Below are 57,671 nucleotides of genomic sequence, written 5' to 3' on the forward strand. Positions count from 1 at the left end.
TCCTTAAGGTTCAAAACGGGCCGCAACAGGATATCTTGGCGCCCGGATTGTCAACTATTTCAAGGCCGGGGGGTGCTGGGCCTTGAGGGGGCCGGACAAGCGGTGTAACAGAAACAATGACGTTGATCACCGAGTCTGCTGCTCTCGCGGCGTTTTGCGCCAAAGTCTCCTCGTCGAGCTATGTGACGGTCGACACGGAGTTCATGCGCGACCGGACCTACTACCCCCAGCTCTGCCTCGTCCAGGTGGCCGGACCCGACGATGCGGCCGCCATCGACGCACTCGCCCCGGGCATCGATCTGTCGCCGCTCCTGGCGCTTATGGACAATCCGGCGATCCTGAAGGTCTTCCACGCCGCCCGCCAAGATCTCGAGATTTTCTACAATCTGACCGGCCGCGTGCCTACGCCGCTGTTCGATACCCAAGTTGCCGCCATGGTGTGCGGTTTCGGCGACCAGGTCAGCTACGAAACTCTCGCCGCCCAATTGTCGCGCGCGCGCATCGACAAATCCGTCCGTTTTACGGACTGGGCGCAGCGTCCGCTCTCCGAGCGCCAGGTCACCTACGCGCTGTCGGACGTCACGCATCTGCGCCCCGCCTACGAGGCTTTGGCGCGCAAGCTGGCCGCCAATGGTCGGGCGGGCTGGCTGCAGGAGGAAATGGCCACCCTGCTCGATCCGGCCACCTACCGGCTCGATCCAGAGGAGGTCTGGCGGCGCATGCGGCCGCGCGGCGCCAAGCCCAAATTCCTCGCGATAATGAAAGAGGTGACGGCATGGCGGGAGCGCGAGGCCCAGCGCCGCGACACGCCGCGCAACCGCGTCGTGCGCGACGAGACCATCCTGGACCTCTGCGCCCATGCGCCGACCACGCTCGACGAGCTCGCCCGCATGCGCGGCCTGTCGAAGAACTTTGCCGACGGCCGCCTTGGCCAAGAACTGCTCGATGCCGTTAAGCGGGGTTTGGCCATGCCGCAAGCCGAAATCCCGACCTTGCCGGAGGGACCAGACTTGCCTTCGGGCCTCGGGCCGATTGTCGAGCTGCTAAAAGTTTTGTTGAAGATGAAGTGCGAAGAGCATGGTGTTGCTCAGAAACTTGTCGCGACAACGGCTGAGCTTGAGCGTATTGCCGCCAGCGACGACGATACCGATATCCCGGCGCTGCAAGGCTGGCGACGTGAGGTCTTTGGCGGGGCAGCCCTCGATCTCAAGGCCAGCAAGCTCGCCTTTACGCTAAAAGGAAAGAAGATAATTCTTCTAAAGATTTAGTTCTTTCAAGTCCTTAAATCAAATACCTGGCTAGTTAGATTAACTTTGTATCGACCGACGCCGCGTAACCTCACGAGAAAGGGTCACGAACCTTTTTCGAGGGTAGGCCGCAATCCTGTCATGATCGCAGCCGATAGTGCGGTCCCGTGGGGATTTTGGGGGCAGTATGGAAGGCAGTTTTGAGGCGGGCAGCCGCAGCGCCATGGCGCAGCGCTTTGCCGATATCCGCCGGCACACGCTGGCGCTGACCGCACTGCTGTCGGCAGAGGATGCCTGTGTCCAATCGATGCCGGACGCAAGCCCGGCCAAATGGCATCTGGCCCATACGACGTGGTTCTTCGAGACCTTTGTGCTCGGTGAAGCCACAGCACCCTTCGACCCGGAGTTCGGCTATCTGTTCAATTCCTATTACGAGGCACTGGGCCCGCGCCAGCCGCGCCCGCAGCGCGGGCTGCTGACGCGCCCTTCGCTGGCGCGCGTGCAAGCGTATCGCGCCGCAATCGATGCCCAGATCGCCGATCTGCTGCGGACAGCCTCGCCGGTGAGATTGGCGAATTTGGCGCCGCTGCTGGAACTAGGGCTGCAGCATGAGCAGCAGCATCAGGAACTGATTTTGACCGATCTCCTGCATCTGTTTGCGCAAAACCCGACGGCGCCCGCCTATGCGCCGCTTGCGCCGTCTGCACCATGCGCTGCCAAGCCCCTGACATGGGTCGATTTCCCGGCTGCGATCGCCGAAATTGGCATTGCCGACACGGTCGGATTTTTCTTCGACAATGAAGGCCCGCGCCATCGCGTGGCGCTCGAGCCGTTCAAGCTTGCCTCGCGCCTCGTCACGAACGGCGAATATCGCGCCTTCATCGAGGCCGGCGGCTACGCGCGCGCCGAATTCTGGCTGTCCGAGGGCTGGAACCTGGTGCGCGAAGCCGGATGGGCGGCACCGATCTATTGGCGCCGCCAGGAAGACGGCACGTGGACGAATTTCGGGCTCGGTGGCTTGCGCCCGCTCGACGCAGCGGCACCGGTTGCGAATATCTCGTTCCACGAGGCAACGGCCTATGCGGCGTGGGCGGGTGCCCGCTTGCCAACCGAGGCCGAATGGGAAATCGCCGCAACGGCAAAGCCCGACGCATTCGAACAGCTCTTCGACAGTGCATGGCAATGGACACGCTCGGCCTATGCGCCCTATCCGCGCTACCGGCCCGCAGCAGGGGCCGTCGGCGAATACAATGGGAAATTCATGGTGAATCAACTGGTGCTGCGCGGCGGTTCGTTTGCCACGCCCACGGGCCATACGCGCCCAACCTACCGCAATTTCTTTCCGGCCGAAGCGCGCTGGCAGTTTGCGGGCCTGCGCTTGGCGGCGGACCTATGACCCCGCTTGGCCCCGAATTGCGCGCGCACGAAAGCGACCCTGCCGCCGACAACGATGGTGCTTTTGCGCGCGCCATGTTGGCAGGGCTTGCCGGCCATCCGCGCCGCCTGCCGTGCAAGTTCTTCTACGACGCGGCCGGATCGGCCTTGTTCGACCGCATCTGCGAGCTGCCCGAATACTATCCGACGCGCACCGAGCTTGCGATTTTGGCCGAACATGCGCCCGCGATGGCCGACCGTATCGGCCCTGCCGCCGAAATCGTCGAATTCGGCGCAGGCTCGGGCAAAAAAATCCGCCTGCTGCTGGCAGCCCTCGAGCGGCCGGTCGCGTATCTGCCGATCGATATTTCAGGCCCGCATCTGCTGGCCGCGTCGGCCGACTTGGCCAAGCTCTATCCGGGCTTGAGCATCGAACCCATCGTTGCGGACTATACGCGGCCCTTCGGCCTGCCGCCGATGAAGCCGGCGGCCCGCCGTCGCGCGGGCTTCTTCCCGGGCTCCACCATCGGCAATTTCGCCCCGGCCGAAGCAACGCGCTTTTTGCGCCAAGCACGCGGCTTGCTGGCGGGCGGCGGCCTGCTGATCGGCGTCGATCTGGTCAAAGACCCCGCCATTCTGCATGCCGCCTACAACGATGCGGCCGGTGTCACGGCTGCGTTCAATCGCAATATCCTCGTGCGCGCCAATGCCGAACTGGGGGCCGATTTCCGGCCGGAGCGCTTTGCGCACTATGCCCATTACAATCCCGCCGCCCAGCGCATCGAGATGCATCTCGTAAGCCTTGAGCGGCAGGCCGTCTCGCTGCTCGGCCGGCGTTTCGAGTTTGCCGAGGGCGAAGCGATCCATACCGAAGACAGCTACAAACACACAAAGACCGGCTTTGCCGCACTTGCCGCAACGGCCGGGTTCCATGCCGACGCGGATTGGAGCGACAGCAACAGCCAATTTGCCGTGTTCTGGCTCGAAGCCGCTTGAGGGAGCAAAAGAAGATGGTCAGCGCAATCTGGAACGGCCGCACGATCGCCCAGTCCGACGACACCGTTGTCGTCGAGGGCAACCATTATTTTCCCGAAAGCGCTCTCGACCGCACGCTGGTCAAACCCAGCACAACGACCAGCGTGTGCGGCTGGAAGGGCACGGCGAACTACTACTCGCTCGTCGTCGACGGAAAAGAGAACTAGGACGCCGTCTGGTTCTACGCCGACCCCAAATCGGCTGCGAGCCAAATCAAAGGCCGCGTGGCGTTCTGGAAGGGCGTCGAGGTTCGTTAAGCCGCCTTCTTCTGTGCCCAAAACTGATACATGCCACTGAATACGAGCGGATGACGGCGCTCGAATTCGTCCCAGCATGCAAGATCGGTTTTGGCGCTTCTGTCGGGAAAAGCTTGCGCGAAACCGCGCGCTACATCCGCCGCCACGTCGAAGCCTAAAAACGCAAAGCCGAAGCGCTGCAGCCAGCCCGCGATCTCCGGCAGCGTGTGGCGGTGCTCTTGGACATGGAAGAACAGATCTCGGCAGCCGCCGGTCGAGCCGAAATCGAACGTGTCGAGTGCGAGCCTGCGCGGGTCGCCGGGCGGCAATGCGCGCAATTCCTGGCGAAAGCGGCGAATGTCGGCAGTTGTCGGCTTGAAACCGCGTGCTGCGATGAAATCCCGCACGGCAACGATCGTCGCCCGCGCGTGCGCCGAATAGAGCCCGATGCGAAACAGCCCGCCGGGGCGCAGGCGCTCGGCAAGCGCCGCAAAACCCGCCTGCGGATCGGCCAGATGGTGCAGCACGCCGACCGATTCGACGATATCGAACTGGCGGTCGAGCGCGCCCAATTGCAGCAGATCGGCGTGCGCAAATTCGAGATTGGCGAGTTCCATCTCCTCGGCCTTGCGCGCGGCATAGCCGAGGCTCGCCAAGCTGAGATCGACGGCAAGGATACGCGCCGCCGGATATTCGAGGGCGCGCTCGACCGCATGTTGGCCGGTCCCGCACCCGGCGATCAAAATGTCCGGGGCGTTCCGCGTCCCCAAATCGAACGGCAGATGCCCGAAACGTGCACGCAAAGTTTGAGCGACCGACACGGTCGATTTTTCGGGCGGCAGCCGCGTCCAGCGCGGATAGGGATTGGCTTCGTACTGTGCTTGCACGGCCAACGACACGGGTGCGGCGATGGCGCCGAATTTCGGCAGCCCCAAGCGGATTGTTTTTTCGCGCAAAGGTGCGGCGACCTGCACCGCAAGTAACGCCGCGACAGGTGCCGGCCATTTCTGCGCAAGCCAACCAGCCGCACGCGGCACGTCGACAAGCGGCGCGTAGCAGGCCGCCATGACAAGATCCCAGATATCAATTGTGTGCGTGCTGCCAAGCCGCTCTGCAAGCGCCGCTGCCAAAACATCCTCTTCGGCGTCAGTTGCAAATACAAACTCGTTGTTGAAGCAGTGTTCGGCAAGTGCGCAGGCAAATTCGAGATGGGTATCGGTCCGCAAAGCGGGCTCTTTAGCCAAGCGGCGGCGCCATTGCGTCAACCAAGCTTCGATCTTCGCGTCGCTGAAAATCGCGCGCCGCAGCAAGGCCGCAAACAACGGCATCTGCGGATCGGGCTTGTCGCCCAGTAGGGCGAGTGCGGGCCGTGCGAGGTCGCTGGGGCGGGTCCACGCCTCGCGCAGGGCACGTTCGAGCGTTTGCACAAGCGCAGGCGTCGTGCCAAGCGCGGGGCTTGCCGTCAGCGCTTCGCAGAACAGGCGCTTGGCGCTGGTCGTTTCCTTGGCGGTCAGGGCCGCCTGGGCTTGCGCCAAGGCCGAAGCACCCAATCCTTGCGCAAGAAGAGCGTAGCCCAACGCGACATGGGCCTCGACCAGTCCTGGTGCCAGCGCGATCGCGCGTTCGAACGCGGCTTGGGCCGCCGCCGGATCGCCCAGATTACGCAGGGCAAGGCCGCGATTGAGGTGCGTTTGCGCATCGGCCGGTGCCAGCGCTAAGGCCGCATCGAACGCTGCCAAGGCTTGCACCGGCCGGCCCAGCCGGTCGTGCATGGCGCCGATATTCGCATGTGCTGCCGCCAGCCCCGGATCGAGGGCTGCCGCACGCTCGAAAGCGGCAAGCGCTTCCTCGGGCTGGTCGAGCTGTGCTAGCGCATTGCCAAGACTGCCATGGACAGCCGCAATCTCGGGCCGCAAGGCAACGACGGTGCCGAACGCCGAAGCCGCATCGGCAAAGCGCCCGAGTTGCGCCGAAACGATGCCGAGATTGTTGTGCGCCTCGGCATAAAGCGGCTGCAAGCGGGCCGCCTCGGCAAACGCCGCCGCCGCCGCGTCAAGCGCGCCCTGCCGGGCGAGCGCCATGCCTTGGTCGAAAGCGGCCTCTGCGGGCGATCGTTCGGTCGACATGGCCGTAAAGCTACAGGCCCGACGCGTCTTGCGGCAAATCGAAGAATGCGCGCAGGTCGGCCCACGCTGCGTCGCGCACATGCGGCGCATAGGCCGCACGCGGAACAGCTCGCGGACCGCGCCAGAAGGCGGCTGCGGAAGTGGCGAATTCGGTCGGCGCATCGAACCCGTGGCCCACGCCGCCATAGCGGATCGCCAGCACCTTCTCGCCGCCCGACGCCGCTTCGGCTAGCCGCGCGCAGATCTCAGGCGGAGAAACGCGATCGGCATCGCCGAGCAGCAGCAGCACCGGTACCGGCACTTGCCAGCGTTCAAGCCGCGCGCAGTCGGGATAGAAGGCGGCCGCCGAGCGGATGCGCGGTGCGAGATCCGCCAGCACCGTCATCACGGCCGCTCCGCCTTCTCCCCAGCCGATCAAATGCAGGCGATCGGGCATCACGTTGATCTCACGCAGCGTCAAGCCCACGACCGCAACGAGATCGCGGCGCAAGGCCGCAAGATCGAGCGATCGGCACGACCCGTCCAGCGCCTGTCGGCGCGGATAGTCGAACACGACGGCAATCACGCCCGCTTCGGCAAGGCGGCGGGCGGCATCGTCAATGTGGCTGCCGACACCGTCGCAGCCGGGGACAAGCACTGCCGCCGCGCGCGAGGCGCTGCCGCCGGGATGCAGCACGGCGACAAAGTCGCCGACCGGCAGCAGACTGCGCGGGACCTCGCCCGTCTTGGCGCAAGCACCCAGCACAACGGCCGCGAAGACAATCGCGGCCAAGCACCTGAGGCCGCCACTTGTGAAAGCCAGTCCCACGCTCAGCGCAGCTTGATCGAAACGCGTCGATCGAGTGCGCGCGCCAGCGCATCGAGCCTGCGGCCGACCACGTCGCCGACCATCGAACCCATCTTGCGCGGCAATTCGAGCACCAAATCTTTCGGGGTCGTGCGCAGCCGCGTGGCGTCGAGCACCGAGGACGCCCCGCCCGACAGACGATAGGCAACACGCAGTGCAAGCCCCATCAGATAGGCCTCGCTTAGGGCTGCCTCGTCGAGCAGCGACCAGGCGCCCTTGGTGACCGACATGTCTGGCTCGCCCTCGTATCGCGAATAGAGCGCAATTGCGACATAGGCGCGACCGGGATGGTCGATGCCGGCAACCGGCATCGACAAAGCGCGCGCGTACGCGATCTCGCCGCGATGGTCCGGATGCTCGCTCCACGCAATGTCGGCCAGGTAGCAGCTTGCCAGGCGCAGGCGCGCGCGCGACTTGTCTTTGAACAAGGGCTCGATCCACTCGGCGAGCTGTTCGGGCGCCACGCGATAGCGCCGGTTGCCCGCGAGCATGGCCGCCGCCCCGGACAGGAGTGGATCGACCGTTTTGAGCTTGTTCGGCAATGAATCGTAGAGTGCCCCCTCGCGCAGACCGTAGGCTGAGAACACCAGGCGCTTGGGTTTGGCACGCCGCAAGGTGCGCTCGAGCACGAGGGCGGCGAGCGGCAGGGTTTCGATGCGCTTGCGCGACACGCCCATGAAACCTTCGAGCGAAGCGCGGCTCTGTGTCGCGAGAAGCGCGAAAAACTCGATCGCTGGCTCGCGTGCGATCGCGTAATGGTGGATCACGTCGAGCCCGTAGCCGACATGCGACATATGCAGCTTGGCAAGCGCGCGCCACGCGCCCCCGACGGCGTAGAAATCGCAATTGGCCGAAGCTTGCGGCAGAAAGCGCAGCTCGCGCAGATATCCGTCGATGAGATCGCGCTGCTGCAGGCGCGAGCGGTCGGCCATTTCGCGCAAGCGCAACGGCCCCAGCGGCAACGTTGCGTAGTCCTTGGTCTTGCCGCGCCCCAGCGCCACAAGCTCGAGACTGCCGCCCCCGAGATCGCCCATCGCCCCGCGTGCGTCGGGCATGCCCGCAATCACGCCGAGGGCCGACAACCGTGCCTCGTCGCCGCCCGACAGCACCCGCACGGGCAAGCCCGTGGCCGCGCGCAGTTGCGCCACAAAGGCAGCACCGTTGGACGCGTCGCGCGCCGCGGCCGTCGCCATCGCAAAAGTCTTGCGCACACCCATCGCGCGCGTGAGTTCGGCAAAACGCTTCAAGTTGGTGAAGGCGAGGTCCATGCCTTCTGGGTCGAGCGCGCCGGTGCGCTCGAGACCGCGCCCGAGGCCGCACAGGACCTTCTCGTTGAACAATGGCAGCGGCACGCGGCTGGTGCCGTCGAACACGACGAGGCGGATCGAGTTCGACCCGATATCGACGACGGCCACCGGGCGGCGATCGACATGTTTGGGTGGGCGCGTCCGGCGTTCGGTCATTCTTGCTGTCTGGTCGGAACTTAAGGACTGACGATCTTGACTTTGTTTTTCCCGGCCTTGTTCAGCGCTTTGCCGCGCCCCGACAGGCTGGGGTTGGTCATGAAGAAATGGTGCGCGCTGAACGCGTCTTTGCCCGCGGGCAAACGGTTGTAGTCGCCGTTCGAATCGAGCACCCAACTCTGCGCCACGTCGCGCAAATTCGCCACCATGATCTGATCCTGAATCTGCTCGTGCACGGTCGGGTTTTCGATCGGCACGAAGGATTCGACGCGGCCGTCGAGATTGCGCGGCATCCAGTCGGCGGACGAGATGAAGACCTTCGACTCAGGGCTCGGCAGACCGTGGCCGGCACCGAAACACACCACGCGCCCATGCTCGAGAAAGCGCCCGATCAAGCTGCGCACGCGGATGTTCGTCGACATGCCCTTGACGCCCGGGCGCAGGCAGCAGATGCCGCGAATGACGAGGTCGATCTTCACGCCGGCTTCGCTCGCCTCGTAGAGCTTGTCGATGATGCGCGGGCACACGAGCGAGTTCATCTTGGCCCAGATTGCGGCGGGCCTTCCGGCTTGCGCATGCGCGATCTCTTCGTCGATCAGGCGCACAAGCGTGCGGCGCAGCGTGAGCGGAGCAAAGGCCAGCTTGTCCATCGCCTCGGGCGTTGCGTAGCCGGTCATGTAGTTGAACAGGCGCGCTGCATCCAGGCACAAAGCCGGGTCGCAGCTGAAGAACGAGAAGTCGGTATAGATACGCGCCGTAATCGGATGGTAGTTGCCGGTGCCGAAATGCACGTAGGAGCGCATGCCGCCCGCCTCGCGGCGCACGACATACGACATTTTGGCGTGGGTCTTGAGGTCGATGAAGCCGTAGACAACCTGCGCGCCTGCCCGCTCGAGATCGCGCGCCCAGCGGATATTGGCCTCTTCGTCGAACCGCGCCTTGAGTTCGACCATCGCCGTTACGGACTTGCCGGATTCGGCCGCTTCGACAAGGGCGCGCACAATCGGCGAATTGTCCGAGGTGCGATAGAGCGTTTGCTTGATCGCAACAACGGCTGGATCGCGTGCGGCTTGGCGCAGGAACTGCACCACCACGTCGAAGCTTTCATACGGATGGTGAACGACGATGTCCTTGTGGCGGATGGCCGCAAAGCAGTCGCCGCCGAAATCGCGGATGCGCTCGGGGAAGCGCGGATTGTAGGGCGGGAACAGCAGGTCGGGCCGGTCGCAGGACACGATCTGCTTGAGGTCGGCCATGCCGAGCATGCCGCCGAGCCGGAAACAATCCTCGGGCTTGACCTGCATCTGGTCGAGCACGAATTGCTGCAGTTCCTCGGGCATGCCGTCGTCGACAGCAAGGCGGATGACCTCGCCGAGGCGCCGACGCTTCAATGCGCTTTCGAACACGCGGACGAGGTCTTCGGCTTCTTCGTCGACTTCCATTTCGCTGTCGCGCAGCAATCGGAAGCGGCCGGACTGCAGCATGTCGTAGCCTGGGAAAAGCCGGTCGAGATTCATCACGATCACGTCTTCGACCGGGATGAAGCGCACTGTGTCGCCCGGCAGGCGCACGAAGCGTTCGACTTGGTGCGGCACCGGGATCAAAGCCTGCAGAATGCGCTTGTCGTTGCGCGCCGAAAGTTTCATGACCAGCGCCAACCCCTTGTTGGCGATGAACGGAAACGGGTGCGCTGGGTCGACCGCAAGCGGTGTCAGCACCGGGAAAATCTGTTCGGTAAAGCGCACGGCGAGCCAAGCGCGATCCTCGTCGGTGATTTCGGCTTGGGTAACGACCGCGACGCCGGCCGCGCGCAACTCGCCGAACAGTTCGTGCCACACGACTTGCTGGGTGTGCATGAGCTGGCCCGCACGCCGATGCACGGCCGCCAATTGCTGGGCGGGAAGCAAACCGTCGGCTGAGGTCTGCGTGATGCCCGCTTCGACCTGTCCCTTCAGACCGGCCACGCGCACCATGTAGAATTCGTCGAGGTTGCTGGCCGAGATGGATAGGAAGCGCAGGCGCTCGAGCAGCGGATGGGCCTTGTTCCCGCATTCCTCGATGACGCGCTCGTTGAAGGCCAGCCATGACAGTTCGCGATTGATGTAGCGGCCTTCGGCGGTGTCGTTTGCGGCACCGGCTGCGGCGACAGGGTCGCGAAGCTTGCTTTCGAGGGTCATGGGCGTTTGCGTCCCGGCAAGAATGGTGGCGCCGAGATTTCGGCGTTCTCAGTTTTATGTTATCACGGACTGACCGTAGACGCAGTTCATGTCAAAAATTTGAAACTCAAGCGACTTTTCCTATTGCGCCATGCCAAATCGTCGTGGGCCGACCCCGGCCGCGCCGATTTCGAGCGCCCATTGAACGGGCGCGGCCGCAAGGCTGCCCTTGCGATGGCCGAGTGGCTTGCGGTCCGCAATCTTGCCCCCGATCTGATCTTGTGCTCGGCCGCACGTCGCACGCGCGAGACCCTTGCTGCCGTACGTCCGGCCTTGGGCCCGACGGCAGAAGTCGCGATCGAACAGCGCCTTTATCTGGCCGAAGAAGACCAGCTCTTCGCCCGCCTCGTCGAACTCGACGATTTGGCGCACCCACCCGCCAGCGTCATCCTGATCGGCCACAACCCGGGTCTCGGCGATCTGGCTTTGCGCTTGATCCCGCGCGAGCAGCAGGAAATTCGCCGCCGCATCGCCGCCAAATTTCCGACCTGTGCCTTTGTCGATCTGTCTTTTCCCTGCGATGCGTGGGACGCGATCGACGCGCGCTGTGCGACGCTCAACGCCTATCTGGTGCCGTCCGAGCTCGAGAAATGAAGCGCATCTTTCTTCCCATGATGCTGTCGCTAACACTTGCCGGCTGCAGCAGCGCCCCTGTCCTTGTCCATCCGACGCTTTCGGCCGAGCGTCAGGCCGCGATCCGTGCGGAATGCGAGACTGCATCGCCTGCGGCAAACGCAACGCTGCCGCGCTGCCCGGATATCGGCGGCGACCGGCTTGCACTCGAACGCTGCCGTGCGGACGGCGATGCGGCATTGTTTGCGGCCGTGCGGCGCGATCAAGCCGTCGCGGCGTGCTTGCGCGCGCAAGGTTTTCGCTGAACGCCAAGAACTGTATTGTGAGCCGCATGGAATCGACGACGAATTGCGATCTGCTGGTTATCGGCGGCGGGGTCAACGGATGCGGCATTGCGCGCGATGCCGCTGGGCGCGGCCTCAAAGTGGTGCTGGCCGAGCAGAACGATCTTGCCTCGGGCACTTCGTCGGCCTCGACCAAGCTCATCCATGGCGGCTTGCGCTATCTCGAGCATTACGAGTTCCGCCTCGTGCGCGAGGCGTTGGCCGAGCGCGACGTACTGCTCGCGGGTGCCGCGCACATCATGTGGCCGCTGCGTTTCGTACTGCCGCACGATGCGGGTCTGCGCCCGGCCTGGATGATCCGGGCGGGCCTGTTTCTTTACGATTGGCTTGGCTACATGCCGGGGCGCAAATCGAGCCTGCCTGGCTCGCGCAAGGTCGATCTTGCGGCTAGCCCATTCGGGGCAGGATTGCGCAAAGGCCTGTTTGCCGGCTTCGTCTATTCCGACGGCTGGGTCGACGATGCGCGGCTCGTGACGCTGTGTGCGCGCCAAGCGGCCGATCTGGGCGCGGATATCCGCGTGCGCACGCAGGTGAGTGCGGCACGCCGCGACGGCGAGCGCTGGCGCGCCACTTTGTCCGACCGCATCGGCGGCCAGCAAAGCGAAGTTTCCGCGCGCGCCATCGTCAATGCGGCGGGTCCGTGGGTCATGCAGACTTTGTCGGGCGTCCTTGGTTCGAACGCGCCCGCGACGCTGAAGCTCGTCAAAGGCAGCCATATCGTCGTGCCCCGCCATTACGTGGGCGAACACGCGTATATCTTCCAGAACGACGACCGCCGCATCGTGTTCGCGATCCCCTACGAGCAGCGCTTTACGCTGATCGGCACGACCGACGTCGTCTATGACGGCGATCCAGGCCGGGTTGCGATCACGCAAGACGAAATCGAATATCTATGCCGCGCGGTCAATCGCTATCTCGAAACGCCGGTCGCACCTTCCGACGTCGTGTGGAGCTATGCGGGCGTGCGCCCGCTTTACGACGACGGTGCGGAGAATGCGAGCGAGACGACGCGCGACTATGTGCTCGAGATCGATGCGCCCACGGACGGCGCGCCCGTGCTTTCGATTTTCGGCGGCAAGATCACGACGTTTCGCCGCTTGGCCGAGCACGCGCTCGAAAAACTCAGGCCCTTTTTTCCCGAACTCAAGCCGGCTTGGACCGCGCAAACCACGCTGCCGGGCGGCGAACTCGACGGTGCGGCCGACGATCACGAGGGCGGCGATTTCGAAGCCTTTGTGCTGCGGCTTCAGCAACGCTTCGGCTTTGTGCCGCCCGCACATCTTCACGGCATGGCCCGTCGCCAAGGTGGGCGCGCCCTCAAGTTCCTTGCGGCGGCCAAATCGCTCGACGATTTGGGGCCGCATTTCGGTGCGGGGCTGTACGGCGCCGAGGTCGATTTGATGGTGGCCGAAGAATGGGCGCGCACATCGGGCGACATTCTCTATCGGCGTTCGAAACTAGGGCTGCATATCGGCTTGGCCGATCAGGCTGCATTGGGCGGCTATCTCACCAGCCGCCATGGGCTCGGCAAGATCGCGAGCTGACGACCAGGTGTTCGGCGCCGTCGCGGGCGCCCGTGTCGGCATCAATGCTTGTATTTGGGCAGCAGCCCGTCTTCGCGCAGAATCTTTTTGAGATCGGCCAGAATCACCGAGAGTTCCGGCAGATCCTCCTGCACGTCCGCTTTGTGCGCCTTCGGCTTCAAATGGGCGATCTTCGGGGGCACGCGGGTCATTGCGGGCGTCTCGGGGTTTGCGGTTGGCTGGGGCATCAAATTCCAAGCCAGATTGTGCGCGCTTATTTGCAAAATGCAAACGGAATTTTCCGCAAAATTTGCGGCGTCGATGAGTTTTACACGACGCCTAAGTCCTCCAAAGGCGCTTGCGGAAGCGCTTGACAGATCCAGAGGCCCACGATAGAACAAACAAAGAATTAGACAAACCACGAACGGAGATGTCGCGATGTTTGCCAGCCCTTATCCCCCTTCGTCTCGGCCGGAGAAGGCCCCTCTTTCTTTCGATATGCGCGATTGCAACCAAGAACATTTCATGCACGCAAATCGCGACCGCTTCCCGAGCCGCCATCAAACGACCTTCGGAATGCTCCGCAACCCTCTGATTGGCAAGTCCGACATGCCGCACGAACCGCGTTTGCGCCGCCCGGCTTCGACCAGCGTGCAAGAACTCAAGGCCCGTCTTGCCGCCTTCGAAACCCGCCCCGGAAGCAAAGCCAAGGCGGCACTGCCGTTCGGCATCGATGCCATCGACAGCGCTCTGCCCGGCGGCGGTTTGGCGCGGGCGGCCCTGCACGAAATCGTGGGTGCGGCAAATGACGGGGCGGCAGCCGGTTTTGCAGCCGCTTTGCTGGCGCGGTTGGCGACCGACGGCCCGGTCTTGTGGATCGCACGCCGGCCGGATTTGAGTGCGGCCGGCTTGGCCGCCTTGGGGCTGGAGCCGGCACGCCTGCTGCTCGTCCACGCCGCCCGGCGCAACGATGCGCTGTGGGCCTTCGAAGAAGCGCTGCGCAACCCCGCCTTGGCGGCCGTGGCGGGCGAGATCGATGCGGTCGATCTCACCCAGTCGCGCCGTCTGCAATTGGCGGCCGAAGCGGGCGGCACCACGGCCCTGCTGCTGCGCCCAGCCGATGAAGTCGCGACGGCGAGTGCCGCCCGTACGCGCTGGCAGATCGCCGCCGAGCCCGCCAAAGGCAGCAGCGAACTGCGCTGGCGCGTGGCCTTGGCGCGTGCGCAGGGCGGCAAGCCGGCCGCCTGGTCGCTCGCCTGTCAGCGTCACACCTGGAAGCTTGCCGATGAAGATGTCGCACCGTCGGCTGCTGGCGATCGCCCTGCCCTATCTGCCGGTCGAGCGCTGCGCAGCGTCGTCTAAAGCCGGATCTGGCATCGACAACGGCCCCTGCGCGGTCTTTGCCAATCAGCAGGGTGCGCTGCGTCTCACGTCGGTCTGTGCGCGGGCGGCCCAAGCGGGCTTGCGCATCGGCCTGCCTCTGGCCGAGGCGCGCGCGCGCCTGCCCGAGCTCGCCGTGTGGCCGCAGCGCGTCGAGGCCGATGCCGCCTTGCGCCGCCGCTTGGCCGACCAAGCGCTACGCTGGTCGCCGTCGGTTGCTTGCGACGAAGACGGGCTGCGCCTGGATGCCAGCGGCATCGCACATCTGTTCGGCGGCGAAGCGGCGTTGCTCGCCGGCATCGTGCGGCATTTCGCGCGCCAGGGGCTGACCGCGCGCGCCTGCGTTGCCGACACACTCGGGGCGGCTTGGGCCGGTGCGCATTTGGCACCGACCGCCTGCACGGTGTTTGCGCCCGGCCAGACGCGCGCCGATCTCGCCCCTTTGCCGATCGCAGCCTTGCGCCTGGCGCCCGAGGATCTCGCACAGCTGCAGCGCTTGGGCTTGCGCCGCATCGGCGATCTCTATCCGATCGCGGATGCGGCCAGCGGGCGTGCAGGCCTTGCGCGCCGCTTTGGCCCTGTCGTGGCGCAGCGCCTCTTCCAAGCGTTGGGTGCCGAAGCCGAACCGCTTGTCCCCGATGCTGCAGCCCCGGCCTTGCGCGCGCGCCTGGCCTTTGCCGAACCTGTGACGGCGCCAGAAGCCTTGGCGCGCATCGTCGCCAAACTGACCGACGATCTTTGCGCGCAATTGGCGGCGGCCCAACTGGGCGCGCGACGGCTCGCCCTCGTTTTCCATCGCGTCGACGGTTTGCCGCTGCGCCTTGCGCTCGGCACCAGCCGGCCCACGCGCATGCCCAGCGACATGGCACGGCTGTTCGCCGAAAAGCTCGGCACGCTCGATCCCGGTTTCGGCGTCGAGATCGCCACACTCGATGCCGAACTTGCGCAAAGCCTAACGCCGAGCCAACGCGATATGTTGCCCGACGGCGATCCGGGCTTTTCGACCTTAGGCTTTTCGGCAGGGGCCGATCTCGCCCCGCTCGTCGACCGATTGGCCAACCGCTTGGGTGCAGCCAATATCGGCCGCCTCGCACACGCCGAAAGCCATGTGCCCGAACGCGCCCAGGTTTTTATGGCGGCCCTCGGCGCCGTGCCGCGCCATCTCAGCACAGCGCAAGCCCCTTCCCAGCCGCGCCCGTTGCGCTTGCTGGGCTATCCCGAACCCATCGACGTAACGGCCGAATTGCCCGATGCGCCGCCGCTGCTGTTCCGCTGGCGCCGCCAACTGCACCATGTTGCCGCCGCCAACGGACCCGAGCGCATCGCCGGCGAATGGTGGCTAAAGGCTGGTGATATTCGCGACTATTACCGCCTCGAGGACCGCCAGGGGCGCCGCTTCTGGATCTATCGCGAGGGTCTGTGGGGTGACGGTGCCGCGCGCAGCCCACGCTGGTTTCTGCACGGGCTGTTCGCGTGACCGGGCGTGCAACCGCAAGCGCCACCTATGCCGAGCTGCAGGTCACGACGAATTTTTCGTTTCTGCGCGGCGCTTCGCATCCGCACGAATTCGTGGCGACGGCAAAAGCGCTCGGCCATTGCGCCATCGGCATTGCCGACCATGGCAGCTTTGCCGGCATCGTGCGCGCGCATGTCGCGGCCAAAGAGGCGGGCCTCAAGCTGCTCGTGGGCGTGCGCGTCGATCCGGCCGACGGCCCGCCTTTGCTGCTCTACGCAAAAAACCGCACCGGCTATGCGGGCCTGTGCCGCCTGATCTCGGCCGGACGGCGACGCGCAGGCCACGGCAATGGCTGCCAAGTGTCGCTCGCCGAATGCCTGGCCGTGAAAGGCAACGCAGTCGCGATCGCACTTGGCCCCATCGAACTCGATGCCATGGCCGCCGCTTTCGGACGCGACGCCTATCTCGCCGCGACGTTCCGCTATGCCGGCGACGATGCGGCCGCGATCGCCGCACAAGCGCAGCTTGCCCGTCGGCACAGGCTGCGCTTGGTCGCCACCAACGACGTGCAGGCGCACGCCCCCGAGCGTCGGGCCCTGCACGACGTATTGGCCTGTATCCGCAATCTGCAGACGATCGATACGGCAGGCTATCTGCTGGCCGCCAATGCCGAGCGCCATCTGAAACTGCCCGCTGAGATGGCACGGCTGTTTGCCGCCTGGCCCGACGCGATCGCCGCCACCGCCGCGATCGCGGCAGCGTGCGACTTTTCGCTCGACCAAGTGCGCTACGACTATCCCGATCTGCCGGGGGCCGAACCCGGCAGCGCACAGGCCACACTCACAAGGCTCGCCTGGGACGGGGCCAAAGAACGCTATCCGGCGGGCATTCCGCCGAGCGTGGCAGCACAGATTTCCTACGAGCTCAAAATCGTCGCCGAACTCGGCTACGCGCCGTATTTCCTCACCGTGCACGACATCATCATGTTCGCGCGCAATCGCGGCATTCTGTGCCAGGGGCGCGGCTCGGCCGCCAATTCGGCCGTGTGCTACTGCATCGGCATCACGGCCGTCGATCCGGCGCGCATGGATCTGCTGTTCGAACGCTTCGTGTCGGCCGCGCGCAACGAACCGCCCGACATCGACGTCGATTTCGAGCACGAACGGCGCGAGGAAGTGATCCAGTACATCTACGCCCATTACGGGCGCGAGCAAGCGGGCCTTGCCGGTGCGATCGCAGCCTATCGCGCGCGCTCGGCCTTGCGCGACGTGGGCAAAGCGCTGGGCCTCACCGCTGACGCGATCGCGGCCTTGTCGGGCAGCGTATGGGGGCGCAGCGAAGCCGCCATCGACGATGCGCACATCGAAGCCGCCGGGCTCGATCCGCAAGCGCCGCGCCTGCGCTTGGCGCTCGCGTTGGCGCGCACGCTCGTCGGGTTTCCGCGCCATCTGTCGCAGCATTCGGGCGGTTTCGTGATCGCGCGCGGGCGGCTCGACGAAGTCTGCCCGGTCGTCGATGCGGCGATGGAAGCGCGCACGATCCTCGAATGGGACAAGGACGATCTCGAAGCGCTCGGCATCCTCAAGATCGACGTGCTGGCGCTGGGCATGCTGACCTGCATCCGCAAGGCGTTCGATCTGATTGCCGGCGTCGGCGGTCCGCGCCTCGAACTTGCCGACGTGCCGGCCGAGGATCCAGCCGTCTACGACATGCTGTGCCGTGCGGACTCGATCGGCGTGTTCCAGGTCGAAAGCCGCGCGCAGATGAGCATGCTGCCGCGCCTGAAGCCGCGCTGCTTCTACGATCTCGTGATCCAAGTCGCGATCGTACGCCCAGGCCCGATCCAGGGCGACATGGTGCATCCCTATTTGCGCCGCCGCAGCGGCCAGGAGGCCGTCTCGTTCCCGTCCAAAGCGCTCGAACAGGTGCTCGGCAAAACCTTGGGCGTACCGCTGTTCCAGGAGCAGGCCATGAAAATCGCGATCGTCGCGGCCGGCTTCATGCCAACCGAGGCCGATGCGCTGCGCCGTGCGATGGCGACGTTCAAGCGTGCGGGCCTCATCGCCGGTTTCGGCACCAAACTCGTTGAAGGCATGGTCGCGCGCGGCTACGAACGCGACTTTGCCGAACGCTGCTTTCGCCAGATCGAAGGCTTCGGCACCTACGGTTTTCCCGAAAGCCATGCGGCGTCTTTTGCGTTGCTCGTCTATGTCTCGGCCTGGCTCAAATGCCACCATCCGGCAGCGTTTGCGGCCGCCTTGCTCAACAGCCAGCCGATGGGTTTCTACGCGCCCGCCCAGATCGTGCGCGACGCCCAGGAACACGGCGTGCGCGTGGCCCCGCCTTGCGCCGATCGCAGCCTATGGGACGCAATCCTCGAAGACGCTGCCACACTGCGCTTGGGTCTGCGCCAGATAAAAGGCTTGTTCCAAGCGGCGGCCGAAGCCTTGGTCGCTTCCCGCCCCGAAGGCGGCTATGCAGGGCCGGCCGATGCCGCACGGCGCGCCAAGCTCGACCGCGGCGATCTCGAAGCATTGGCGCGCGGCGATGCATTTGCCGCCGCCGGGGCAAGCGGATTGCCGCGGCGCCAAGCGCTGTGGCAAGCGGGTTTGCGTGCACCGCGCCTTTTGCCGTTGTTCGACGGGCTGCCGCCCGACGATGCGCCGATCGTGCTGCCGGAAATGGCGCTGGGCGAACAGGTGGCCGAAGACTACGCGCATCTGCGCCTGTCGCTGAAAGCCCATCCGATCGCCTTGCTGCGCGGCGATCTTGCAGCCGCACGTCTGCAGACATGCGAACAGCTTACGCGCAGCAAAAACGGGGCGCGTACGACATTGGCGGGCTTGGTGCTGCTGCGCCAGCGCCCCGGCACGGCCAAGGGCACACTCTTCGTCACACTCGAAGACGAAACCGGTATTGCCAATCTGATCGTCTGGCCGCACGTGTTCGCAGCATATCGGCCGGTGGTGTTGGGCGCGCGGCTGCTGCAAGTCGAAGGCCAAGTGCAGCGCGAAGCAAGCGTGGTGCACGTGATCGTGCGCAAACTTTTCGACCGCTCGGCTTTGCTTGCCACGCTCGTCGGCAGTGCCCCCGTCCACTACCCGTCGCGCGATTTCCGCTGACGGCTCGCGAAGCGCGCTCAGTCCACAATAAAGAGTGTGGCGCCGTCGCGGGTGCGCGAGCGGTGCGCTTCGGCACCGTCGGCGACCTGATAGCTGACGCCAGGCCCCATCTTGAACACGCGCCCGTCGGCGAGTTCCGTCTCAAGCTCGCCTGTCAGAACCAGCAGCACGTGCCCCTTCTGGCACCAATGGTCGGCGAGATAACCCGGACTGTATTCGACCATGCGTACCCGGATGTCGCCGAACTGCTGCGTGCGCCACGTTGCATGTCCAGTTTCACCTGGATGCTCGGTGCGTTCGACCGTCGTCCAATCGACCGTCGCAAAGGGGATCCCGGACATTCGCATGACGCCTCCATAAAATTTTTCGCAACTTATGTCGAGTCGCCCTTGGCCGACTCCGACAGGGTATGAAAGGGTACATGTGGATATCCCGAATCGAGGCACAAACACATGCAGTTCCGAGTCTTTTCCACAGCGATGGTTTTGCTCTTGGCAGCCACCTCTGCGCACGCGCAAAAGCGCCCGCAATATCTGGACGGACTCTATGTCAGCGGCCAGGCCGGCCTCAATAAGACCGAGGAAAGCGGAACGAGCCGCGACAGTGTGACGACCAAGGCAGGGTTCGCCCGCGGTGCGACCGGCAGCGTTGCCGTCGGTTACGGGCTCGGCAACGGGTTCCGCGGCGAAGTTGAAGCCGCTGTGCGCCAAGCCACGGTAAACTCGCTCGCCAACATCCGTGACATCGATGACGGCTCGGGCTTAGGCACCACCGTGCAGATCAACCCCGGTCCGGGCGGCAGGGTACGCACACTGAGCGTTATGGGCAATGTAATGTACGATATTCCGACATCGATCGGCGTTACCCCGTTCGTGGGCGCTGGCGTTGGCGGCGCACGCATCGAAGCACGCAACTTGGGTCCTGACAGTCGCGGCGCCATTACCACCGGCTCGAAAATCGTGCCCGCTTACCAAGGCCTTGCGGGCGTCAATGTCGGCGTTACCGACAATGTGTCGGTCGGCGTGACCTATCGTTACTTTGCGACCGACAAGGCCTCGATCGCCTCGGATGCCGGCACGCCGACGAAGTTCGCAGTTCGCGACCATTCGGTCATGGCCGGCCTCACATGGTCTTTCAATGCGCAGCCGACCAGCGCGCCCAATGCAATGGCAAACGTCGCCGTTGTGCCCTCGGCAACCCAACCTCAGCAACAGGCGATGACCGGCCCCACCCCGCAATTGGCGAGCCCTGCCTTCGGCAACCAACCGCAGGTCGCCGCCGTCACGCCGACGGCTGCTGCGGCAGGGGCAGGTCCGCGCGCCTTCACAGTGTTCTTTGAATTCGACAAGGCCGCCATTTCGAGCGATGCAGACCGTGTACTGGTCCAAGCGGCCGAAACGGCGAAGGCTGGCGTGTTTACCCGAATTCGGGCAACAGGCCATACCGATACGGTTGGGACTGCGCGCTACAACATGGCGCTGTCGATCCGACGCGCCAATGCGGTGCGCGATGTGCTGGTCCGTGAGGGTATTCCGGCCACACAGATCGTCGTTGTGGGGCGCGGCGAGACCCAGCTCTTGGTCCCGACGCCGGACAACATCAACGAACCGCGCAATCGCCGGGTCGAAATCGTTATAGAATAATGGCTTAGAGATAGCGCTTACCGTGGCCCAGGACCGTTGCAGTTGCGCCACAGAGTACAACTACCTATGCCAAACGTGGTGCAAAACGGGAATTCTGTGCTAAAACACGATCATGATTCGCCAGCCGCCCTGGCTATCGACGCTTCGAAAAAGGATACCCTATGAAATTGCGCACCGCCCTCCTTACCGCCGTCGCGTCCATCGCGCTGATCGGTTCCGCCTCGGCTCAGAATACGACCGGCTTCTATATCGGCGGTGCAGCCGGCTTATCGATTATCGATGAGATCGACGGCACCTACAAACCGGCCGGCACGAAGGCCACGCAGGATTACAAGACAGGCTACGGCCTGTCCGGTGCGCTTGGTTACGGCTACAGCAACGGCTTCCGCTCGGAAATAGAAGCGGCCTACTCTGAAGCCAAGGCGAAGAACAGCAGCTATTCGCTGGGCAGCGGCATCACCGCTTCGACCGGCGGCAACGCCAACGCCTTCTCGCTGTTCGGCAACGCACTGTATGACTTTAATATCGGCCTACCCGTCACGCCGTATGTCGGCGTCGGCCTCGGTTGGTTGCGTCTGGCCGCCGAAACGAAGGTCAATTCGAACGCCGGCAACATCAAGTTGATCGACGATTCGACCGATACGGTCGGCTACCAGCTGATCGCTGGCATGTCGCTGCCGATTATGGCCAATCTCAAAGCCACGCTCGACTATCGCTTCAAGTCGACCTTCGAGAAGCCGAAATTCGACACGACGGCTGAAACGCGCAATCTCAACGCCAATCTACGTACGTTCGAAGCCGACCGCCCGATGATCCACAACGTGTTCTTGGGGCTACGTTACGAGTTCGGCGCCCCGGCGCGTCCGGCTCCGGCCGCAACGCCTGTCCAGGCTCCGGCACCGGCTCCGGCGCCCGCTCCTGTCGCGGCTCCGGCCCCCGCTCCGGCGCCTGCCGCTGCTCCGGCCGCTCAGATCCAGCGCAACTTCCTCGTCTTCTTCGATTTCAACGAATCGGTCCTGACGCCGGAAGCCTCGCGCATCATACAGCAAGCTGCCACGACCGCCCGCCAGGGCAACGTGACGCGCATCACGGCGACGGGCCACACCGACACGTCGGGCTCGCCGGCTTACAACCAGCGCCTCTCCGAGCGTCGTGCCGACGCCGTTCGCGCCGACTTGGTTCGCCAGGGCATCCCGGCCAGCCAGATCGTCACGATCGGCCGCGGCGAAAGCGAACTGCGCGTGCGCACCGCCGACGGCGTGCGCGAGCCGCAGAACCGCCGCGTGGAAATCGTTCTTCAGTAACGGTTTCGATCCGCCAAACGGCAAAAGGGCCGGTCGCAAGACCGGCCCTTTTTGTTTGTCCCAAAATCGCGCGAACCGAGACCGATCCGCTGCGATCGATCGCCGTTACGGCGCCAATGCGTACTGCATGGCTGGATCGCGGCCGCAAACCTCGCCGACCCGCATGATGCCGCCTTTGACCTTGGCTTCGACATGTTCGCCAAGCTTGCCGCGCGGAATGTCGGCGACGTCGGAAAACTGCTTGACCGTCTCCTCGCAGAAACTTTGGCTTGCCATCGAGCGATTGGAGGCGTCGTTGGCGAGTGCTGTCGTGAACGTATCGTAGCGGCGCTGCGGATTGCCCGTGCCGAGCCGCGCAAAATGCTGCTGCAGCACCCGATTGTGGCGCTGGAGTTCGGCGCTGTGCCGGTCCATGAAAGCGTTGTAATGGCCGCTTTGGTCGATGGCGCGTGTGCAGGACAATGTCGCGACCATCAATTCGGTCTGCAGAACGCGCGCCTTGACGGCGATAGCCTCCTCGCGCGTCAGACATTGCTGTTGGGCGTAGGCCAAGCCCGAACCGAGACTCAGCGCAACGAGGGCAGTGCTTAGGGTTCGGGTCAAACGCAAAATTCTCTCCTGCCGAAGCGAGCTGAATACGCGTTATATACGAACAACGGCATACTTCCGATCAGCTTTTTTGACGCATCACTAAGTCGCGGAGGTCGCATTGAAAATCGGGATCGTCGGACTCGGCGCGATCGGTGCGGCCGTCGCAAAGCAACTGCCAACACCGCTCGAACTCGTCGCCGTCTCGGGCCGCGAGTCGCACGCAACGTCGGCCAAATGCGCAGCTTTGGGCCTCGGCGCGCTCGCAACCGACCTTGCAACGCTCATCGCCGCCAGCGACGTGGTCGTCGATTGTGCCGTCGCCGCAAGCTTCCGCAGTATCGCCGAGCCCAGCGTTGCGGCAGGGCGCGTCTTCGTCACGGTCAATGCGGCGGCTTTGCTCGACCATCTCGATCTGGTCGCGCTTGCCCAAGCCAAGGGCGGACGCATCGTCGTCGCCACGGGTGCACTGCTGGCCCTCGATGCCGTAGCCGCCGCTGCCCTTGGCCGCATCGAAAGCGTGACGATGCGCAATCGCAAACCGCCGCTTGGGCTCAAGGGTGCGCCCTACATCGTCGCCAACGGCATCGATCTCGCCGCGATCGCGACGGCAACCTGCGTGTTCCGAGGTACGGCGCGCGAAGCGGCCAAAGGCTTTCCGGCCAACGTCAATGTCGCCGCCGCGTTGAGCCTGGCGGGTGCCGGCCCCGACCGCACGATGGTCGAAATCTGGGCCGATCCGACCCTCACCCGCAATGTGCACGAGTTCGACCTCGTGTCGGACAGCGTATCCTTCTCGGTGCGCACCGAGGGCCTGCCGAGCCCCGACAATCCGAAAACCAGCGCCATCGTGCCGCTGTCTGTGATCGCAACCCTGCAGCGGCTCGCGAGCCCGCTCAGGATCGGAACGTAGTCGTGATTTTCGTGCCGGCAGCCAGGAACTTGTGCACGGGGCAATGTTCGGCGATGGCCAACAGGCGCTGGCGCTGTTCGGCATCGAGCGTGCCCACCAGTTCGATCTCGCGCCGGATCGTATTGTCGGCCGCCATGGCCACATAGGTCGCAATCCGCTCGATCGGCCAGCCTTTGCGGTCAGCATAGAGGCGCACGGTCATGTTCGTGCACGCGCCGAGCCCCGTGAGCACGAGACCGAAGGGCGGCAAGCCCGCCCCTCCCCCGCCCTCGGCTGCCGGCATGTCGGCCACAAGACTATGGCCGCCGCCAACGGCTTGGCTGACGTATTTTGGCCCCGTTTCGGTGACAACAATATCCGGTGTGTGCGCCATGGTGCTTGTGCTCCTTTGTGGCCGTGCTGTACCTGCCGCAAGGCCAAGATGCTTGAAACCTTCGCTTTCCCCAAGAGACAATGGCGTATGGACAATTCGGATGTCGAGATTCTGGCGCGCACCCAAAGCTATCGCGGCTTTCTGCGCGTCGATGAATACAAGCTGCGCCACCGCCTGTTCGCCGGCGGCTGGAGCCCCGTGCTCTCGCGCGAGGTGATGGAGCGCGGCAACGCAGTTGCGGCCGTCCTCTACGATCCGACGCGCGACCAGGTGGTACTGATCGAACAATTCCGCATCGGCGCCTACACGGCCGGTCAAGCGCCCTGGATGGTCGAGGGGGTGGCGGGCATGCTCGCCAAGGACGCCGATCCGATCGCCGTGCTGCGCCACGAGATCGCGGAAGAAACCGGGCTCAAAGCGACAGCGATCGAGCGTATCGGCAGGGCGATGGCGTCGCCGGGCGGAACCAGCGAATACGTTGAGATGTATGCGGCCAAGGTCGATGCAAGCAGAGCCGCCGGCTTCCACGGGCTAGCGCACGAGGGCGAAGACATCCGCGTCTTCGCCGAAGATTTTGCGCCGGCCTTTGCTTCGTTCTTCGATGGAACGCGACTTGGCAGCGGCTTTACGATCATGTGTCTGCAATGGCTCGCCCTCAATCGCGAGCAGTTGCGCACCAAATGGAGAGACTAGAATGAACGATATCCGCGACGGCTTTGTCGGCACCATCGGCAACACGCCGCTTATCCGCCTGCGCAAGGCGAGCGAAGCGACGGGCTGCGAGATTCTCGGGAAGGCCGAGTTCCTCAATCCTGGCGGCTCGGTCAAAGACCGGGCGGCACTGCAGATGATCGTGGATGCCGAAGAGAAGGGCCTGCTGCGCCCGGGCGGCATCATTGTCGAGGGCACAGCCGGCAACACCGGCATTGGCCTTGCCCTCGTCGGCAACGCGCGCGGCTATCGCAGCGTCATCGTTATGCCCGACACGCAAAGCCAGGAGAAAAAGGATTTCCTGCGCCTCGTGGGTGCTGAATTGCGGCTCGTCCCGGCCGCCCCTTACGCCAATCCCAACAACTACATCAAAGTCTCCGGCCGGCTCGCCGAAGAGATCGGCAAGACGCACCCGGCCGGTGCCTTGTGGGCCAACCAGTTCGACAATGTCGCCAACCGCGAAGCCCATATCCGAACGACCGGCCCTGAGATCTTCAAGCAGACCGACGGCAAGGTCGATGCATTCGTCTGCGCGGTCGGCTCGGGCGGCACGCTTGCGGGCACGGCAACCGCGCTGCGTCGCCTCAAACCCGGCGTGAAAATCGGCATCGCCGATCCGTTCGGCGCCGCCCTCTACAGCTACTTCACCACGGGCGTGCTCAAATCCGAAGGCAGCTCGATCACCGAAGGGATCGGTCAGGGTCGCATCACGAAGAATCTCGAAGGGCTCACGGTCGACCACGCGTTCCGCATTTCCGACGAAGACGCGGTGCGCATCGTTTTCGACCTGCTGCGCGAAGAAGGTCTGTTCCTGGGTGCCTCGTCGGGCGTCAACGTGGCCGGTGCCATCGCGATGGCCAAGACGCTCGGCCCCGGCCACACGATCGTAACGATCCTGTGCGACGGCGGGGCGCGCTACGCCTCCAAACTGTTCGATCCAACCTTCCTGCGCAGCAAGAACCTGCCTGTACCCGACTGGCTCGGCAGTCCGAACGCGATCCCAATTCCAACCCCTTTGCAGACGGTGCAGCCATGAGCTTCCCGGCCCTCGTTTCAAGCGACTGGCTTGCTGCCCATCTCGACGACGCCAGCGTGCGCGTGCTCGACGGCTCGTACCACCTGCCGACCGCAAAGCGCGATGCCGCCGCCGAGTTTCTGGCGGCCCATATCCCGGGTGCCGCGTTCTTTGACATCGAAGCGATCAGCGACCAATCGAGCGCCCTGCCGCACATGCTGCCGACGACCGAGGCGTTTGCGGCGGCCGCGGGTGCCCTCGGCATCGATGCGGACACGCATGTTGTGGTCTACGACGCGTACGGCCTCATGAGTGCGGCACGTGTGTGGTGGATGCTGCGCGTATTCGGCCACGACCGCGTCTCGGTGCTCGATGGCGGCTTCCCGAAATGGCGCAACGACGGCCATCCGGTCGAAGCGGGTGCTGCGCGCAACGCGTCGCGCCGCTTTTCCGCGACATTCCGGCCGGAGTTAGTGCGCGCCAAAGGCGATCTTGTCGCCAATCTCGAGGCGCCGGCATTCCAGGTGGTCGATGCGCGTTCGAATGCCAGGTTCCTCGCCCAAGCGCCGGAGCCGCGCGCAGGTTTGCGCGGCGGCCATATTCCGGGCTCGGCGAGCCTGCCCTACACGGCTTTGCTCGATCCGGCGACGCAAGCTCTGCTGCCGCCAGAGGCCATTGCCAAAATTTTTGCCGAGGCCGGTCTCGATATGGGCCAACCGATCGTCGCCTCGTGCGGATCGGGTGTTACCGCCTGCGTGCTGGCCCTCGGGCTCTACACGCTCGGCCACGCGAACACGCCCGTCTATGACGGCTCGTGGTCCGAATGGGGCTTGCCCGACGGCCCGCCGGTGGCGACGAACGCTTGAGCGCGCCATAATTCCGGGACCGGAAAGCGGTTTAGAAACGCACGCGCGCGCGGCAATGCATTGTGCATGAACTGCCCAGGTTCGCGCAGCCACAGTCCGTCATAGGTTCTGGATTTCGCTTCGGAGACCAGAACTTCGCGGGGAAGCTCGACGAGCTGCGCATGCCAGCCTGGCCGCAAGCGCTGAGCGCGACGCCGACTATGGGTCATACCGCGGTCGAGCAACGCATAGCCGTGGAAGTTGAACGCCCAATCGCCGCGAGCAACGAAGACATGGTTGCCGATCCCGGCCTCGGGCCGCAGCCACAGCGCTTTGGCGCCAAAAAAATGCCGCTCCAGAAAAGCGCAGGCCAGAACATGACAAGCGCCGGACGCAAAAAAAACGCGATCCGGCAAGGCTCAACGCATTGCCGGATCGCGCTTCGAACAGCCAGCCCTACGCGGCTGATACAAGGCTTCCTAATGGTTCAGGATCTGCGACAAGAACAGCTTGGTGCGTTCGTTCTGCGGGTTGCCGAAGAAGGCCTCGGGCTCGTTGGCTTCGACGATTTCGCCCTTGTCCATGAACACGACGCGGTCGGCGACGGCCTTGGCGAAGCCCATTTCGTGCGTGACGCAAATCATCGTCATGCCTTCGCGAGCGAGTTCGACCATCGTGTCGAGCACTTCCTTGACCATTTCGGGGTCGAGGGCCGAGGTCGGTTCGTCGAACAGCATGATCTTGGGCTTCATGCACAGCGAGCGCGCGATCGCAACACGCTGCTGCTGGCCGCCCGATAGCTGACCCGGATATTTGTTGGCCTGCTCAGGGATGCGCACGCGCTTCAGGAAGTGCATCGCCGTTTCTTCCGCTTCCTTCTTGGGCACTTTGCGCACCCAGATCGGCGCCAGCGTCAGGTTCTCAAGCACGGTCAGATGCGGGAACAGGTTGAAATGCTGAAACACCATGCCGACCTCGCGGCGGATTGCCTCAATGTTTTTGAGGTCGTTGGTGAGCTCGATGCCATCGACCATCAGCGTGCCCTTCTGGTGCTCTTCCAGACGATTGATGCAGCGGATCATCGTCGACTTGCCCGAACCCGAGGGGCCGCAGACGACGATCTTCTGGCCGCGCTCGCAGATGAAATCGATGTTCTTCAGCACATGGAACTCGCCGTACCATTTGTTGAGAGCCTTGAGTTCGATCATCGGCCCTTGTTTGGCGGCGGCTGGGGAAGCGGTCATGAGGGGGTTACTCCGTCGCTGAATGGCAGTGGGAATGGCGGTGGGATTAGCGGTGCTTGCTGCGATTGAGTTCGACTTCGATGCGTTGACTGTATTTCGACATCGCAAAGCAGAACACGAAATAGATGAGCGAGACGCCGAAATAAGCCTCGGGCCCGAAGCCGCGCCATTGCGGATCGGCAACCGCGACTTTGGCGGCATTTAGAATGTCGAGTAGGCCGATGATCAGCACGAGCGAGGTGTCCTTGAAGAGGCCGATGAAAGTGTTGACCATCGGCGGGATCACCAGGCGCAGGGCTTGCGGCAGAACGATCATCAGCGTGGCCTGCCAATAGGACAGGCCGAGCGCGTCGGCCGCCTCGTACTGGCCCTTGGGCAGCGCCTGCAGGCCGCCGCGCACGACTTCGGCAAGATAGGCGCCTGCGAACATGATGATCGCGATCTGCGCCCGCAGCAGCTTGTCGATCGACACACCCTCGGGCAGAAACAGCGGGAACATGACAGAGGCCATAAACAGCAGGCTGATCAGCGGCACGCCGCGGATCAGTTCGATGTAGACGACGCACATCGACTTGATCACAGGCATGTGCGAGCGCCGTCCAAGCGCGAGCAGAATGGCGAGCGGAAAGGCCAAGGCCAGCCCGAAGGTCGACAGGATCAGCGTCAGAACGAGGCCGCCCCAGCGCTCCTGCGGCACGTAGCTCAAGCCCAGTACCCCGCCCCACATCAGCACGGCGATGGTTCCAAGGCCTGCGATCCACGCGATCGGCAGCCGCATGTTCCAATTCGCGCGCATGGCGCTGAAGAAATAAAGACCGATGAAGATCGCCGACGACAAAGCCGGGCGCCATTGCTCGTCGAATGGATATGTCGCGAACAGGATGAAGCGCCATTTCTCCGGGAACAGCGCCCAGCAGGCACCAACGCCCTTGGCCGCCCGGCACTCGGCGGACGTGCCGATCCAGACCGCATTGAAGATGCCCCACGAGCCGAAGAAGAACACCGCCTTGGCGACGACGTAGAAAACGACCAGCGTGAGGGCTGTGTTGGCCCAGCTCGAAAACAGGTTGGCGCGCACCCAGGCCATGAGCTTCGACTCGCCCATGCCGCCCGCAGCGCCTATCGCAGCTGCATTTGCGTTGGCCATAACCTAGCGCTCCTTGAACGCAATGCGTTTGTTGTACCAGTTCATCAGCACGGAGATCGACAGGCTGACGGTCAGGTACGCCGCCATGATCATCGCAATGCCCTCGATCGCCTGCCCGGTCTGGTTCAGCGTCGTGTTGACGATGGACACGAGATCGGGATAGCCGATCGCCACCGCAAGCGACGAGTTCTTCGTGAGATTGAGGAACTGGCTCGTCATCGGCGGAATGATCACGCGCAGCGCCTGCGGGAGAATGACGAGCTGCAGCATCGGCCCGCGGCGTAGGCCCAGCGCCGAGGCCGCTTCGGTCTGGCCGTTCGGCACCGCGAGAATGCCTGCACGCACGATCTCGGCGATGAAACCGGCCGTGTACGTGACGAGGCCCACCAGCAAGGCCGCAAACTCGGGCGTCATGGTAAGGCCGCCCTGGAAATTGAAGCCGCGCAGCACCGGCCAATCCATCGCAGCAGGTGCGCCGCCGATCAGCCACACGACGAAGGGAGCCCCCACAAGCAAGCCGATCGTGGTCAGCAGCACCGGGAACTGTTCGCCGGTTGCCGCTTGGCGCACGCGCGCCCAGCGCGCCACGAAATACGAAGCGACGATCGCGGCGAGGACGGCGACGCCCATCCACGCATGGACCCAATGTTCGGCCGGGATTGGGATCTTGACGCCGCGGTTCGACAAGAACACGCCCGGCAACGCCTCGATCGCTTGGCGCGGACCGGGCAGGCTGTCCTGGAACATCGCCCACCAGAAAAACAGCTGCACCAAAAGCGGGAGATTGCGGATGAATTCGACATAGGTCGAGCACACGCCGGCCACGAGCACGTTCTTCGACAGACGCCCGATGCCGATCAGCGTACCCAGAATCGTCGCCAGCACGATGCCGATCACGGCAACGCGCAGCGTATTGAGAATGCCCACAAGCACGGCGCGACCGTAGGTGTCCTGCGGACCGTACTCGATCATCGTCTCGCCGATCGCGAAACCCGCCTCGCGCGACAGAAACGCCCAACCGGTCGTGAAACCGCGCGTGGCAAGATTGGTCAGCGTGTTGGAGATCAGCCACCAGCCACAAAAGCCGACGATGCCGACAACGACGACCTGCCAGAAAATTGCCCGGAACGTTGGATCGCTGAGCGAGAAACGCATTGCGTTTTCGCCGTTGCGTCCACCGGAGCCTGCCGATTGACCGGCCATCGCTCCACCCCTCTGTTCGCCGCAGACCGAAAAGACGGTTGCGACAGGTTACTGACTTTGCGGCTCTAGCGACCGCATTTTCTGTATTCAAGAACCGGGCCAAACTTCGGACAGGCCACGGGTTTCGGCGCTGCGGCGCCCGGGAACTTCGCGTTCCCGAGCGCCGACAGCCGGTCCCAAACTTAGCGGATCGGCGGGCTGTACATCAGGCCGCCCTTGGTCCACAGGTTGTTCACGCCGCGCTCGATGCCGAGCGGGGTGATGTTGCGCGTGAAGCTCTCGCCGTAATTGCCTACCTGCTTGATGATGTTGTAGGCCCAGCGATTGTCGAGGCCGAGCATTGCACCCATGCCGCCCGTGACGCCCAGCACGCGCTGGATGTTCGGGTTGGTCGACGTCATCAGCGAGTCGACATTGGCCGAGGTGATGCCCGACTCTTCGGCTTCAAGCATCGCGTAGTGGACCCAGCGCACGATATCGCCCCAACGCGCGTCGCCGTGGCGAACCGACGGTCCGAGCGGCTCCTTCGAGATCACTTCCGGCAGGATCACGTGGTCGCCCGGCACGGGCGTGCGCGAGGCGCGCACCGAAGCGAGGCCCGAGATATCGGTCGTGTAGGCGTCGCAACGGCCCGCGAGATACGCGGAAACGTTCTCTTCTTCGCGCTCGATGACGACGGGCGTGAAGCGGATGTTGTTGGCGCGGAAATAGTCGGCGAGGTTGAGCTCGGTCGTCGTGCCCGGCTGCACGCAGATCGTGGCACCGTTGAGTTCCTTGGCGCTCTTCACGTTCAGCGACTTCTTCACCATGAAGCCCTGGCCGTCGTAGAAATTGACGCCCGTGAATTCGAGGCCGAGCGAGGTGTCGCGCGACAGCGTCCAGGTCGTGTTGCGCACGAGCACATCGACTTCACCCGACTGCAGGGCCGTGAAGCGCTGCTGCGCGGTGAGCGCCGTATAGCGCACCTTGGTCGCGTCGCCGAAGACCGCTGCGGCGATGCCGCGGCAGACATCGACGTCGAGACCGGTCCACACGCCTTGCGCGTTCGGCAGGCCGAAGCCGGCCACGTTGCCGTTCGCACCGCACTGCAGGAAGCCACGTGCCTTGATGGCGTCGAGCGTGGGCGAGGTGGCCGTCTGCTGCGCCATGGCGGGCAGCGACGCGGCGACGGCGACGAACGCCGAAGCAAAAAGAAGAGCTTTGGTTTTCATTCGAAAGGCACTCCCTATGGGGTCAAGATTCTGGTCAAGCTTGAAAACGAGACAAGCGGTCGGGCGCATGCATGCCGACGGCTCTCCCCCCTCAATCGGGCGACGCTAACATGGTGGCCCGATGCGCCTCAATTGTTTTGTATGGAGACACTCGGGGGTTATGGTCCTGCGCCAACGCGGTGGCTATAGTCGTCCCAGCAAAACGTTTGGTTCAATCTTCCACAGCAAGCGTGAAAATCATGAAATCCGACACGAAGGTGACGACCCTTGGACGCGATCCCGAGGCCAATTTCGGCGTCGTCAATCCGCCCGTCTATCATGCCTCGACCATCCTGTTTCCGAGCCTCGAAGCCTACGACGCAGCGCAGAAGACCAAAACCAAGAACCAGATGCGGTATGGCCGCTACGGCACGCCTACGACCTTTGCGCTGCAAGATGCGATCGCCGAACTCGAGAGCGGCTATGCGTGTTTTGCTGTCGCTTCCGGGGCGGCAGCGGTTCTGTCGGTCTTGATGGCCTTCACGAAGGCGGGCGACCATGTGCTATGCACGGATAGCGCCTACGGCCCCACGCGCCAAGCCTGCAATACGATACTCAAGCGCTACGGCGTCGAGACGACCTACTACGATCCGGCGATCGGTGCCGCTATTGCCGATCTCATCCGCCCCAACACAACACTGTGCATGATGGAATCGCCAGGCTCGGTGACGTTCGAAGTGCAGGATGTGCCGGCTATCGCCGCGGCATGCAAAGCACGCGGCGTTGCGACCGCCATCGACAATACCTGGGCAACGCCGCTCTATTTCCGCCCGCTCGAGCACGGCGTGGACGTCTCGATCATGGCGGCGACAAAATACATCGTCGGCCATTCAGACGTGATGATGGGCGTGCTCAGCGTGCGCACGCAGGCGATCTACGACGCCGTGCGCCCGACGGTCGACACGCTGGCCGCACCGAGCGGGCCGGACGACCAGTACCTCGCCATGCGGGGCTTGCGCACCATGGCGCTACGCTTGAAGCAGCACCACCAGACCGGGCTTACTCTCGCGCGCTGGTTCCAGGCGCAACCGGAAGTCACGCGCGTGATGCACCCCGCCCTGCCCGGCGATCCGTCGCATGCGCTGTGGCAGCGCGATTTTTCGGGTGCGAGCGGCCTGTTCGGCTTCGTCATGAAACCCGTCGCGCGAAAAGCGCTTGCCGCCCTCATCGACGACCTCGAGTTGTTCGGCCTCGGCGCTTCGTGGGGCGGCTTCGAGAGCCTTATCCTGCCGCAGGACGTCCGCGCCGGTCGCACGGCAACGCCGTGGACGGATCCAGGACAGATCGTGCGCATCCATGCCGGCCTCGAAGCGCCCGAAGATCTGATCGCCGATCTCGAGCGCGGCTTTGCGCGCATGCGCAAGGCCGTCTCGGCGGGCTAGCAGGCGGCGATGGACAACGCCGTCGAATCGCTGCTGGCCGAGATCGCCTTCGACGGCCAAGGCCTCGTTGTAGCGATCGCCCAGCAGCACGATACGGGCGAAATCCTGATGGTCGCCTATATGAATCGCGATGCCGTGCGCGAGACGCTTGCGACCGGCGCCGTGTGCTATTGGTCGCGCAGCCGCATGCGACTTTGGCGCAAGGGCGAAAGCTCGGGCCAGCGCCAGCGTTTGGTCGAATTTCGCGTCGATTGCGACGGCGACGCGGTGCTCGTGCGCGTCGACCAGACAGGCGTTGCCTGCCACACCGGCCGGCGCGATTGCTTCTTCCGCGTCGTCCGCGACGGCAAATGGGTCGTCGACAAACCGGTTCTGGTCGATCCGGACAAACTCTATGGCGGCTAAACCCAGCACCGCCGCCCGCAAGCCGACCAACAACGCCCCGCGCTTGCGCATCCTCCTGGGCGAAGCGATCGCGGTCGGCCCCGGTAAGGCCGATCTGCTCGCCGCGATTGCGGCCGAAGGGTCGATTTCGGCGGCCGCACGCACGATGGGCATGAGCTATCGCCGCGCCTGGCTGCTGGTCGACGAGCTCAATCGCGTCTTTGTCGGTCCCGTGGTGGTCAGCGAAACCGGCGGGCGCCGCGGCGGCGGTGCTGTTCTGACGGCCCTCGGACAAGATATCCTCAGGCGCTATCGCGCAATGGAGCAGCGTGCCGCCGCCAGCGTTGCTGACGATATTCGCGCATTTCGCGCCTTGCTTCATGAAAAAGCCAATTTTTAACAGGTACTTGCATGCCATCCAGGCAAACCTACGGCAAATTTCATAAAATGCTTGCATCGCTTGAGTTCAAACCGTATATTTCGATGTAACTACGGATCGGTCGAAGACCGTCCGAATTTGGCAGTCAGAAGGACCGTCCTCCATGGTGGCACTCTCGCCACTCACCGCTGGGTCGCCTGCGCCGGGTTTCGTCCGGCCGACGGTGGCCGTGCAAGCGCAGCCAAGTCAGGCACCGTCGAATAGCGCGACGGGGAATGCCACAGTTGCGCCTGCAGCTACGCCGGTCGTCTCGATTTCGATTGGCGGCGGTGCAGCGTCGTCGGCGATTGCCAACCAAGTCCGTTCTGAACTCATCAACAGCAGCCGTGCACTCGCCGCCGGCGGCGATCCCTCGGCCGCAAGCGGGCGCCCGGCTGCCGCCGTCCCCACACCGCCCTATTCGCAAAATGTCGGGCTTTACGACAATTCGACGCGCGTTTTCGTCGATATCGTCCTGTCCGGCGACTCCGGCAAGCGCGTCGCGCGCGTCTTCGGAACGCCGCCGCCGCCGAAAGCGAAAGAAGAACCCGTCGATATCGTGGCGTAACGGTCGGTTTTGCGATTTGTTCGCAAGACATAGACGTTACTTTTCGATTAACGTGCAGCGTGATCAGACGTTAAATCGAAGCCGCGATGACCGAGTTTGGCGACACCCTCAATAGCCTGGACGCAGTCGGGCCCGAAAAGGCGCTCGGCGTTTTCGTGGCCGCCGTGCGTGCCGCCGTCCCCGACGCACCCGCCTGCTATTTCGATCTGATGGCGGCCGACGGTGCCGAACGGCGCAAACTGCAGCGCCAATGCGAAACGCACTTCAACACGCTGTCGATCGAACTGCGCAAAACGATTCGCGGCAACGCGATCGCCAGAGCGCAGGAAATCGTGCAAAGCCCGTTCGAGCGCCTGGCGGCCACGATGAGCGCTTCGCTCGAGCAGACTAGCCTAGACGATCTGTTTCCGAAGTGACGGGTCCAAAGCAGCCGATAGGCGGCGCTATTGGCGAGCCCAGCTGGATTCGAACCAGCGACCTACAGCTTAGAAGGCTGTTGCTCTATCCAGCTGAGCTATGGGCCCGCAACTCGAGGGTCAGCGAACGCGATCGTATTTGAAATTGTCGGCATAGGCTTTGGGCCGGATGCGCGACGCCTGCGGCACGCCGAGTTCGACCGCAATGCCGTGGTGTTGGGCATAGGCGAGCGCTTCTTCCTGGGTTGCGAAGCGCAGCTGCAATTGGCCCGACGTGTCGGAGGAACCGGCCCAGCCCATAAGCGCATCCGGGCGCTTGGCGGCACCCGGCTCGAATTCGAGCACCCAGGCATGGGTCTTGGCACGCCCGGATTGCATGGCGGTTTTGGCGGGCTTGTAGACGCGCGCAGGCTTGTCCATATCGGTCCTCGGAGGCGGCCTCGAAGCGACGGCGTTAAGCGCCGACCAAGCCCTTCTATAGCAGAAAACCGCCGAGTCAAGACAGAGCCCGGAGGGATCGCGAGGGCGCCTCAGAAGTAGACGAAGGCGCCGTCCGAATCCATGGTCCCAAGGGCTGCGACCGACTGCCCCAGAATTGTAACCGAATTGCCGCTGCCCAGATCGATCACAAGGTTTCCGCCGACGTCGCTCGCGGCATTCGTCACGTCGGTGATCGTCGCGAAACTCGGATAGATCAGAAGATTGATCCTGTCGCCGGATGCGTAATCGACGATCGTGTCAGCACCCGCAGACAGCAGGAACGTGTCGCTGCCCGCACCGCCGGTCATGCGGTCGCTGCCGCCCTCGCCGTTCAGCACGTCGTTGCCGTCGCCGCCCGTAATCGTGTCGTTGCCGGCCCCGCTGCTGATGCGCACGCCGACGCCGCCGGTCACGACGATGGTGTCGTTGCCGGCACCCGACGTGATCGTTTCGACGTTGGAAACCGTCACGGTGTTGGCGGCACTTGCAAGCGTGAGCCGGTCGTTGCCGTCGCCCAAATCGACCGTGCCGTTCGAAACGGCGCTGCCGAGCGTCACGGTATCGGCGCCGGAATCGCCGACGATGGTCTCGATATTGGTGAGCGTGACCGTGTTGGCGCCGTTGAACAGGGTCAGGCTGTCGTTGCCCGTGCCCAGATTGAAGGTTTGGCCGCCGGTAAAGGCAGCACCCAGCGTTACGTTGTCGCTGCCGGTACCGCCCACAAGGGTTTCGACGTTCGTCACGGTCAGCGTGTTGGTGAAGTTGCCGAGCGCCAGGCGGTCGTTGCCGGCCCCCAGATCAACGAGGCCCGCCGTGATTGCGGTCGACAGCACGATCGAGTCGTCGCCGGCAAGGCCGGTCAGCGTCTCGACGTTCGAAATCGAGATCGTGTTGGCGCCGTTGAACAGGACCAGCTGGTCGTTGCCGGCACCGAGATTGACGAGCCCGCTCGTGCGCGCGCTGCCGAGCGACACCGTATCGTCGCCGGATCCGCCGACGATGGTTTCGATGTTGATCACGGTGATCGAATTGCCGCCGTCGGCCAGCGTCAGACGGTCGCTGCCGTTGGCAAGGTCGATCGTCTCGCCGAGCGTGTAGGTAGTGCCGAGCGTAATGTTGTCGGCATTGGTGCCGCCGATCAGCACTTCGACGTTGATGAGGGTCAGCGTATTGGCGAAGTTGCCCAGGGTCAGGCGGTCGGCACCGCCGCCCAGATCGATGGTACCCGACGTGATCGTCGAGCCGAGCGTGACCGTATCGGCGCCGAGGCCGCCGATGATCGTTTCGATGTTGGTTAGCGTCACCGTGTTGCCGGTGTCGGCAAGCGTCAGACGGTCGTTGCCAGTACCCAGATTGAAGGTCTCGCCGCCCGTGAACGAGGCGCCGAACGTCACGTCGTCGGCACCCGTGCCGCCGATGACGGTTTCGACGTTGATGACCGTGACGGTGTTCGTGAAATTGCCGAGCACCAGGCGGTCGCTGCCGCCGGCCAGATCGATGGTGCCGTTGGTGATGCCGGCACCCAGCGCAATCGTATCGTTGCCCGCGGCCGCCGTGATCGTCTCGACATTGACGATGGTGAGCGTGTTGTTGCCGTTGAACAGTACGAGATTGTCGTTGCCGGCCCCCAGATCGATGGTGCCGCTCACACGCGCCGTGCCCATCGTGACCGTGTCGTCGCCCGAGCCGCCGACGATCGTCTCGACGTTCGTGACCGTAACCGTGTTGCCGCCGTCGGCGAGCGTCAGGCGATCCGACCCGGCGCCCAGATCGATCGTCTCGCCCGCGATCAGAGCAGCGCCAAGAGAAATCGTGTCGGCATTGGCACCGCCGACGATCGCCTCAACATTCACGATCGTGAGGCGGTTCGCGAAATTGCCGAGAACCAGACGGTCGCTGCCGTCGCCCAGGTCGATCGTGCCGCTCGTGACGCCGGTTCCAAGCGTCACCGTGTCGGCCCCGATGCCGCCGATCACGGTTTCGATGTTCGCGACCGAGATCGTATTGCCCAAATCGCCGAGGATCAGACGGTCGTTCCCGCTTCCGAGATTGAAGGTCTCGCCGGCCGTGAAGGCGGCGCCAAGCCACACGGTGTCGGTGCCCGTGCCGCCGATCACCGTCTCGATGTTCACGACCGTGACGGTATTGGCGAAGTTGCCGAGCGCAAGACGGTCGGTTCCGGCCGCCAGATCGATCGTGCCGTCGGTGAGCTGCGTCGCAAACGCGATCGTGTCGTTGCCAGCATTCGCCGTCACGGTTTCGACGTTGGCGAGCGTGATCGTATTGTTGCCGTTGAACAGGATGAGATTGTCGCTGCCCGCGCCCAGATCGACCGTGCCGGTCGTGCGCACGGTGCCGAGCGTGACCGTGTCGTCGCCCGAGCCGCCGATGATGGTTTCGACGTTGACGATCGTGATCGTGTTGCCGCCGGCCGCGAGCGTGAGACGGTCCGCACCGTTGGCCAAATCGATCGTCTCGCCGGCCGTGTAGGCCGTGCCGAGGGTCACGTTGTCGCCGCTGGCCCCGCCCGTCAGCACCTCGACATTGATGATTGTCAGCGTGTTCGAGAAATTGCCGAGCACCAGCGTGTCGGTGCCGTCGCCCAGATCGATAGTGCCGCTCGTGATCGCATTGCCGAGCGTGACCGTGTCGGCCGCAAGCCCGCCGACGATCGTCTCGATATTCACGAGCGTCACGCTGTTGCCGGTATCGGCCAGCGCCAGACGGTCGTTGCCGGCTCCGAGATTGAAGGTCTCGCCCGCCGTGTAGGAGGCGCCAAGCGTGACGTCGTCGGTGCCCGTGCCGCCGACCAGCGTTTCGATGTTGATGACGGTCAGCGTATTCGTGAAATTGCCCAGCGTCAGACGGTCGTTGCCGCCCGCCAGATCGACCGTGCCGTTGGTAATGCCGGTCGACAGCGTGATCGTGTCGTTGCCGGCATTGGCGGTAATCGTCTCGACATTCGCGATCGTGAGCGTGTTGTTGGCATTGGCGAGGATCAGCGTGTCGCTGCCGCCGACCAGATCCACCAGGCCGCTTGTGCGCGCACTGCCAAGCGTCACGGTGTCGTCGCCCGAACCGCCAACGACCGTTTCGATGTTCGTGGCCGTGATGGAATTGCCGCCGGCCGCCAGCGTGAGACGGTCGGCGCCGCCGGCAAGATCGATGACCTCGCCCGAGCTGTAGGCCGAGCCGAGCGTTACCGTGTCGGCACCGGCGCCGCCGGTCAGCGTTTCGACGTTGAGGATCGTAAGGCCGTTCGAGAAGGCGCCGAGAATGAGCTGGTCGTTGCCGTTGCCGAGATCGATGGTGCCGGACGTGATCGTCGTGCCAAGCGTGATCGTGTCGTCGCCGTTGCCGCCGACGATCGCTTCGATATTGACGATCGTGACGTTGTTTCCAAGGTCGGACAGGATCAAGCGGTCGGTGCCGCCGCCCAAATTGAAGGTCTCGCCGCCCGTATAGGCGGCACCCAGCGTGACCGTGTCGTTGCCGGCACCACCGACGAGGGTCTCGATATTTGAGATCGTCAGCGTGTTCGCGAAATTGCCGAGCACAAGCCGGTCGGAGCCGTCGCCCAGATCGTAGGAGCCGGCCGTCACCCCACTCGACAGCGTAACCGTGTCGTTGCCGCTGTTGCCGATAACCGTTTCGGCGTTGGCGATGGTCAGCGTGTTGTTGCCCGAGCCGAGCGAGACCTGGTCGTTGCCGCCGGCAAGATCGACGAGGCCCGCGGTCCGCGCCACTGCGAGCGTGACACTGTCGTCGCCGGTACCGCCGACGACGGTTTCGATGTTCGTGGCCGTGATCGAATTGCCGCCGGCCGCCAGGGTCAAACGGTCGCTGCCCGCACCGAGGTCGAAGGTTTCGCCGCTGCTGTAGCTGTTGCCGAGCGTGATGTTGTCGGCAGCCGTGCCGCCGACAATGCCTTCGATGTTCGTGGCCGTGAAGGTATTGGCGAAGTTGCCGAGAATGAGCTGGTCGTTGCCGCCGCCCAGATCGTAGGTGCCGGAGACGACCGCGGTTCCGAGCGTCACCGTGTCGTCGCCCGATCCGCCGACGACGGTCTCGATGTTGATCAGCGTCACGCGGTTGCCGGCATTGTCGAGCACGATACGGTCGTTGCCGAGGCCGAGATTGAACGTCTCGCCGCCTGTATAGGCAGCGCCGAGCGTGACGTCGTCCCTGCCCGTTCCGCCAACCAGCGTCTCGATATTGTAGATCGTCAGCGTATTCGTGAAATTGCCGAGAATGAGCTTGTCGTTGCCGTCGAGCAGATCGACCACGCCGTTGACGACCGCCGAGGAGAAGGAAATCGTGTCGTTGCTCGAGGACGCGATCAGCGTTTCGACGTTGCTGATGGCGATCGAATTGTTGCCTTCGGACAGGATCAGCTGGTCGTTGCCCGAACCCAGATCGATCGAGCCGGTCGTCACGACCGAACCCAAGGTGACCGTGTCGTCGCCGCTGCCGCCGATGACCGTCTCGATGTTCAGCACCGAAACCGTGTTGCCGCCGGCCGCCAGCGTGAGACGGTCGTTGCCGACGCCGAGATCGAACAGCTCGCCGTTCGCAAACGCCGTGCCGAGCGTGACGTTGTCGTTGCCGATGCCGCCGGTGATCGTCTCGACATTGACGATCGTGACCGTATTCGCGGAATCGCCGAGAATGAGCTGGTCGTTGCCGTCGCCCAGATCGATCGAACCCGACGTGACGACCGAGGCGAGCGAAACCGTATCGTCGCCGACGCCGCCGACCAGCGATTCGACGTTGCCGACCGTGATCGTGTTGCCGCTGTCGCCGAGTTGGAGATGGTCGCTGCCGGCCCCAAGATTGAAAAGCTCGCCGCCAATATAGGCCTGGCCGAGCGTGACCGTGTCCGCCCCCGTGCCGCCGATTACCGTCTCGATATTGTAGACGGTGGCGGTGTTCGAAAAGTTGCCCAAGATCAGGCGGTCGTAGCCGGCAAGCAGATCGACCGTGCCCGAGGCGATCGCGTCGCCGAGCGTGATCGTATCCGCACCTTCGGAAGCGACCAGCGATTCGACGCCGATGACGGTAAGGGTATTATCGCCGAGCGAAAGATTGAGCGTGTCGGTGCCCGAGCCAAGATCGACCACACCGCCGGTCTGCGAGCCGCCGAGCGTGACGGTATCGTCGCCGGCCTGGCCGTTCACCGTTTCGATGCTGGTGACGGTGATCGAGTTGTTCGTGTTGGCGAGCGTGAGCTTGTCGTTGCCGCCGGCGAGATCGAACGATTCGCCGCCAATGTAGGATTCGCCGAGCGTCACGTTATCGTTGCCGGTTCCGCCCGTGATCGTCTCGATATTGAAGACCGTCACGGTATTGGCGGAATCGCCGAGGATAAGATTGTCGTTGCCCACGCCAAGATCTACGGAGCCAGCCGTGATGGCCGTGCCGAGTGTGACCGTATCGTCGCCGGTGCCGCCGACCACGGTCTCGACGCCCGAGACCGAAATCGTATTGCCGAGATTGCCCAGCACGAGGCGATCGTTGCCGAGGCCGAGCGTGAAATGTTCGCCGTTTGTGAAGGCGGCACCGAGTGCGACCGTGTCGTTGGCCGTACCGCCCACGACCGTCTCGATGTTGAGGACCGTCACCGTATTGGCGAAATTGCCGAGGATCAGGCGGTCGTTGCCGTCCGAAAGATCGACCGTCGAACCGTTGAGTGCTGCGCCGTAGGTGATCGTGTCCGTGCCGGACGTCGCGACCAACGTCTCGACATTCAGCAGCGTCAGCGTATTGAAGCCCGATCCCAGGATCAGCTGGTCGTTGCCCGAACCGAGATCGATGATGCCCTTGGTCTGGCCGTTGCCGAGCGTGACCGTGTCGTCGCCGGCCCGGCCCGTGATGGTTTCGACATTGGAGATACTGAGCGTATTGTTGCCCGTGGCGGCGAAGGTGATACGGTCGTTGCCGCCGCCGAGGTCGTAAAGCTCGCCCAGAGTCTGCGCGCCGTTGAGAGTCACGATGTCGGAGCCGGTACCGCCGGTCAACGTCTCGATGTTGGCCGCGACAAAGCTGTTTGTGGAGTTGCTCAGCACCAGCCGGTCGTTGTCGCCGCCCAGATCGATGGTACCGGTCGTGAAGGGCGAGCCCAGCGTGACCGTGTCCGACAGCAGGCCGCCCGTAATCGTCTCGACATTTACGACCGAGACGATATTGACGCCGTCGGCCAGACGCAGGCGGTCGTTGCCCGCACCAAGATCGATCAGCACGCCGCCAGACGCAGCAGCCGAGCCCAGCGTGATGCTGTCGTTGCCTGTGCCGCCGAGAATCGTCTCGATGTTGTAGAGCGTGGCCGTGTTCGTGAAGTTGCCCAGGATCAGGCGGTCGTTGCCGCTCGAGAGATCCATTTCGGCGTTCATGATCGACTGAGCAAGCGTGATCGTGTCGGCACCGGAACTCGCGACCAGCGTTTCGACATTGAGGATCGTGATGCTCGTGCCCAGAGCCGACAGCGTCAGCGTGTCCGCACCGCCGCCGAGATCGACGAGCCCCAGCGACTGGGCTGCCGCGAACGTCACGTTATCGACGCCCGTGCCGCCGATCACCGTTTCGATGTTGGCAACCGTGATGGTGTTGCCGCCATTGGCGAGGACCAGCCGGTCCGTGCCGCCCAAAAGATCGATGTTGCCGGTCGTGATGACCGTGCCGAGCGTGATGTTGTCGTTGCCGGAAGCGCCGATCAACGTCTCGACGTTCGTGACCGTAACCGTGTTCGTGAAGGTGCCGAGCACCAGCCGGTCGTTGCCCGCCCCCAGATCGATGAGGCCGCCGAGTTGCGCGCCCGCCAGCGTGACTGTATCGGCCCCTGTACCGCCGATGATCGTTTCGACATTGACGACAGTCAGAACGTTGCCGCCGGTCGCGGCCGTGCCGCCGGTGCCGCTCGAAGCGCTGTTCGCAAGGATCAACCGGTCATTGCCGAGGCCCAGATCGATATAACCGAGCGTTTGCGCAACTCCGAGCGTTACGGTATCCGCACCGCCGCCGCCCAGAATCGTTTCGGCGTTGGAGATCGTGAAGGAGTTGTTGGCCGTCGCAAGGCGCACGGAATCGAGGCCAGCCAGCGCGTCGAAACGCCCGCCGCCAATCGAGGCACTGAATACGACCGTGTCGGCACTTGCCGTGCCGGTTTGGGTCGTCAAGCTCGAGTAGGTAACTGCCCGCGCTGCCGTCGTCGTGGCTACTGTAGACGACATATGAATGTCGCTCCTTCTGGAGTCCTACTCTTCGACCTTTTGTCGCTAAAGCATATAGCAGATTTTCTAATGCTAAAGCAAGGCAACTGGCCAGATCGAACGCAATGTAACAAATTTTTACTAAAATTCTATTAATATTGCAGACGCTAGTTAATTTTCTTGTGACATAACCCAATACCCCGCGTCACACCCGCCGCCGTTAATTCGGTTTGATGATCGCTGCAGTCTGACCGAACAGGATTTTCTTGGCCGCCTCGTCCATGGTCGGTTTGGCGTTAATTGCAGCCGCCTTGGCATAAGCGCGTTGCGTGGCAGGTCGCGCTTGGATCGTCTCAAACCAGCGCTTAAGATGCGGAAAATCCTCTAGCTTCTGCCCTTGGCGCTCGTAAGGTACGATCCACGGATAACAGGCCATATCGGCGATCGAATAATCACCAGCAATAAACGCTCGATCCGCAAGTCGCTTATTAAGAACACCATATAAACGGTTTGTTTCATTAACATATCGAGAAATCGCATACGGGATTTTCTCAGTCGCATAAACGGCAAAATGATGGTTCTGCCCGGCCATCGGTCCAAGGCCGCCCATCTGCCAAAAGAGCCATTGCAGCGTGTCGGTCCGCGTCGGCAAATCTGCCGCTAGGAACCTTCCTGTCTTTTCAGCAAGATACAGAAGAATTGCACCGGATTCGAAAAGCGAAATCGAGGCAATACCGCCGTTCGGCGCCTGATCGACGATTGCCGGTATCCGGTTGTTCGGCGCCACCTTCAGAAAGTCGGGCTGAAACTGCTCGCCCGCCCCGATATTGACCGGGATAATCCGATAGGCGAGTTCGGCCTCTTCCAAGAACATCGTCACTTTGTGACCGTTTGGGGTCGTCCAGTAATAGAGGTCGATCATAATTGCCTCGTTTGCATGCGCTGATGCGAACCGCACCATGCTGCCCGATCCCTGTCAATCCAAGTCGCAGTGCCCATCGCGCTTTGCACGGGTCGAGTTGCCGGATATTCAAGATTGATATAAAATCTGAACTCTTTGATTCAGAACCGAATTTACCGCGCGAACCGACATGCCGATTGCCGCGTTCAAATCTACTTATTTGTTGTGGGGGTGCCTCGCGGCACTCGTGCTGCTGCCGTTGCTGACGGTGGGCTTGCTCTATCTCGGCATTTTGTCAGAGCGCGAACGCTTTGCCGCCTTCTCGTCGGTCGCCACGCAATTGCAAGGGATCCAGGATGCCGAAGTCGATTTTTCGCTCGCACGCCGCGCGTCGCAAGCCTATCTGCGCATCGGCGACCCGGTCGATCGCGAAGCTTCACGCAGCTTGATCGAGACCAGCCGGCAAAAACTCGCCGCGGTGCAAAGTCCCGGCGGCAACGATCCAACCGACCGCATGCTCGCAGCACTCGACGCGCAGTTGGCGCGCTACGACCAAGCATCGCAAGTGATGTTCGAACTCGTTTCGAAACGGCGCACGCTTGCCGACCAGCGCCTGCGCAACATTGCGGGCCAAATCGACAGCGACCTTGCCGAATACACGACGCGCTGGCAACGCAGCGGCCTCAACGCGATCGCGGGCCCCCTTGCCCTCGCCCGTGCCGCGATCGCCGACCGGCAGCTTCGTTCCGGCTATCGTCCCGACGATCTCGCCGCTGCCGTCGCCCGGCCCTTTGCATTGGCGGCGACCGCCGAAATCGCCGAGCCCGAAGCCGCAGCGATCGTCCGGCGCATCGAGGCACGCTTGGCGAATTTCATCGCGGGCTGGCGCGAAATGATCGAAATCAACGCCCAAATCGCGAACCTGACGGACAGCGATATTCTCGCGATCGGCCAGACGATCAGCAGCCGCTTCGAAGCGCTCGCCGATGCGGGCACCGCGCGTCAAGCGTCGATCTACCAGGCGAGCCACCGCGCTTCCGCCAGCGACGACATCCTCGTTTCGATCGTGGCTGCAGCAACGTTGCTTGCCGCCGGTGCCGGCGCTTTTGCCGCCTCGCGGCTGTTCGCCCAGCAAACTTTGCGCATCCGCAACGAACGCGCGAAGCGCAAAGCGCTCGAAAACGTGTTGGCCCAGCTCGAGGCCGCCGTGCGCAGCGGCGCCTTAGGCGAGGGCACGCCGCAAAGTACAACACGCGCCACTGCCGCAATGCCGGAGCCGAAGCCGGAACCGGAGAATGCGGCCGAACCAAGCGCGGTGGCGCTCGCGAACGACATGCCGCAAGTGGTCGAACCGGTGCCGCAAAAGGATGCGGCGCCGGAAGCAGCCACTGCACGCACGGGCCCCACGGCCGAGCCGACCAACGACGATCTCATCAAGATGCTGCTGGCATCCTTGCCCGCCACGCCCGCACGCAACGCCAATTGAACCGCATCTGCGGTTCGCGTACCGTGAATCGTGGCTTTCTCTTTTGCCGAATCGAAAATGAATCCGTTTGTTCCGCCGCATCGGCTGGCCACGCTGCAGATCGAAATCACGCGCAACTGCAATCTTGCTTGTGCCGCCTGCCCGCGCACCGACGGCATTGCGGCCGGCACTTGGCGCAACGCCGACTTGGCGCTGGACGCGTTCCAGCAGTTGCTCGACCACGCGCCGCCGGCCGATCTGCTGCTGCTGGCAGGCATTGGCGAACCCGCCTTGCACCCGCAAGCTACCGCCCTCGTCGCGGCTGCCGTCGCCACACGCCGCTTCGGCGCCGTCGCGATGGGCAGCAACGGGCTTGCTGGAGGCCCTGAACTTTACGCGGCCCTGCAGAAAAGCGGCCTTGCCGGCCTGCGCATAACGCTTTCTTCGCTTAACGAGCCCACGGCGGCTGCACTGCGCAAAGGAACCGACGTCGCCGCCTTAGGCGCCAATATTGCGGCCTTGGCCAAACTATTCGGCAAGAATTTCTCTGTCGTCGTGCGCGTATCGCGCCGCAATGCGGGCGAACTCGATAACCTCGTCGAAACGCTGCTAGCCCTCGGCGTCGCGCGAATTTCTATTCAGCCCGACGACCGCCCCGCGATCGACGACAGGCTCGAAAAGAGCGAGCTTGCGTCGATCCTGACGCTGCTCGGCACGCTGCAGACCCGGCTGGGTGCCGCATGCACGCTCGATTGGGCGCCCGGTTTGGCCCCCAACCAGACCAAGTGCCGCCAGCCACTCACGACGGCATCGCTCGACGTTGCGGGCAATCTCGCACCCTGCCTTGCGACCAGCGACGCCAGCCACTATGCCAACACATGCTTGCGCGATCTGCGTTTTGCCGATGCGTGGGGAGCCCCCGGTGTGGCCGCGTGGCTATCGGCCTATCTCGACCGCGAGCCTACCTTGTGCCGCAATTGCGCGTTCAACCCTTCGGGCAGCTTTGCGGCCCCGCTCGAACCTGCTGTGGCCCAGAAAACCGCTGTGGCTTCGATCATGGCGCAGAAGTTCGACGCGGCACAGGCGACGTTGACCGCCCTCGTCGGCGGCCCCGTCCAGGCGGACAATCTGCATCTGCTCGGCATGGTCGAATCCCACAAAGGCAATGCCGAACGCGCCGTGGCCTTCGTCGCGGCCGCCGCCGCACTCGACGGGCAAGCGCATATCCGGAACAATCTCGGCACCGTCTTGGCGAAGGCCGGGCGCCTTGGCGAAGCCGAAACGGTGCTGCGCCAACTCGTCGCCGACACGCCGAGCTATCCGACCGCTTACATTTCGCTGTCCGGCGTCTTGGCCGACAAAGGCGAAAAACCGGCCGCCATTGCGATCCTCGTCGACCTTGCCGAACTCGCCCTCAAAGCCGGCAAACAAAACGTAGCGGGCCAAGCGGTCGACCGCATCCTGGCCTTGGGCGAACTGCATCCACGCTTGGCGCTGCTGGGCCATTTGCTGCGCATGGCGGGTGCGCAAGCGCTTGCGCTGCGGCTGTTCGAGTGGCTGGCAAAGACCGACCCCAACAATCTCGGGCATCTGCTTGCGCGCGCCATGACGCTGCTGCCGGTCGCCTACGAAACGACGCCGCAGATGCAGGCGATCCGTGCGCGCTACCGCGAAGCGCTCGCCGATCTGCACGCGCGCGTGGACCGGGCGAGCGACAGCGAACTTGCGATCGGGGGCTACCATGTCGGCCTCGCGAAGCCCTTCTATCTCGCCTACCAGGGCGAGAACGATGTCGAGCTGCAGCGCCTCTACGGCGAGATCGTCGCGCGCATGTCGGCCAAGCGCCATCCGCAATGGACGGTTCCCGTCACGCCGCTTCCCTATGGCGGTACCCGCAAACTGCGCGTCGGCTTCGCCTGCGGCTATTTCAGCCGTCACAGTGTTTCAAAGCTGTTCGCGGGCTGGATCCGCCACATGTCGCGCGCCAAGTTCCAGGTTATCGGCTACGACCTTGCCGAGAGCGAACCCGACGAATACGGGCGCGGCCTCCTGGCCGATTTCGACGCGGTGCGGCGCAAAGTCGACGGCATCGACAAATGGGCCGCGACGATCCGCAACGATGCGCTCGACGCGCTGATCTATCCCGAAATCGGCATGGAATCGCAGTCCGTGCGACTGGCCGCACTGCGCCTTGCCCCGCTGCAGATGGTCGCCATGGGCCATCCGATGACCACCGGCATTCCCAATGTCGATGTGTTTTTGACGAGCGACCTCATGGAACCTGCCGACGGCGAGACGCACTACACCGAAAGGCTGCTGCGTTTGCCGAACCTGTCCTTCGACTACGAGCGCCAGCCATCCGGGGGCCCCGAGTTCAAGCGCGAAGAGCTCGGCCTTGATCCAAAATCCGTCGTCTTCATCTGCTGCCAGTCTTTGTTCAAATACCGGCCCGACGACGACGGCGTGATCGTGCGTATCGCGCGCGAAGTGCCCAATGCGCAATTCGCGTTTCTGGGCGTGCCGACGGCCCCCCTCACCGAGATATTCTCGGCCCGTCTCGGCGCCAAATTCGCCGCCGCCGGCATGCCCTTTACCGGGCGCGTGGTGATCGTGCCGCCCGTCGCGTTCGAGCGTTTCGGTGCGTTCTTGCGCGCGGGCGACATCTATCTCGACAGTCTGGGATGGTCCGGCGGCAACACGTCGCTCGAAGCCGCCAGCGTCGGCTTGCCGATCGTGACCACGCCCGGCGGCCCGATGCGCGCGCGCCACACGGCCGCCATCCTGCATTTCATGGGGCTCGGCCGCTATGTCGCCGCTTCACAGGACGCCTATGTGGCCTTTGCGGCCAAACTCGCGACCGATGCCCCCTTGCGCAAAGCCTATGCGGACGAAATTGCGCGCAATGCCGGCAAGCTGTTCGGCGACCTCGCACCCGTGCGCGCGATCGAGAATTTCATCGTCGAGGAAATCGCCGCCCGCGAGCGGCAACAAGCACCGAGCAGCTAGCGCTGGACCGCAAGGCCCGAGGATCGGACCGTTTCCGTCTTGGCCGCTTCGGGCTTTGCGGCTTCAAGCCCGGGTGCAATGGCTATTGGCGCATAAGCGGCGATCGACTGCGCCAGCACGCGCGACAGGCAATAGTAGCTCGTGTCGGTCATGTGCAGACCGTCGCGCCCGATAAGCTCGTCGGGCTTGAACGCGCCGCTCTGCATCCAATGCGTCATGATGCGGAACCGCGGAAAAATCGGCACGTCTTTGACGCGCGAGAGCAGCATCATATGGTCGGCGAATTGGCGGCGATGCGGGGCATGTAGGTAGCGCGGCGCGTTCTGCGGCCCCATCATCATCACATCAATGCCGTGCTTGCGCGCAATATCGATTCCCATCGACATGTTCTCGACGAATTGGTCGAGCGGCCAGCCCTTGATTGCGGCGTTGACGCCCGCCTGCCAGATCAGCAGATCGGGTTCGATCGCCAAAACATCGCGCTCGAAACGCGCGAGCATCTGCGCCGAATCTTCGCCGCCGATCCCCTTGTTGAAAACGGTGATCGCGATGTTCGGGAACAGCGCGTGTAGCTCGGCCTCAAGCCGCTCGGGATAGGCGTTGGCGGGCGAGCTTGCGCCGACCCCTTCGGTCGACGAAGCGCCGAGTGCTACGATCGTCAGTTGCTTGCCCTCGGCCAGACGCCGAGATACGACCGGCATTGGATATTGTAGCCGGCTCAGCTCGACCGGCACGTCGCAGCGCATCGCGAATTTTTCGACGTTGCCCGTCATCGCCGGCACGATGGGCGTGTGCATGACCGCCCGGTCTGCAGCGATTGCAGGCAACCCGAGCAACAGAGCGGCAGCCAAAGCCAAGAGGATCAAACGACTCATCTCTAAAACAAGTTTAGGCCCGAACCGCAAAATTGTCGATTCGACATTCCCGGCCCCAGCGAAACCGGCTAAAGTCCGAAAAAATACAACGAGATGGAGGGGAGACGACCTTGCGCAAACTCGCACTCGCGGCCTGTTTGGCTCTCGGCTGGACCGCGCCGCTCGCGAGCCAGGACCTTGCGATCGGCCTTGGCCTTAACGTGACCTCGATCGATCCGCATTTCCACAACACCACGCCCAATCTCAACGTTGCCGCACAGATTTTCGACCGCCTCGTGCATACCGATGCGCAGCAGCGGCCCGTACCCGGCTTGGCCCTGTCGTGGCGCACGCTCGATCCAACAACCTGGGAGTTCGTGCTGCGCGACGACGTGAAATTCTCCGACGGCACGCCGTTCGAAGCGCAAGACGTGCTGGCGAGTTTGCGCCGCGCACCGGCAGTCCCCAACAGCCCGTCGAGCTTCGGCATCTACACGCGCGCCATCGCATCGGCCGAAGCGCCCGCCCCGAACCGCGTCGTGATCCGTACGCGCGAGCCCTATCCGCTGCTGCCCTACGATCTGTCCGCCGTGAATATCGTGTCGCGTGCGGCCGAAACCGCGAGCACGGCCGATTTCAATTCCGGCCGCTCGGCGATCGGCACGGGGCCCTTCAAGGTCGTATCGTGGACGCCGGGCGATAGGCTGGTCGTCGAGCGGAATCCGTTTTGGTGGGGCGGTGCCGTGCCGTGGGCGCGCGTCACGTTCCGGCTGATCGTCAACGACACGGCGCGCGTTGCGGCGTTGCTGGCGGGCGACGTGCAGATGATCGAGGCCGTGCCGCCGACCGACATCGCGCGCCTCGAGCGCGATCCGGCTTTGCGCGTGAGCCGCAGCCTTACGACGCGCTTCTTCTTTCTGCACCCCGACCAATTCCGCGACATAACGCCGTTTGCGACCGACAAGGCCGGCAACGTGCTGCCGCACAACCCCTTGCAGGATGCGCGCGTGCGCCGCGCCATCTCGCATGCGATCAACCGCGCCGCGATTGCGGAGCGTTTGTTCTCGGGCCAGGCCGTGCCGGCGGGCGGGGTCGTGCCCGACGGTTTTTTCGGCGGCGATCCGGAACTCAAAGCGCCCGCCTTCGACCCCGATCTTGCCAAGCGCCTGCTTGCAGAAGCCGGATATCCGGACGGCTTTGCGATCACGCTGCACGGCCCCAACGACCGCTACGTCAACGACGACCAGGTGGTGCAGGCCATCGCCCAGATGCTGGCGCGCGTCGGCATCCAGACCAAAGTCGAAACGATGCCGTGGGCGACGTTCGCAAGCCGCTCCAATCGGCCGGATTTCAGCTTGATCTATATCGGCTGGCTGTCGGCGACCGGCGAAGCGTCGTCGACCCTGCGCTCGCTCTTGGCGACCTTCAACCGTGAGACGGGCATGGGTTCGTCCAACCGCGGGCGTTTTTCGGATGCGGCGTTCGACGCCAAACTCGCCGAAGCGCTCGGCGAGATGGACGATGGCAAACGCGAACAGGCGTTGCGCGCCGCCACGCGCCTTGCAATGGACGCGCAAGGGATCGTGCCGCTGCTCTACCAATACAGCGTCTGGGCGATGCGCAAGCCCCTTGCCTACGGCCCACGCGCCGACGACCAGACCTGGGCTGCTTGGGTGCGGCCAGACTGAAGCGTTAGACCTTGGCGAGAGCGCGCAACGTATCGGGCGATGCGACAGGAAAGCCGAAGAACTCGAGATAGGCCGGGATCTGTTCGAACAGCATGTCGAGCCCCACTTGCGTGCGGCAGCCGCGCGCGCGTGCGGCCGCCAGCAGCGGCGTCGTTTCGGGCAGCAGCACCACTTCGCCCACGAAAGTCTGCGGATCGAGGCGTGCAGCGTCGAACGGCAGCTTGTCATCCGGCTTCATGCCGAGCGGCGTCGCATTGACCGCGAGAGCGACGCCCATAGGATCGTTGTGCCCCACGCGCAGTTCCACCTTCGGCGCGTGGCGCCGCAACCGGTCTGCCAATTGCTCGGCCAACTGCGGATTGGCGTCGCAGATCGAAAGCTGCCCCACACCCGCTGCCGCAAGCGACGCCGCAATGGCCGAGCCCACGCCGCCGCAGCCCACGACGAGTGCGCGAATACCCGCAAGCTCGAGCCCCTTGCGCCGCACGCCGCGCACGAAGCCTTCGCCGTCGAACATGTCGCCCCTGAGGCTGCCGTCGGGCGCGAGCCGCACGGCATTGCAGGCCCCTGCAATGCGCGCCGTATCGCTGGCCGAATCGACGAGCCCCAGTGTCGTCGCTTTGTGGGGCATGGTGACCAAAGCGCCGTGGATGTTCGACAGGCGAAACAGCATGCGCAGGAACTGCGGATAGTCGGCAGCCCCGCAGCCCATCGGCACCACGACCGCATCGATGCCCGCATGCTCGAAATAGGGATTGTAAATCATCGGCGATTTGAAGCTCGCCGTCGGCACGCCCAGATGGGCGATGAGGCGCGTGGTACCGCTGATCATCGTGCCATGCCTCTCGGGATGCGTTGCCAATCCGTTGCGAACGCGATATTGACGTCGTCCGCGAACACATAGATCATCGCGCCAACAAAAAGCACCCAAAAAAAGACAAACGGAGGAACACACATGACCAAATCCATCGACCGCCGCGCAGCTCTTGCGGGCTTGGCCGGGACCGCAGCGCTTGCAGCCCTGGCGCCGACGCCTTCGCGTGCACAGGGTGTCACCTTGCGCATGTCCGGCCCCATGACGCCGACAGACCAACGCGCGGTAGCGCTTGAGCAGATTTTCGCACCCGCCGTGCGCGGCTTTGCGACCTACCAGCCGCACTACAATGCCACGCTGTTCCGGCAAGGCACGGAGCTCGAGGCGATCGCGCGCAACAACCTCGAAATGTCGATCACCTCGCCACAGGAGCTTGCCACGCTGCTGCCCGAATGGTCGATCTTCACGGCCGGTTATCTGCTGCGCGACGCCGAACACCAGAAGAAGGTGTTCGCCGCCCCCTTCATGGACGGCATGAAAAAGACCGTGGAAGACAGGCTCAACGTCAAGCTCCTGTCGGTCATGTATCTCGGCCGCCGCCAGCTCAATCTGCGCACCGAAAAAGAAATCCGCACGCCGGCCGATCTCGCCGGCCTCAAGCTGCGCATGCCGGGCACGGAAGCATGGCTGTTCCTGGGCCAGGCATTGGGCGCCAATCCCCTGCCCGTCGCGTTCACGGAGATCTACACGGCCCTGCAGACGGGGGCGATCGACGGCCAGGACAATCCGCTGCCGACCAACCGCGATTCGAAATTCTTCGAAGTGACCAAGCAGATCGTGCTGACGAGCCATCTCGTCGACCAGAACTACATCGCCTTTTCGAAGCGCGTGTGGGACAGGCTGACGCCGGCCCAGCAGCAGACCGTGCAGAAAGCCGCCGACGATGCGGCCGAGTTCGGCCGCCAGAACCAGCTCAAGCTCGAAATCGAGCTCGAGGCTTTCTTCAAGGAACGCGGCCTCAAGGTCTACACGCCCGACGTCGCCGCCTTCCGCACGCGGGTCCAGCAGGCCTATCTCAGCTCGAAATTCGCGAACGACTGGCCCAAGGGCATGCTCGAACAGATCAACGCGATTCAATAGGCATGGGCCACTAGGCAAAGGCGGGCGGCGGTTCCGAAAGGACCGCCGCCCGGCTCGCCGGAGTTTAGATGCAACGGCTGATCCAACGCGCGCGCGTGCTCGCACACGACATTGCAGCACTCATGCTGGGCGCGCTCTTCGTCGTATTCCTGATCCAGATTCTGTCGCGCTACGTCCTCAATGCGCCCGCACTTTGGACGCTCGAAGCGTGCCTCACGCTCTGGCTCTGGGTCGTTTTCTGGGGCGGGGCCTTCGTGCTTCAGGAGAAGGACCATGTCCGCTTCGACGTTCTCTACTTTGCGGTGGGCCGCAATCTCCGGCGCGTCTTCGCGATCGTGTCGGCAATCGCCATCGGCGGCGGCATGCTGGCGGCCCTGCCCGCCACATGGAGCTACATCACCTTCTATCAGATCAAGCGGAGTGCCGTGCTGGGCATTCGGCTCGACATCGTGTTCAGCATCTACGGCGTCTTCGCGGCGATGTTGGTTATCCGCTATTTCTGGCGCGCAATCCTCGTGGCACGCGGTGCGGATCCCGAAGCGCTCGACAAACGCGATGTCCAAGACGGATATCACGTGCAATGAGCCTTGCGCTTTTCTCTTGCCTGGCGGTGCTGATACTCCTCGCGACGATCGGCGCTTCAATCCCGTTGTCGATGATTGTTTCGGCGATCGTCTACCTGGCCGTGAAGGGTCAGGACATGGGGCTCGCCGCCGAGCAGATCATCCAGGGGCTCTACGACAGTTTCGTCATCCTCGCGATCCCGCTTTTTATCGTCGCGGCGAACTTCATGAATGCCGGCACGATTTCGGACCGGCTCAATGTCTTCTGCCTTGCCATCGTCGGCCGCCTCAAGGGCGGCATGGGCCACGTGAACGTGCTGAACAGTCTCGTCTTCGCCGGCATGTCGGGCTCTGCCGTCGCCGACGTCGTCGGCATGGGCAAAATGTCGATCGACATGATGATCAAGGACAACCGCTACCCGCTGGGGTATGCGGCGGCGATCACGGCCGCGACGGCCGTCGTCGGACCGATTATCCCGCCTTCGATCCCGATGGTGCTCTATTCGATCGTGTCCGACGCCTCGATCGGCTATCTTTTTCTCGGCGGAATCTTGCCGGGCCTCATCATGTGCTCGGCGATGATGCTGCTGAACACGTACATGGCGCATCGCATGAACGTGCCGCTCGAAGAGCCGATTCCGCTGCGGGAAATTCCCGCCGTGACGGCAAGAGCGTTTCCGGCACTGCTGATGCCGATCATCCTTCTGGCCGGCATCTATGGCGGTGCGACCACGCCGACGGAAGCAGCCGCCATCGCCGCCGCCTATGCCTTCCTCGTGGCCGTTTTCTTGTACCGTGCGCTGAGCTTCAGCAACATCCGCGCGGTCATGCACGACAGCGTGAAATCCTCCGCATCGGTCGGTTTGATCATCGGCTCGGCACTCATCTTCAACTACATCGTCGCCACCGAGAATATTCCCGCGCAGGTGCAGCAAATGATGAAGGGCGTCGAGATATCGCCCGTCGTTTTCCTGCTGCTGCTCAATCTGCTGTTCCTGGTGCTGGGCTGCCTTCTCGACGCATCGACGATCATCCTCGTCATCATCCCCGTCTTCATCCCGACGGTGAAAGCGCTCGGGATCGACCTCGTGCATTTCGGCGTCGTCGCAGTGGTCAACTGCATGATCGGGCTGATCACCCCGCCCTACGGCGTCCTTCTCTTCGTGATCAACGCCATCACCGGCGTGCCGATGAAGCTGCTGATCCAGTATATCTGGCCCTGGGTCGCGGTCCTGATCGCGTCGCTGCTGTTGATGATCTTCGTGCCGGACACCGTCCTCGCGGTCCCCAAACTCTTCGGCTACGTGCCCGGAAGCTGAGGCGCAAAGTCGGCGCCAATTCGCTGCGCGTCGCCCAGAAATTAGGCAACGCTATCCAAAATTCACGTTCTGCGGGCATGCAAAGCGCGCGTTTCGCTGGCATGTCGCTTGCAGAACTCGCCCCGGGTATCTGTTCCACATAATCGGGGAGGCCAAAACTATGCGCGTTTCGCGTCGGACTTTGCTGGCAAGCGCTGCAGGCAGCGCTGCCATTCTCAAATTCGGAGCCATGGGCGTGCGTGCGCAGGGTGCGCCGATCAAGGTCGGCATCCTTCACTCGCTGTCGGGCACGATGGCGATCTCGGAAACGACGTTGAAAGACGTCATGCTCATGCTGATCGAAGAGCAGAACAAGAAGGGCGGCGTGCTCGGCCGCCGTCTCGAAGCGGTGGTCACCGACCCCGCGTCGAACTGGCCGCTTTTCGCCGAAAAGGCGCGCGAACTCATCACGCGCGACCGTGTGTCGGCCACGTTCGGCTGCTGGACGTCGGTGAGCCGCAAGTCGGTCCTGCCGGTCTTCAAAGAACTCAACAACATCCTCTTCTACCCCGTCCAGTACGAGGGCGAAGAGAGCGAGCGCAACGTGTTCTACACGGGTGCCGCCCCCAATCAGCAGGCGATCCCGGCCGTCGACTATCTGATGTCGAAGGACGGCGGCGAAGTGAAGCGCTGGGTGCTCGCGGGCACGGACTACGTCTATCCGCGCACGACCAACCGCATCCTCGAAGCCTATCTGCGCTCGAAGGGCGTTGCGGCTTCGGACATCATGATCAACTACACGCCGTTCGGCCATTCCGACTGGCAGACGATCGTCGCGAGCATCAAGACGTTCGGTGCGGCCGGCAAGAAGACCGCCGTCGTCTCGACAATCAACGGCGACGCCAACGTGCCGTTCTACAAGGAGCTCGGCAACCAGGGCGTCAAGGCGACGGACATTCCGGTCGTGGCGTTCTCGGTCGGCGAAGAAGAACTCGCCGGCATCGACACCAAGCCGCTGCTCGGCCACTTGGCCGCGTGGAACTACTTCCAGTCGGTCAAGAATCCCGACAACGAAGCCTTCATCAAGGCCTGGCAGGCCTTCACGCGCAACCCCAAGCGCGTGACGAACGACCCGATGGAAGCCCACTATATCGGCTTCAACATGTGGATTAAGGCCATCGAGAAGGCGAAGACCGTCGATGTCGATGCGGTCATCGATGCACTTCCCGGCATCAAGCAGGCGAACCTGACTGGCGGCATTTCCGAAATGCTGCCCAACCACCACATCACCAAGCCCGTGATGATCGGCGAAGTGCGCGAAGACGGGCAGTTCGACGTGGTATGGCAGACGGCCGGCCTCGTGCCGGGCGACGCCTGGTCGAAGCATCTCGAAGGCTCCAAAGACCTGATCGGCGACTGGGTTGGCCGCAAGTGCGGCAACTGGAACATGGTCACGAACCGCTGCGGCGCCTGATCGGCGTTCACGTGCATACGCGTCGTCCGATGCAGCGATCCACAGCCTCGGTCGGCGTGATGCGCGAAAGCAGCATGAAAAAAGCAAGCATGGCGGGGCTCCTCGCCATGCTTGCGCTTTTTCTGACCCTGCTCGCCCTACCCGCCCGCGCGCAAAGCTACGACGCGGCGATCGATCGTTTCCTTTCCGACAGTTTCCCCGATACCGAAGCCGGCATCGCGGCCCTGCAGAGCGCGGGCGACCCGCGCGGCGTTGCCGTCCTCGAAGCGCTACTCGACCGGCGCCTGTTCGTCGTGGCGGCGAGCCGCCTCGTCCTCGTGCGCGACCGTGCCGGCCAGAGCAGCGATGCGCGCACCGGCCAAGCGGTTGCCGAAGCACCTGCTGGTGCCGTCATGGTGCGCCTCAACAACCGGCTGCGCGGGCTTGGCCAAGCGGCCCTTGGTGCGATGACCTTGCTGTCGCCCGATCCCGAGCGGCGGCGGCTTGCAGCCGAAGCCGTGTTCCGCTCGCGCGACGCAACCGCCCTTCCCGCCATCAACAAGGCGCTCGAAACCGAATCCGTGCCGCGCGTGCGTGCAGCCTTGCGCGAAGCGCGCGCCGCCATTTTCCTGGCCGACGCGCAAGCGCCGATGGCCGAGCGCATCGCCGCCGCCGCCTTCATCGGCGAGATCGGCGACCAGGATGGCATTGGCCTTCTGCGCCAGACGCTAAACAACGCGCAAGGCCCGCTGCGCGAGGCCGTCGAAGCCGCAATCAAACGCGCCGAATTTTCGCAGCAGCTGCGTCGGGCGGGCCAGACCTTCTGGTTTGGCCTGTCGCTGGGTTCCGTGCTGCTGCTCGCCGCCATCGGCCTTGCGATCACGTTCGGCGTGATGGGCGTCATCAACATGGCGCATGGCGAGATGGTCATGATCGGCGCCTATGTCACCTTCGTCGTGCAGGATCTCATCCGTGCGCATGCGCCGCATCTGTTCGACTGGTCCTTGCCGATCGCCCTGCCGCTCGCCTTCGTCATCACAGGCCTCATCGGCATCGCGATCGAGCGCGGCATCATCCGCTTCCTCTATGGCCGCCCACTCGAGACGCTGCTGGCGACGTTCGGCGTGAGCCTCGTGCTGCAGCAAGCCGTGCGCACCGCCTTCGGACCCACCAACCGCGAGGTGGGTGCGCCCTCCTACATGTCCGGCTCGTTCGACTTCATCGGCATGCAGATCACCTACGGACGCTTGTGGATCCTCGTCTTCACCTTCGCCGTCTTCTTCCTGCTGCTCGCCGTGCTGAAGGCAACCGCTTTGGGCCTGCATATGCGCGCGGTCACGCAGAACCGGCGCATGGCGGCATCGATGGGCATTCGCACCGGCTTCGTCGACGCGATGACGTTCGGCCTCGGCTCCGGCATTGCGGGGCTTGCGGGCGTGGCTCTGAGCCAGATCGACAATGTGAGCCCCAATCTCGGCCAGAGCTACATCATCGACAGCTTCATGGTCGTGGTGTTCGGCGGGGTCGGCAATCTGTGGGGCACGCTGGTCGCCGCCTTCACGCTCGGCATCGCGAACAAAGTGCTCGAGCCGTTCGTAGGTGCCGTGCTCGGCAAGATCCTGATCCTCATCCTGCTGATCCTGTTCATCCAAAAGCGCCCGCGCGGACTGTTCGCCTTGAAGGGCCGGGCCGTCGAACAATGATTCTCGCGCGCCTTCTCGAAATGGCGGACTATCGCGGCCGCATTTTCCTCGCCCTGCTGGCGGCCCTCGCCGTGCTGGTCCCGGTTGCCAATCTGATGGTGCCGCCGGATTCCTTTTTCCATATCGGCACAGGCACGGTGGTGCTGCTCGGCAAGTACCTCACCTACGCGATCCTGGCGTTGGCCCTCGATCTCGTGTGGGGCTATTGCGGCATCCTGTCGCTCGGGCACGGCGCTTTCTTTGCGCTCGGCGGGTACGCAATGGGCATGTATCTGATGCGTCAGATCGGCACGCGCGGCGTCTACGGCCATCCGGTCCTGCCCGACTTCATGGTTTTCCTCAACTTCACCGAACTGCCGGTCACCTGGTGGGGCTTCGACAATTTCCTCTACGCGATGCTGATGGTGGTGCTGGTGCCGGGCCTGCTCGCCTTCGTGTTCGGCTGGCTTGCGTTCCGCAGCCGCGTGACGGGCGTGTATCTGTCGATCATCACCCAGGCCCTTACCTTCGCGCTGCTGCTGGCGTTCTTCCGCAACGACATGGGCTTCGGCGGCAACAACGGCCTCACCGACTTCAAAGACATTCTGGGCTTCAATGTGCAAGCGCAGAGTACCCGCGTCGTGCTGTTCCTTGCGACACTCCTCACGCTTGCCGCCGCCTACATCTTCGCGCGCTTCATGGTCACGTCGAGCTTCGGCAAGGTGTTGATCGCCATCCGCGATGCCGAAAGCCGCGTGCGGTTCCTGGGCTACCGG

46 protein-coding genes, 1 tRNA gene and 1 pseudogene (1 of these 48 only partly in view) are annotated in these 57,671 nt (G+C 63.7%); 30 read left to right on the forward strand and 18 right to left on the reverse strand.

Annotated features, from left to right (window positions below; translation table 11 throughout):
* Positions 1-116: 116 nt before the first annotated feature.
* From rnd to O9320_12650, 4 genes and pseudogenes are all read left to right on the forward strand, one after another.
* Complete coding sequence (gene rnd, locus O9320_12635) at positions 117-1,268, forward strand: ribonuclease D (protein ID MCZ8311695.1); 1,152 nt, start codon at positions 117-119, stop codon at positions 1,266-1,268.
* A gap of 166 nt (positions 1,269-1,434) precedes the next feature.
* Positions 1,435-2,643: an ergothioneine biosynthesis protein EgtB gene (gene egtB, locus O9320_12640; protein MCZ8311696.1), complete on the forward strand. Its 1,209-nt coding sequence runs from the start codon at positions 1,435-1,437 to the stop codon at positions 2,641-2,643.
* Positions 2,640-3,617 (forward strand): L-histidine N(alpha)-methyltransferase, encoded by a 978-nt coding sequence (gene egtD, locus O9320_12645; GenBank protein MCZ8311697.1) that lies wholly within the window; start codon positions 2,640-2,642, stop codon positions 3,615-3,617. Before egtB ends, egtD begins: the two co-directional genes overlap by 4 nt.
* Positions 3,618-3,631: 14 nt before the next feature.
* Positions 3,632-3,913, forward strand: a pseudogene (locus O9320_12650) (DUF427 domain-containing protein).
* Here the strand turns inward: O9320_12650 and O9320_12655 are convergent.
* The 4 genes from O9320_12655 to O9320_12670 are packed head-to-tail and all read right to left on the reverse strand — an operon-like array spanning position 3,910 to position 10,505.
* On the reverse strand, positions 3,910-6,018 hold the full coding sequence (locus O9320_12655) for a class I SAM-dependent methyltransferase (protein ID MCZ8311698.1): 2,109 nt from the start codon (positions 6,016-6,018) through the stop codon (positions 3,910-3,912). The pseudogene O9320_12650 and the gene O9320_12655 overlap by 4 nt on opposite strands.
* A 10-nt stretch (positions 6,019-6,028) precedes the next feature.
* Positions 6,029-6,790: a dienelactone hydrolase family protein gene (locus tag O9320_12660; GenBank protein MCZ8311699.1), complete on the reverse strand. Its 762-nt coding sequence runs from the start codon at positions 6,788-6,790 to the stop codon at positions 6,029-6,031.
* A gap of 38 nt (positions 6,791-6,828) precedes the next feature.
* On the reverse strand, positions 6,829-8,328 hold the full coding sequence (locus O9320_12665; protein ID MCZ8311700.1) for a Ppx/GppA family phosphatase: 1,500 nt from the start codon (positions 8,326-8,328) through the stop codon (positions 6,829-6,831).
* 20 nt (positions 8,329-8,348) lie between these two features.
* Entirely contained in the window at positions 8,349-10,505 is a 2,157-nt protein-coding gene (locus O9320_12670) for an RNA degradosome polyphosphate kinase (protein ID MCZ8311701.1), read from the reverse strand.
* Between the two features lie 123 nt (positions 10,506-10,628).
* Between O9320_12670 and O9320_12675 the strand changes: the two genes are divergently transcribed.
* From O9320_12675 to glpD, 3 genes are read left to right on the forward strand one after another with little or no spacing between them, the layout of a single operon-like run.
* Entirely contained in the window at positions 10,629-11,138 is a 510-nt protein-coding gene (locus O9320_12675) for a histidine phosphatase family protein (protein MCZ8311702.1), read from the forward strand.
* Positions 11,135-11,422 carry a hypothetical protein gene (locus O9320_12680; protein ID MCZ8311703.1) on the forward strand — a complete coding sequence of 96 codons (288 nt, stop codon included), beginning with the start codon at positions 11,135-11,137 and terminating at the stop codon, positions 11,420-11,422. Before O9320_12675 ends, O9320_12680 begins: the two co-directional genes overlap by 4 nt.
* Before the next feature lie 26 nt (positions 11,423-11,448).
* Complete coding sequence (glpD, locus tag O9320_12685) at positions 11,449-13,005, forward strand: glycerol-3-phosphate dehydrogenase (GenBank protein MCZ8311704.1); 1,557 nt, start codon at positions 11,449-11,451, stop codon at positions 13,003-13,005.
* A 41-nt stretch (positions 13,006-13,046) separates the two neighbouring features.
* On the opposite strand, the gene O9320_12690 is transcribed toward glpD, so the two are convergent.
* The gene (locus tag O9320_12690; GenBank protein ID MCZ8311705.1) at positions 13,047-13,196 is read right to left on the reverse strand and encodes a hypothetical protein; all 150 of its coding nucleotides are present in this window, start codon (positions 13,194-13,196) and stop codon (positions 13,047-13,049) included.
* A 364-nt stretch (positions 13,197-13,560) separates the two neighbouring features.
* On the opposite strand from O9320_12690, the gene O9320_12695 reads away from it, so the two are divergent.
* From O9320_12695 to O9320_12705, 3 genes are read left to right on the forward strand one after another with little or no spacing between them, the layout of a single operon-like run.
* Positions 13,561-14,346, forward strand: a complete 786-nt coding sequence (locus O9320_12695; GenBank protein ID MCZ8311706.1) for a hypothetical protein — start codon at positions 13,561-13,563, stop codon at positions 14,344-14,346.
* Positions 14,270-15,841, forward strand: coding sequence for a DNA polymerase Y family protein (locus O9320_12700; GenBank protein ID MCZ8311707.1), 1,572 nt, complete (start codon positions 14,270-14,272; stop codon positions 15,839-15,841). Before O9320_12695 ends, O9320_12700 begins: the two co-directional genes overlap by 77 nt.
* Entirely contained in the window at positions 15,838-18,942 is a 3,105-nt protein-coding gene (locus O9320_12705; protein MCZ8311708.1) for an error-prone DNA polymerase, read from the forward strand. Before O9320_12700 ends, O9320_12705 begins: the two co-directional genes overlap by 4 nt.
* A 17-nt stretch (positions 18,943-18,959) precedes the next feature.
* Here O9320_12705 and O9320_12710 read toward each other — a convergent pair whose 3' ends face one another.
* Entirely contained in the window at positions 18,960-19,289 is a 330-nt protein-coding gene (locus O9320_12710) for a DHCW motif cupin fold protein (protein ID MCZ8311709.1), read from the reverse strand.
* 144 nt (positions 19,290-19,433) lie between these two features.
* Between O9320_12710 and O9320_12715 the strand changes: the two genes are divergently transcribed.
* Together O9320_12715 and O9320_12720 are read left to right on the forward strand one after the other, a co-directional pair.
* Positions 19,434-20,585 carry an OmpA family protein gene (locus O9320_12715; protein ID MCZ8311710.1) on the forward strand — a complete coding sequence of 384 codons (1,152 nt, stop codon included), beginning with the start codon at positions 19,434-19,436 and terminating at the stop codon, positions 20,583-20,585.
* Between the two features lie 161 nt (positions 20,586-20,746).
* Positions 20,747-21,889: an OmpA family protein gene (locus O9320_12720; protein ID MCZ8311711.1), complete on the forward strand. Its 1,143-nt coding sequence runs from the start codon at positions 20,747-20,749 to the stop codon at positions 21,887-21,889.
* 105 nt (positions 21,890-21,994) lie between these two features.
* On the opposite strand, the gene O9320_12725 is transcribed toward O9320_12720, so the two are convergent.
* Positions 21,995-22,492 carry a hypothetical protein gene (locus tag O9320_12725; protein ID MCZ8311712.1) on the reverse strand — a complete coding sequence of 166 codons (498 nt, stop codon included), beginning with the start codon at positions 22,490-22,492 and terminating at the stop codon, positions 21,995-21,997.
* A gap of 106 nt (positions 22,493-22,598) precedes the next feature.
* On the opposite strand from O9320_12725, the gene O9320_12730 reads away from it, so the two are divergent.
* On the forward strand, positions 22,599-23,390 hold the full coding sequence (locus O9320_12730; GenBank protein ID MCZ8311713.1) for an aspartate dehydrogenase: 792 nt from the start codon (positions 22,599-22,601) through the stop codon (positions 23,388-23,390).
* Here O9320_12730 and O9320_12735 read toward each other — a convergent pair.
* Positions 23,374-23,763: an OsmC family protein gene (locus O9320_12735; protein ID MCZ8311714.1), complete on the reverse strand. Its 390-nt coding sequence runs from the start codon at positions 23,761-23,763 to the stop codon at positions 23,374-23,376. The genes O9320_12730 and O9320_12735 overlap by 17 nt on opposite strands.
* Before the next feature lie 87 nt (positions 23,764-23,850).
* On the opposite strand from O9320_12735, the gene O9320_12740 reads away from it, so the two are divergent.
* Genes O9320_12740 through sseA form a run of 3 tightly spaced genes read left to right on the forward strand, consistent with a single transcriptional unit; the run spans position 23,851 to position 26,355 of the window.
* Positions 23,851-24,456 carry an NUDIX domain-containing protein gene (locus tag O9320_12740; protein MCZ8311715.1) on the forward strand — a complete coding sequence of 202 codons (606 nt, stop codon included), beginning with the start codon at positions 23,851-23,853 and terminating at the stop codon, positions 24,454-24,456.
* A 1-nt stretch (position 24,457) separates the two neighbouring features.
* The gene (locus tag O9320_12745; protein MCZ8311716.1) at positions 24,458-25,510 is read left to right on the forward strand and encodes a cysteine synthase A; all 1,053 of its coding nucleotides are present in this window, start codon (positions 24,458-24,460) and stop codon (positions 25,508-25,510) included.
* A complete protein-coding gene (gene sseA, locus O9320_12750; GenBank protein MCZ8311717.1) occupies positions 25,507-26,355 on the forward strand; it encodes a 3-mercaptopyruvate sulfurtransferase in 849 nt (282 codons plus the stop codon). Before O9320_12745 ends, sseA begins: the two co-directional genes overlap by 4 nt.
* Positions 26,356-26,813: 458 nt before the next feature.
* Here the strand turns inward: sseA and O9320_12755 are convergent, their stop codons facing one another.
* From O9320_12755 to O9320_12770, 4 genes are all read right to left on the reverse strand, one after another.
* Entirely contained in the window at positions 26,814-27,578 is a 765-nt protein-coding gene (locus O9320_12755) for an amino acid ABC transporter ATP-binding protein (protein ID MCZ8311718.1), read from the reverse strand.
* A gap of 46 nt (positions 27,579-27,624) precedes the next feature.
* On the reverse strand, positions 27,625-28,725 hold the full coding sequence (locus tag O9320_12760; GenBank protein MCZ8311719.1) for an amino acid ABC transporter permease: 1,101 nt from the start codon (positions 28,723-28,725) through the stop codon (positions 27,625-27,627).
* Between the two features lie 3 nt (positions 28,726-28,728).
* Complete coding sequence (locus tag O9320_12765; protein MCZ8311720.1) at positions 28,729-29,928, reverse strand: amino acid ABC transporter permease; 1,200 nt, start codon at positions 29,926-29,928, stop codon at positions 28,729-28,731.
* Positions 29,929-30,110: 182 nt separating this feature from the next.
* Complete coding sequence (locus O9320_12770) at positions 30,111-31,139, reverse strand: amino acid ABC transporter substrate-binding protein (protein MCZ8311721.1); 1,029 nt, start codon at positions 31,137-31,139, stop codon at positions 30,111-30,113.
* Between the two features lie 239 nt (positions 31,140-31,378).
* Here O9320_12770 and metC point away from each other — a divergent pair, with 239 nt between their 5' ends.
* The 5 genes from metC (at position 31,379) to O9320_12795 (ending at position 34,346) form a co-directional block, all read left to right on the forward strand.
* Entirely contained in the window at positions 31,379-32,560 is a 1,182-nt protein-coding gene (metC, locus tag O9320_12775; protein MCZ8311722.1) for a cystathionine beta-lyase, read from the forward strand.
* A gap of 9 nt (positions 32,561-32,569) precedes the next feature.
* Positions 32,570-32,965 carry a phosphoribosyl-AMP cyclohydrolase gene (gene hisI, locus O9320_12780; protein ID MCZ8311723.1) on the forward strand — a complete coding sequence of 132 codons (396 nt, stop codon included), beginning with the start codon at positions 32,570-32,572 and terminating at the stop codon, positions 32,963-32,965.
* Positions 32,955-33,344, forward strand: a complete 390-nt coding sequence (locus O9320_12785; protein MCZ8311724.1) for a LysR family transcriptional regulator — start codon at positions 32,955-32,957, stop codon at positions 33,342-33,344. The genes hisI and O9320_12785 overlap by 11 nt, the downstream gene beginning before the upstream one ends.
* A gap of 142 nt (positions 33,345-33,486) precedes the next feature.
* Positions 33,487-33,930 (forward strand): hypothetical protein, encoded by a 444-nt coding sequence (locus tag O9320_12790; protein ID MCZ8311725.1) that lies wholly within the window; start codon positions 33,487-33,489, stop codon positions 33,928-33,930.
* 86 nt (positions 33,931-34,016) lie between these two features.
* Positions 34,017-34,346, forward strand: coding sequence for a hypothetical protein (locus O9320_12795; GenBank protein MCZ8311726.1), 330 nt, complete (start codon positions 34,017-34,019; stop codon positions 34,344-34,346).
* 31 nt (positions 34,347-34,377) lie between these two features.
* On the opposite strand, the gene O9320_12800 is transcribed toward O9320_12795, so the two are convergent.
* The 4 genes from O9320_12800 to O9320_12815 all read right to left on the reverse strand — a co-directional run bounded on the left by O9320_12800 (position 34,378) and on the right by O9320_12815 (position 42,953).
* Positions 34,378-34,454, reverse strand: a tRNA-Arg gene (locus O9320_12800).
* 12 nt (positions 34,455-34,466) lie between these two features.
* Complete coding sequence (locus tag O9320_12805) at positions 34,467-34,766, reverse strand: ETC complex I subunit (GenBank protein ID MCZ8311727.1); 300 nt, start codon at positions 34,764-34,766, stop codon at positions 34,467-34,469.
* Between the two features lie 110 nt (positions 34,767-34,876).
* Positions 34,877-42,052, reverse strand: coding sequence for a calcium-binding protein (locus O9320_12810; GenBank protein MCZ8311728.1), 7,176 nt, complete (start codon positions 42,050-42,052; stop codon positions 34,877-34,879).
* Positions 42,053-42,251: 199 nt separating this feature from the next.
* Positions 42,252-42,953 carry a glutathione binding-like protein gene (locus O9320_12815; protein ID MCZ8311729.1) on the reverse strand — a complete coding sequence of 234 codons (702 nt, stop codon included), beginning with the start codon at positions 42,951-42,953 and terminating at the stop codon, positions 42,252-42,254.
* Between the two features lie 169 nt (positions 42,954-43,122).
* Between O9320_12815 and O9320_12820 the strand changes: the two genes are divergently transcribed.
* Together O9320_12820 and O9320_12825 are read left to right on the forward strand one after the other, a co-directional pair.
* A complete protein-coding gene (locus O9320_12820; protein MCZ8311730.1) occupies positions 43,123-44,418 on the forward strand; it encodes a hypothetical protein in 1,296 nt (431 codons plus the stop codon).
* 57 nt (positions 44,419-44,475) lie between these two features.
* On the forward strand, positions 44,476-47,403 hold the full coding sequence (locus O9320_12825) for a hypothetical protein (GenBank protein ID MCZ8311731.1): 2,928 nt from the start codon (positions 44,476-44,478) through the stop codon (positions 47,401-47,403).
* Here the strand turns inward: O9320_12825 and O9320_12830 are convergent.
* A complete protein-coding gene (locus O9320_12830) occupies positions 47,400-48,278 on the reverse strand; it encodes a GDSL-type esterase/lipase family protein (protein ID MCZ8311732.1) in 879 nt (292 codons plus the stop codon). The genes O9320_12825 and O9320_12830 overlap by 4 nt on opposite strands.
* Positions 48,279-48,388: 110 nt before the next feature.
* Here O9320_12830 and O9320_12835 point away from each other — a divergent pair, with 110 nt between their 5' ends.
* Positions 48,389-49,945: an ABC transporter substrate-binding protein gene (locus O9320_12835; protein MCZ8311733.1), complete on the forward strand. Its 1,557-nt coding sequence runs from the start codon at positions 48,389-48,391 to the stop codon at positions 49,943-49,945.
* 4 nt (positions 49,946-49,949) lie between these two features.
* On the opposite strand, the gene O9320_12840 is transcribed toward O9320_12835, so the two are convergent.
* Positions 49,950-50,777 (reverse strand): ThiF family adenylyltransferase, encoded by an 828-nt coding sequence (locus tag O9320_12840; GenBank protein MCZ8311734.1) that lies wholly within the window; start codon positions 50,775-50,777, stop codon positions 49,950-49,952.
* Positions 50,778-50,900: 123 nt separating this feature from the next.
* Here O9320_12840 and dctP point away from each other — a divergent pair, with 123 nt between their 5' ends.
* From dctP to urtC, 6 genes are all read left to right on the forward strand, one after another.
* The gene (gene dctP, locus O9320_12845) at positions 50,901-51,899 is read left to right on the forward strand and encodes a TRAP transporter substrate-binding protein DctP (GenBank protein ID MCZ8311735.1); all 999 of its coding nucleotides are present in this window, start codon (positions 50,901-50,903) and stop codon (positions 51,897-51,899) included.
* Between the two features lie 68 nt (positions 51,900-51,967).
* Positions 51,968-52,483, forward strand: coding sequence for a TRAP transporter small permease subunit (locus tag O9320_12850; protein MCZ8311736.1), 516 nt, complete (start codon positions 51,968-51,970; stop codon positions 52,481-52,483).
* Positions 52,480-53,781 carry a TRAP transporter large permease gene (locus tag O9320_12855; GenBank protein MCZ8311737.1) on the forward strand — a complete coding sequence of 434 codons (1,302 nt, stop codon included), beginning with the start codon at positions 52,480-52,482 and terminating at the stop codon, positions 53,779-53,781. The genes O9320_12850 and O9320_12855 overlap by 4 nt, the downstream gene beginning before the upstream one ends.
* A 229-nt stretch (positions 53,782-54,010) precedes the next feature.
* Entirely contained in the window at positions 54,011-55,234 is a 1,224-nt protein-coding gene (gene urtA, locus O9320_12860) for an urea ABC transporter substrate-binding protein (protein ID MCZ8311738.1), read from the forward strand.
* 29 nt (positions 55,235-55,263) lie between these two features.
* Positions 55,264-56,916 (forward strand): urea ABC transporter permease subunit UrtB, encoded by a 1,653-nt coding sequence (urtB, locus tag O9320_12865; GenBank protein MCZ8311739.1) that lies wholly within the window; start codon positions 55,264-55,266, stop codon positions 56,914-56,916.
* Positions 56,913-57,671, forward strand: partial view of an urea ABC transporter permease subunit UrtC gene (gene urtC, locus O9320_12870; protein ID MCZ8311740.1) — the 5' portion only. The gene runs 348 nt beyond the window's last position; 759 of the gene's 1,107 nt are visible here — the first part of the coding sequence; it begins with the start codon at positions 56,913-56,915; its stop codon lies beyond the right edge, outside the window. Before urtB ends, urtC begins: the two co-directional genes overlap by 4 nt.

The sequence above is a fragment of the Magnetospirillum sp. genome (assembly GCA_027532905.1).
Classification (GTDB): Bacteria; Pseudomonadota; Alphaproteobacteria; order CACIAM-22H2; family CACIAM-22H2; genus Tagaea.

Excerpts from the sequence above, each read along its gene's own strand:
- rnd (MCZ8311695.1), top strand. The coding sequence starts at position 117 with ATGACGTTGATCACCGAGTCTGCTGCTCTCGCGGCGTTTTGCGCCAAA.
- egtB (MCZ8311696.1), top strand. The coding sequence starts at position 1,435 with ATGGAAGGCAGTTTTGAGGCGGGCAGCCGCAGCGCCATGGCGCAGCGC.
- egtD (MCZ8311697.1), top strand. The coding sequence starts at position 2,640 with ATGACCCCGCTTGGCCCCGAATTGCGCGCGCACGAAAGCGACCCTGCC.
- O9320_12655 (MCZ8311698.1), bottom strand. The coding sequence starts at position 6,018 with ATGTCGACCGAACGATCGCCCGCAGAGGCCGCTTTCGACCAAGGCATG.
- O9320_12665 (MCZ8311700.1), bottom strand. The coding sequence starts at position 8,328 with ATGACCGAACGCCGGACGCGCCCACCCAAACATGTCGATCGCCGCCCG.
- O9320_12670 (MCZ8311701.1), bottom strand. The coding sequence starts at position 10,505 with ATGACCCTCGAAAGCAAGCTTCGCGACCCTGTCGCCGCAGCCGGTGCC.
- O9320_12680 (MCZ8311703.1), top strand. The coding sequence starts at position 11,135 with ATGAAGCGCATCTTTCTTCCCATGATGCTGTCGCTAACACTTGCCGGC.
- glpD (MCZ8311704.1), top strand. The coding sequence starts at position 11,449 with ATGGAATCGACGACGAATTGCGATCTGCTGGTTATCGGCGGCGGGGTC.
- O9320_12690 (MCZ8311705.1), bottom strand. The coding sequence starts at position 13,196 with ATGACCCGCGTGCCCCCGAAGATCGCCCATTTGAAGCCGAAGGCGCAC.
- O9320_12695 (MCZ8311706.1), top strand. The coding sequence starts at position 13,561 with ATGCTCCGCAACCCTCTGATTGGCAAGTCCGACATGCCGCACGAACCG.
- O9320_12700 (MCZ8311707.1), top strand. The coding sequence starts at position 14,270 with ATGAAGATGTCGCACCGTCGGCTGCTGGCGATCGCCCTGCCCTATCTG.
- O9320_12710 (MCZ8311709.1), bottom strand. The coding sequence starts at position 19,289 with ATGCGAATGTCCGGGATCCCCTTTGCGACGGTCGATTGGACGACGGTC.
- O9320_12720 (MCZ8311711.1), top strand. The coding sequence starts at position 20,747 with ATGAAATTGCGCACCGCCCTCCTTACCGCCGTCGCGTCCATCGCGCTG.
- O9320_12735 (MCZ8311714.1), bottom strand. The coding sequence starts at position 23,763 with ATGGCGCACACACCGGATATTGTTGTCACCGAAACGGGGCCAAAATAC.
- O9320_12740 (MCZ8311715.1), top strand. The coding sequence starts at position 23,851 with ATGGACAATTCGGATGTCGAGATTCTGGCGCGCACCCAAAGCTATCGC.
- O9320_12745 (MCZ8311716.1), top strand. The coding sequence starts at position 24,458 with ATGAACGATATCCGCGACGGCTTTGTCGGCACCATCGGCAACACGCCG.
- sseA (MCZ8311717.1), top strand. The coding sequence starts at position 25,507 with ATGAGCTTCCCGGCCCTCGTTTCAAGCGACTGGCTTGCTGCCCATCTC.
- O9320_12755 (MCZ8311718.1), bottom strand. The coding sequence starts at position 27,578 with ATGACCGCTTCCCCAGCCGCCGCCAAACAAGGGCCGATGATCGAACTC.
- O9320_12760 (MCZ8311719.1), bottom strand. The coding sequence starts at position 28,725 with ATGGCCAACGCAAATGCAGCTGCGATAGGCGCTGCGGGCGGCATGGGC.
- O9320_12765 (MCZ8311720.1), bottom strand. The coding sequence starts at position 29,928 with ATGGCCGGTCAATCGGCAGGCTCCGGTGGACGCAACGGCGAAAACGCA.
- O9320_12770 (MCZ8311721.1), bottom strand. The coding sequence starts at position 31,139 with ATGAAAACCAAAGCTCTTCTTTTTGCTTCGGCGTTCGTCGCCGTCGCC.
- metC (MCZ8311722.1), top strand. The coding sequence starts at position 31,379 with ATGAAATCCGACACGAAGGTGACGACCCTTGGACGCGATCCCGAGGCC.
- hisI (MCZ8311723.1), top strand. The coding sequence starts at position 32,570 with ATGGACAACGCCGTCGAATCGCTGCTGGCCGAGATCGCCTTCGACGGC.
- O9320_12785 (MCZ8311724.1), top strand. The coding sequence starts at position 32,955 with ATGGCGGCTAAACCCAGCACCGCCGCCCGCAAGCCGACCAACAACGCC.
- O9320_12790 (MCZ8311725.1), top strand. The coding sequence starts at position 33,487 with ATGGTGGCACTCTCGCCACTCACCGCTGGGTCGCCTGCGCCGGGTTTC.
- O9320_12795 (MCZ8311726.1), top strand. The coding sequence starts at position 34,017 with ATGACCGAGTTTGGCGACACCCTCAATAGCCTGGACGCAGTCGGGCCC.
- O9320_12805 (MCZ8311727.1), bottom strand. The coding sequence starts at position 34,766 with ATGGACAAGCCTGCGCGCGTCTACAAGCCCGCCAAAACCGCCATGCAA.
- O9320_12810 (MCZ8311728.1), bottom strand. The coding sequence starts at position 42,052 with ATGTCGTCTACAGTAGCCACGACGACGGCAGCGCGGGCAGTTACCTAC.
- O9320_12815 (MCZ8311729.1), bottom strand. The coding sequence starts at position 42,953 with ATGATCGACCTCTATTACTGGACGACCCCAAACGGTCACAAAGTGACG.
- O9320_12820 (MCZ8311730.1), top strand. The coding sequence starts at position 43,123 with ATGCCGATTGCCGCGTTCAAATCTACTTATTTGTTGTGGGGGTGCCTC.
- O9320_12825 (MCZ8311731.1), top strand. The coding sequence starts at position 44,476 with ATGAATCCGTTTGTTCCGCCGCATCGGCTGGCCACGCTGCAGATCGAA.
- O9320_12830 (MCZ8311732.1), bottom strand. The coding sequence starts at position 48,278 with ATGAGTCGTTTGATCCTCTTGGCTTTGGCTGCCGCTCTGTTGCTCGGG.
- O9320_12840 (MCZ8311734.1), bottom strand. The coding sequence starts at position 50,777 with ATGATCAGCGGTACCACGCGCCTCATCGCCCATCTGGGCGTGCCGACG.
- dctP (MCZ8311735.1), top strand. The coding sequence starts at position 50,901 with ATGACCAAATCCATCGACCGCCGCGCAGCTCTTGCGGGCTTGGCCGGG.
- O9320_12850 (MCZ8311736.1), top strand. The coding sequence starts at position 51,968 with ATGCAACGGCTGATCCAACGCGCGCGCGTGCTCGCACACGACATTGCA.
- O9320_12855 (MCZ8311737.1), top strand. The coding sequence starts at position 52,480 with ATGAGCCTTGCGCTTTTCTCTTGCCTGGCGGTGCTGATACTCCTCGCG.
- urtA (MCZ8311738.1), top strand. The coding sequence starts at position 54,011 with ATGGGCGTGCGTGCGCAGGGTGCGCCGATCAAGGTCGGCATCCTTCAC.
- urtB (MCZ8311739.1), top strand. The coding sequence starts at position 55,264 with ATGCAGCGATCCACAGCCTCGGTCGGCGTGATGCGCGAAAGCAGCATG.